The following is a 57,671-nucleotide window of genomic DNA, read 5'->3' as shown; positions in this document are numbered from 1 at the left end:
TGCTTCGAAGCCATTCACTTCACCTGTACTGCATTTCACTTGCGGTTGATAGAAGAGTCGGAATTGACCTAAATCAAGGCCTTTTCTTAAGTTCATTTCGGACAATAGGTTTTCTTTCATGAAGGCATGCATATGAGGTTGATAGACTCCATATGCTTTCCGTGATGTCTTTTTGCGCGCATTCTCTAACGCTACTTGGGCTGCTTGCAGTCCCTCTTTTACATTACTCACATGGTCTGGATAATAAGATGCACCATAACTGAACGTCATATACACTTCTTGCCCACTAATGTCCATCGGTCGTCTTATTTCTTCAGCTATCCGCGTTATATTCGCAACGGCCTGTTCGCCATTCAATTGAATGGGCGAGTAAATGACAAAGTGATCAAAACCAATTCGAGCAATCAAAGCCGGTGCAGGGAAAAGGATACGTAGACGTTTCGCAATTTCTAGTAACACTTGATCGCCACCATCATGGCCAAGAACCCCTTGGATATCTGTAAACTGGTCCAGAACCATATAGATGAAAATACCTCGTTCTTTCCCTTGGAGCATTTTTAGTTCTTCCGTTACTTTTTTGTCGAAGGAATGCTGGTTATCCAATCCTGTTAGTGTATCCTTGAAGGCAAGTGTATATAAATGTTCCTCAACCTCAATACGCTGTAAACGGTCGAATATAAAAGCGAGCATATCAGCAACTGAGGCAATAACATGCTTCTCAACCGGTGTCCACTGACGGTTCTCCTCCGATAAACAACAAAGTACCCCGCCCACTCCCCAACTTAAAACGATAGAGGCATCTAACATCGAATTGAGGGCGCCATCTTCTTCGTGAAGCCTTTCTCGCAATTCTCGCATCACAGGATCTGTTTTCACATCATCCACTGCTAAAGTTCGTTTATGTAAAATTGCGTTAAAATAAGTCGGTACTTCACGTTGAAAAAGCACCTCTCCAGACGTATCGGCACTTGCCCTACTGTCATAGACATTTTCTGCAGTCAATTCGGTTCGTTCTTCATTGAATAACCAAATTTCAACTCTTTCACAACTCATTAATTTTGAAATGCTCCGACAGGTTTCTTCGAGCAGCGGTTTAATAGACTCCCTCGATAGCACAAATAACTCCTCTTGCGAAAAAAGCAGTTGTTGCTGGTTTTGATGGAGCTCTTCTAGTACTGCATTTGCAACGTCTATTGATAGATCATCCGAACATTCCAAACAAAAACCCCCTTTCTATATCTGTACCCCATTTGCTATCTATTCCCTCACTGATTATGTACGTTGAAATAAAGATTTTCATTGAATTCACTTCAGCACTAAGGGATGCCTTCGCTCACTTTATCCATGTATCCGCCTAGTTAACTTGGCTAATGGACAAGTTCGCGACTTATGTAATTTTACCCTCTTTTACTTTTCAATTCCATAAACTAAAATACTATCTTATCCTAACATGTCAAGCGACTTACTTCACTTATCGGTTTGTTCGAGTGAATATAGATGAGAATTTTGTCGAATGAGGAACTATATATGTTGAATTTATGATTCTCACCTAATCTCCAGCGAAGGCGCCTTACTGGGGTATCCGAAGCGATAAGACTTAGGAGGGATGCAGTTCAATCCTTCCTTAAGCGCCAAGCGTTGTAGATAGGATTCTTTCATTCAACATATATATTATTAAGACCCTCTCACGTCTACATACTACTATAGAAAAATAGAACTATCACAATAAAAAGATACCAATAATTAACTATACCTATTATATCGTTAAAATTGTTAGACGATTGCCCTACTTTTCAGTTATAATAAAATATGATGCGTTTCGTTACATAATTAGTTCAAGGAGTTGCAATTTAATTGTCTATGCAGAAAAACTTCATCATCGGACTTATGCTTTTCGCTTTGTTCCTTGGTGCAGGTAATATCATTTTCCCACCACTTCTCGGACAAATGGCCGGAGACGATTTATGGATTTCCATGGTAGGTTTCCTAATCACCGGAGTAGGTTTACCTTTAATCGCTGTTCTCGCGATTGCCAATTCAGGTGGTAGCCTACAAACCATTGCCTCACGGGTTAACCCAACTTTTGGAATCATTTTCACATTGGTTATCTATATGGCCATTGGTCCATTTTTCGGTATTCCACGGACGGCAACTGTTTCCTATGAAATTGGTATTGTTCCGTTTCTGCCAACTAGTATTTCAAGTACAAGCTGGCCGCTTGCGTTGTTTACAATCATCTTCTTCGCAATCACATTAGCACTTGCGCTTAATCCCGCGAAACTTGTCGATCGCATTGGTAAAGTGCTAACACCTATCCTCTTTCTTGTCATCGGAGCACTTGCAGTGAAAAGCATTGTGTCACCAATGGGTGAAATTGGACAAGCACGTGGCGATTATGCAACGGATCCATTTTTCCGAAGTTTCGTCGAAGGCTATTTAACGATGGATGTCATTGCAGCACTCGTCTTCGGTATTGTCGTCATTAATGCGCTTAAAGCAGAAGGCGTGACTGAAAGACCTGCTATTATGAAAGCCATGGTGATTGCTGGAGTTGTCGCTGCTGTCGGACTGGTACTCGTTTACCTATCACTCGGATATATTGGCGCAACAAGTGTCGATGTCATCGGACTACAGGATAATGGGGGCGCAGTACTTGCACTTGCTTCAACTGCCCTATACGGCTCTTCCGGAACAACGATTCTTGCCCTAACCATCATTTTTGCTTGTTTGACAACATCCGTTGGTCTTGTCTCTGCGTGTGCACAATTTTTCGTACAACTGCTACCACGCTATTCGTATAAGACATTTGTTGTCATCTTCGCAAGTTTTAGTGCATTGGTGGCCAACGTCGGATTGACACAGCTCATTTCATTCTCGGTACCCGTCCTGTTGATGGTCTACCCGCTTGCCATTGTGTTAATGCTGTTGTCGTTCATCGATAAATCATTTGATAGAAAACCAATTGTCTACATTCTTGCACTTGTCGCAACGACATTTGTCAGTGTGTTTGATGGATTACGCGGAGCGGGTATCGATGTCAAACCCGTCACCTCCATACTTTCCCATCTTCCGCTCTATGAGCAACAAATTGGTTGGCTCGTTCCCGCGATTGTTGGTGCACTTATCGGTGTCATCATAAGTTCGCTTTTTAAACGACGCCTATAGTTTTCAGAACTTTCGGGAATCACTTCCAGTTGATGGGAGTTTAAATACATCGCTTTCATGAAAACAAACCGGTTTCCACTTAAAACGGGACCGGTTTTTCTAATTATAAAAATAACGCCGTTTGGATAAGCCCAAACGGCGTTTTACTTTTATGGTAGTTTGACCGTGAAGCTGTCGAATGTAATATCGATCCCCTCAAATTGACTAACATCTATATCAGTCAAATTACCTTCTGAATCTTTTATTTTCCAGTCTCCCTGTTCTGGTATTGAAAGATAGGGAATAATTGTTAACTCCTTGGCATGTTCATCTACTGAGTCGAATAATCTTGTCCCATACACTAGTCCTTCCTCAAATAGACCGTCTTCATTGCCATTTTCCTTGCCGCCACCACTCATGGTTAATTCATTCCCTAAAGAATCCACTACTCGGAATTCCAGTAATGTCGTAAGGTCAGGGTATTTTTCTGATACCACTTTATACCTGAGAAGAAAACCACTAGTTCCAATTTTAATATTCTCAACAAGTAGGTCAATTCCTTCAATTTGTTGTGAATGATTAATGGTTACTTGCTGCACACCTGGTTGTTCTTCTACCGGCGCAGAAAAGTTCCACTGTTCTCCGTTCTTCCCTTCAAAACTCATTCCGAGAACAAATTTTTTCGGCAATACCTCTCTATAAGGCTCAATACTAATTACTTTCGTCCAATAAGTCGGGGTGATTTTTCTAACTATACCGCCAGTCGGCATTCTTTTCCCGTCAACATCAAAAATGGGGATTACATACAAATCCTCGAGTGGTTCTTCCGATTCTTCCGAATAGCCAACCGTAACCCGGGTACCATCATAAAAAACTTCATCAATCGTAATGGTAATACCATTTACCGTCTTGGACTGCCCCACCACTTGCGTCAAGCCCAACTCACTCACTCGTTCTAATCCGCGTTCTCCAGATACACTAAATATCGAGCCGATAATCGGAATTTGCGACACGAAAGTTGCCATCACAGGTGAGACAGTTGCCGAACCAATTAGTAATCCGAATGCAACAACGGCAGCAGCTGCGCTATACACGACTTTGTTTCGTAAAGATGTTTTTCGCTTCGGGACACTTCTTAGAACTGTATTCAATATAATCGCATCCAACTTGGCAATTGGCACATGAATGTCATCAATTTCCTCTTTAAACGATGGAATTTTGTCTGTCATCTACATAAACCCCTTTCATCTTTTTCTTTAAGAGCGCCAATCCACGACGGATATTCGTTTTTACCGTGCCCTCCGGTGTGTCGAGCGCCATGGAAATTTGTTGAATTGTATAATCTTCATAATATCGAAGTAGCAGAACGGTTTTATACTTGTCTTCTATTTCACCCAATGCTTGAAGCAAATCAAGCTGATCCTCTTGTCTCAAATGCCTCGTCTCGCCCATACTTTCAAGCATGCCATGACTCATCGGTATAATTTTCTTTTTCTTGTTCAATAAAGCAACCGCTGTGTTGATCATAATCCTCGTCATCCATGTAGAGAAATAGGCGTTGTTTTTAAGTGTTTGAATTGATGCAAACGCTTTATAGATTGTTTCTTGGAACACTTCTAGCGCATCATCTTCGCTCCGCATATAGACAAACGCCATTTTGTACAACTTCTCTTTCTCTTCATGTACGAGCGCTTGAAATGCTTCCGCATCCCCTTTTTTAGCACGCGCCACGAGCTTCAATTTTGTCGTCAATGAGGTATCCTCCTTTCTGTTGCTCATCTATTAGATAAAACAGGATGGCAAAACGATTCAACAATTTATGTATCGTTCATTAGGACAAAAGTTAAGTACTTTCTTCTATTCTATACGAAATTCCCTCCCTACCTTCTGTAACAATACCGCAATGACTATGTAACACAAATGTAATTAATCTAATTATTGTTCTATTACTCTAAAGTCGATAGAATAGAGTTAGGATCATTTGTCGTAGGAAGGAGATTTCAAATGAAAAAGAAAGCTTTCTCGTTGTTAGCAACGGCCGCCCTTGCGACATTCATCGCAACGGGAACTGCGGACGCAGCAACCGCGTCATACACCGTCAAGACCGGAGATACATTATGGAAAATTGCTTCGCAACACAAATTGTCTGTGGATGAATTAAAGAACTTAAACAAGCTGACCTCTGATAAGATTAGCATCAATCAGAAATTGAATGTTTCGGTACAAGGTGTTACCAACCAAAATTCAGTTCCTTCTAAAGGAAACACGACTACTCAAAAAAGCGAAGGGATTGCCCCGACGGTTCCCCCTGCTAACACAGGGAAGGACTTAAATACAGGCCATGTGAAGACAGCAAAACTTACGCCTTCTGCTGAAAAGATCTTGCAGGCCACAGTCAATGTCTCAATGCCACTCCTCAACACGCCCTATGCCTGGGCTGGTGTAACGAAGGAAGGATTTGACTGTAGCGGATTCATCTATTATGTCTATCAGGCAGCCGGACTCAACATCCCCCGGTTCGACACCATTAGCATGCATGCCAATTCTTCTGAAGTGGACGAGCCTAAACCCGGTGATTTAGTCTTTTTCGAAAATACATACCGTAGCGGCATTTCGCATGCTGGCATCTACTTAGGTGAAGGGAACTTTATCCACGCTGGCACAAAAAAAGTTGAGATTTCTTCTTTAGCGTCATCTTATTGGAAAGAAAGATCCATAGGCTTTAAGCGTTTTAATGCACTATATTGATAGCGATAGCTTTCCTCGAACTGGGGAGAGCTACTTTTGCGTTTGGTTGAACACTCGCGCGGTTTCGTTGTACACAAATATCAGAGTGGAATAGAGGGTCGAATAGAGAGTGGAGAAACTTGCCGCATATACCGACAGAATTCTCCTAATGCGGGCAACGAAGGGCTTTTATTGGAGCACGAAGAATTAATTGTGAAATCAACAAAAACCGCTATGCACAGGAGAGCATAGCGGTTTTTGTTGATTTTACTGAGCAAAGGCGCCTAGGGGCTTTCGCTTTTCTTTATTGTCCAGCTCCGGGTGCCAGACGCTCGGGTCATAAGCCATATTGGCTATGAGGCAAAAAACGCCTCTTCGCCAATTCGTCTTATGCCTGTCGCGGGCCCGCAGGAAGTGGGTCATGCAGTCGTTGCCACAGGACGTGGCGAACTTAGACTGCGTTCCTTACTACAGGCACCCTCCGCTTTTCTTTATTATCTAGCAGAGAATCCGCCATCAATAACGAGTTCTGCACCAGTAATGTATGATGCTTCGTCTGATGCTAGGAATACAACTGCATTACCAACGTCTTCAGGCTGGCCTAGACGTTTAAGTGGTGTCATTTGGATCAAGCCTTCAAGTGCTGCTTTAGAAGACTGAAGGTTAGCAACCATTGGCGTTTCAATTACACCTGGGAATATTGCGTTTACACGAATTCCATCTTTACCAAACTCTGCTGCAGCTGCACGTGAAATCGCACGAACTGATCCTTTAGATCCAGCATATGGATTTAAGCCCATACCAACTAGAGCTGTATAAGAAGAAATGTTAACGATTGAACCTTGTCCAGCTTCCTTCATGTAAGGAACTACAGCACGCATACCTGCGTATGTACCGAAACCGTTAATGTCGTGCAGACGTTGCCAGTCTTGGAGTGTAATATCGTTCATTGTTTTTTCAGTAGAGATCCCCGCACAGTTGACAAGAATATCAAGCTTGCCAAATTTGTCAGCTGCAGATTTTACAGCCTCTTTCCAGTTTTCATCGTCTGTTACGTTAAGCTTTACATAGTCAACGTTTTCGACGCCTTCCCATTTAGCTTGAAGTGCTTCTGTGTTAATGTCTGCAGCCACAACTTTAGCGCCTTGCGCTGTAAACAATTTCACCATCATTTCACCCATACCTGATGCCCCACCAGTAATAAACGCAACTTTATCTTGTAATCTTGTCATTGTAACCACTCCATTTCAATTTATTTAGATATCTAATTAGACATCTAAATAGTATTCCTTTTTGTATGAACTTGCAATCAAATTGCTCCTGCTTCCATTACCTCCACCCTTACCTTGTCTCCATAACTTTTGTTCGTTATACTAAATAGACATAGTTTTTAAAAAATAACTTGGACGGGGTGAAGTGTTTGTTCAAGGATAATCGTTATATTGATTATAACGCTGCTGGATTTCGCAAGGATTTGATTGCGGGAATTACTGTTGGGATTGTAGCCATTCCGCTTGGGATGGCTTTTGCAATTGCCTCGGGTGTTAAACCTGAGTACGGCCTGTATACGACGATCATTGCGGGGCTTCTTGTTGCCTTATTGGGTGGTTCTCGTTTCCAGATTGCCGGACCTACGGGTGCTTTCATTCCTATATTACTAGCGATCGTCCTGCAATATGGATACGAAGATTTACTGATTGCTGGGTTTTTAGCAGGGATTTTTCTTGTGATAATGAGCTTCATTGGCGTTAGTAACCTGATCCATTTTGTTCCTAGGTCGGTAACAATCGGCTTTACAACCGGGATTGCTGTCATCATCTTTACGGGACAATTGGGCAACTTCTTTGGCATTACCGGCCTAGAGAAAAGAGAGTTTTTCCATGAAAATATGCTTGATCTTATCAAACAGTTTCATACGGTAAATGTCTTTAGTGTGATGACCGCCTTAATCGGACTTGCGGTTATCGTATTATTACCCAAAATCGCTCCACGTATCCCATTACTACTTGTAGCTCTACTGATTCCAACACTCATTTCATTCTTTCTATTTCCTGGTAAATTGGAAACCATCGGGACAGCATTCGGTGGCATTCCGAAAACGCTACCCACTTTTCAGTTCCCACACATCACGTTGTCAAAAATAGTATCGTTGTGGCAACCGGCCCTTATCATTGCTGCACTCGGTGCGATTGAATCACTGCTATCTGCCGTTGTTGCGGATGGGATGAAAAGCAGTGACAAGCATAATTCCAAACGAGAGCTTTTCGGGCAGGGAATTGCGAATATCGTTACGCCATTGTTCGGAGGCATTCCTGCGACCGGTGCGATTGCACGAACCGCGACCAATATCCGTTCTGGTGCCGTGAGTCCCGTGTCCGGGGTTGTCCAAAGTCTCTTTGTTCTTGCATTTTTGTTGCTATTCGCCCCTTACGCATCGCATATTCCGCTGGCTGCGATGGCGCCAATCTTAATGTATGTCGCGTGGAATATGAGTGCTAGGAAGGCATTCGCTCATATCTTGTCGATTCGTTCGGGAGATTCAATTGTTTTATTCACAACATTTTTACTAACTATTTTCATCGACTTGACCATTGCTGTTCAAGTCGGAATACTGTTAGCCGCCTTGTCATTTTTGAAGAAAATGAGTGGCAAACTTCATATTGAAAAAGAAAAACTTTCTGAGGTTGAGATTATAAAGTTCGGCAAAGATCATCCTGATTCATTGATGAAATACAGCGTAGACGGCCCTATCTTCTTTGGGACAGCCAAAGTATTTGAAGACAAATATCCTCAACTTCTAGCTTCAGGCGCGACAACGCTCATCCTTGACTTGGAGCATCTATCTGTCGTCGATGCAACCGGCGAGGCGGCACTTTTTGCACTTCTGAACGATGCAGATAAAAAGAATATCAGGATTATTGTCAAACGTTTACCGAAAGATAAAGCACCTTTGTTCAAAAAAAGTGGGCTACATGACAAGATTGGAAAAGACAACTTTTTTATGTAAAGTAGTTTAGCGAAGGAAATAAAAAAAGGAGGACGATCCATTATGGATTGTCCTCCTTTCTATTATTCCTCCAAATAGGAGGCTTTTTTCAATGTAGCCGTCAAAACGCGGGCGCCGATATCGAGTGCCTCTCGGTTAAACGTCATCTCTGGATGATGAAGTCCCGGACCAAGATCTGCTCCAATGCCAATCATCGCTGCATCCAACTCCGGTCGATGAATCGTGTAGAAATGGAAGTCGTCACTGCCCGATGTAATGATGGCGGGCGCATAGCCTTCCTCTCCAACAGTTTCAAGTATCGCTTGTTTCGCAATTGCGGTAGCTTCCTCGGATACTTCCGCGGCTGGCGTATAGTCACTCCAAACCAATTCAATGTCCACGGCATATAACTTGCCAATTGCCTGGATGCCTTCCGCAATGCGTTCCTTCAATTCATTCAATACGGCATTCGATTGCGAGCGCGCATCGATAGCAAACGTCGCAGTCCCCGGAATGATATTGAGGCTATCGCCACCTGCTTGAATGTTCGTTATCTTAGCAGAATACGCTTCAAACGGTGAAAATTGAATGTTTTTTACAAACTGTGCGATGGCAAACAGCGGGTCGAGCGCATTATTGCCTTGATGTGGGCGTGCGCCATGTGCATCGACTCCCGTAATTTTTCCTTCTAAGAACACTGCCGCCCCGTGATGAATGGCGGGTGACACTTTCCCAAAAGGAATCTCTTCTTGCGGACGTAAATGTACGCCGAACAGCTGTGAAACGCCATCGACGGCGCCTCTTTCAATCATTGAATTGGCTCCATTGCCTTTTTCTTCAGCCGGTTGGAAGATAAAACGAATGCGACATCCAAGTTGCTCTTCTTGCAAATACGAAAGTGCCCCCAGCACCATTGCCATATTGGCATCGTGCCCGCAAGAATGATTTGCCTGATAGACGCCGCTCACTTCCTGCCATAAGGCATCAATATCGGCACGTACGGCAATCACTCGCTCGCCTTCCCCAATTTCCGCGACAACACCCGTCACATCATCAAATGTATGATGCTTGACCCCCATCTCTGTTAAAATCTTAGCAAGTGTCGCAGTCGTCTCTACTTCTTTCCAACTCACTTCAGGATGCGCATGAAAATGTTCGAACCATTGGCTGATTTTATCTTTGATGATCAATGAACCCACTCCCCTTATTCTACTTTTTCTCAGCTGAACGATAGATGGACAGCATTTTCTCTAAAATTGACTCAAATGAATGCGTCGCAATTTGTTCGCGCACCCTTTCATCATCAATACAACTGGACTCTTCATCCAACACACTCCATAACCCTTGCACAAGTGAATCAGGATTTTCGGGTTCTACTAGCACCCCTGCCCCATCTTTCAACAGGTAAGATAACCCTCCTACGTCCGTTCCAATCACTTTCGTCCCTGCCGACATTGCCTCCAGCGCAACAAGCCCAAATCCTTCATGATGTGAAGGCAGGACAAGTGCATCTGCGGCTGACATCCAAAGGGACAACTCCGCTTGTCCTAACGGCTCCTTGAAGTGGATATCCTCCACATCCTTATCGCGAATAAACGACCGTAACTCTTCCACAAAGTGACTATCTTTCTGTGAACCTACTACATACAACGAGCTATCAGGTAACGACATTTTCAACGAATCGAACGCTTCGACAAGTTCCAAAAGCCCTTTTGCCCGGATGATATTTCCGACGAATAGCAATATTTTCTCTTCTTGTGGTAGCTGAAGCCTGTCCCGCGCCTCCTCTTTCGGCACATAGTTGAAGACCGATGTATCCACACCCATACTCATCACATGCACCTTCGCGTTTGAAACGCCAAATCGGCTTGTGACATCTTCCCGCAACTTGTCACCAACGACAATGACTGCCTCCGCTTGCTGTAAGATACGCTTCGTCATATCAGCAATCCGTTGACTCTTCGCGGCCATTTTGTCAATATCCCCGCCATGAACCGTCACGACATACGGAATGCCAAACAGCTTCTTCCCCATCAATGAGAGCATCCCTGTCGGAAATGCATAATGGGCATGTGTGAGCGATAACTTCTTGCGGTTTTTGATCAGATAAGCAAAAGAACGGGCAAACCATGTGACATACTTTTTCAAAGCCCTTACTTTTCCTTTACCAGGATCCTGAATCGCAACGACATCAATCTCAAGACCTGACGATTGCAGAAGACCCACCTGATTTTTCACGAACAATCCGAATGTCGGATGCTGTGAAGACGGATACATATTACTAAAAACACCTATTTTTTTCATACCATTCTTCATCCCATCTATATAATAGCCTGTTTCGCTACACCTTTTTTTATATTCAATGATTATAACATAAGAATGGGGGCGCTATCTTCTTACAAATGGCGCTGCGACTGATATCTAGTCGAAGCGACCCCCATACAAAAAAAGCGTCACACCCCATATTAGGAAGTTGGACGCTTTTTTTACCAAGCCGGTACACCTAAATGATCACTGATCCAACTTTCATCATACATCGCAGCGGGTCCTGCATGTTTTAATGGAACAATGACGAACCTTTTTTTCTCGTCCCTTATAACAGCAGTTGGATAAAATACCGGTTCATCAACCGTCATATAGTGTTTCCCCGCCACAGCTACTTTGGTGACAGATACTTTCGCAATTCCACCAATATTTGTCGAATCGAATTGTTGGGCAGAATAAAAATTACCTAGCGAATAAAATACGTGTGTCTTCCCAATCTCCTCATACTTTTGTAAGACATGTGGATGATGTCCAAAGATAATGTCTGCCCCTGCCTCTGCTACAAACTGTGCCAACTCTTCTTGCGCTGGTGATGGCATCAACTGATATTCGTTGCCCCAATGCATCGACACAACCACCACATCGACAAACTCGGATAAGTCGGCAATTTCCTGCTGCATCCGTTCCCGCTCAATCAAAGAAACTAAATGCTCTTTCCCCTGCGGAACAGGATTTCCATTCGTCCCGTACGTATAGCTCAGAACACCAATACGGATGCTGTTGACTTCCACAATCCGAGCGTTCTTCTGATCTTCAATAGACGCATACGCACCTACATAAGGCATGTCATATGCTTTTATATGCTCGATTGCTTTCCTCAGCCCTACTTCTTTCCGATCAATTGTATGGTTGTTGGCAATCGATACCATATCCACGCCATTCGCTTTCAAATCCCGAATAATATGCTTTGGACTATTGAAGCTTGGATAGCCCGTCAACCCCAGCTCTTTGCCGCCTGGCATCGACTCTTGATTGGCCAATAGAAAGTCAATACCAGTTAACTTATCTTTAACACCTGCAAATGCAAAATCATACTGATCATACGTAAAAAGAGGATGGTGAAGAAGGATATCGCCAATCATCCCGATCGTAACCGTCGTAGAATCAGTCTGGACATGTAGCGCTGCCAAAGGATTACTCCGCTTCTCAAAATCATCAGGTACTTTCACCACGACCGTTTTGGAATCCATCCAATCATTTACGCCATAAGCAATAAAACCCCAGCCACCAAGGATGAATAAACTCATAAACACATAGATTTTCAATAATTTATCTCCAGTCTTTCATCCATATTGGTACATCGTTCATTATAGACCAACTACTGGAGTAGAAAAAGTTACTATTTACATAGTAATTCCACTACTTTAAGCAATAGAAATTGGAGAGTGTCCAACGAAAGTGCGACAGCGTATAACCAAAGTGGGCAACTGTACACCCAAAGTAGAATTTTTCAACCAATTGCGTGAAGTGTACAACCAAAGCAAGACCGTACAGCCAAAATGTGAAACTGTTCAACCAAGCGCACGAAACCTTCCAACCAATAACCAGAACCATCCAACAAACTCCCGAATCATTCTCTCCATACAAAAAACGAACAACGGCATCGTGAGACGCGTTGTTCGTTTTGTACTTTAGACGGTAAAATGCTTAAGTTCGACTTGAAGTTCTTCAGCGAGTTTTGCCAACGCTTGGGCACTTGCAGAAATTTCCTGCGTGACAGCGAGTTGTTGCTCGGTTGCTGCGCTTGTATCGCCTGCGGAAGCGGCTGCTTCATCGCTTAACTGCTGAATTTCAGCAGAACCGTGACGGACTTCATCAGCCATCGCTTGTATTTCTTCAATCGCAGCGGAAACTGTCTCGACTTTCGAGGTGACATCACCGACTGCATGCTGAATGCCGTCAAATACTTGGCGCGATTGTTCAGTCGCCGCAATGCCTTCATTGACGCGGTCACTTCCTGCCGTGATAGATGTCACGGCCCGTTTCGATGCATCTTGGATCATGTCGACCATCGATTCGATTTCGGACGCAGATGCTTTCGATTGCTCAGCCAATCTGCGCACTTCCTCCGCCACAACCGCAAATCCTTTACCGTATTCCCCTGCGCGTGCCGCCTCAATCGCAGCGTTAAGTGCCAGTAAATTCGTCTGGTCCGAAATATCGGTAATGAGCGCTGTGATTTTCTGAATTTCATCTGAATGCTGCGCCATTTCCTCCATAATGTCGGACGATTCTTTGATGGTCGTGTGGATGGTTGACATTTGTGCCGACATTTCCCCAACAACGCCTGATCCCCTCGCTACGAGAGTGGACATTGTTTCTGTTGCATGTAACATCTCTTCATTATTATTGGCGATTTCCGTAACACCTAAAGATAGTTCTTCCATTGATGCCGTTGATTGTCCGATAATCCGTTGTTGTTGCTCACTCCCTAACAACTGACCTTCAGCTGTTTTTGCCACCATTTCGGATGAAGCCAAACTTTCCTGCGAACTGGCAGATAACTCTTCCGATTGTGCCGCCAACTGACTAGTTGATAGGTTAATCGTACGAACCATATTCGCAACGTCAGATTTCATTTTGTTAAAGGCAGTCGCCATCTCGCCTATTTCGTCCTTATTTTTAATAACTAATTCATCCATCGTTAGATTGCCATCTGCAATATGATTGAGCCCATCTGTCACAATACGAACAGGTCGCGAAATTCCGCGAGCGATCACCACTGAAATAACAATCCCCGCAATCGTTGCAATGACAATCATGCCCACTACCAATAGGATTGTGCCAAACATGATATCCTTCACTTCACTACGAGTCTTTTCTAATTCCACGAATTGTTCCTCTTTAATCTTTTCGGCGTTGTCGAGGACGTCAGAACCGACTCTTGCTGTTGCACGTCCAAGCTCCGTTGCTTTACGTTCTTCCCCAGCTTGGATACTTTCGATAATATTATCTTGTAAGTTTAAATATTTCATGCGTGCCACATTCATTTCTTCCAATAGATCCTGATGTTTCTTCGATTGAAGAAGTGTAGATAACTCTTCCAATAATTCATGAGACCGATTCATATGCTCCGTTCGTGCTTCTAAATACGAAGCATCCTTAAACAACATATATCCCCGGACATCGCTTTGTATTTCTTTATGTCTCAAAATAAATTCATCGATCAATTCTACTTTTTTCACACGGTCATCAAGTAAAAATTCATAATCCCCGTTAATGCGCAGTGTCGCCCATAAACTTACCACACCCACAATGACTAGCAACGTCAATATCGTTGCAAACCCACTCCATAACTTCCTCGCCACAGTAACCTTCATCATTTCTCCCCCTACGACCTTTTAGCCTACAAGAACGAAACACTTTAATAAGGACAAAAGTATTAATTCTATTCTACCATGATAGATTACTACTATTCTACTCAATTTTGTTTTAAGTCAGAATATGACGAGGTTTTTTCCGTTACATGCATACATATCCCTAAACTGCGCACAATAATTGATACGGAATTCCTAGATATGATGGATGTATTTGCAGATGGGCGACGTGGACGAATTTTAATTATAGAAAGTGAGGTAGAAGGATTTGTATAAAAAAATGATATTACTTACCTTACTCCTCCTCGCTTTTGGCTGCTCATCTTCATCTGTCACACGCCCTCCGTTACCCGAAGCTGACTTTCTCGTGATTGCACACCGCGGGGCATCCGCTTATGCACCTGATCACACACTCGCCGCCTATGAGATGGCGATGCAAATGGGCGCAGATTATATCGAACTGGATTTACAATTGACAAAAGACGGAAAACTTGCGGCACTTCACGATACGGTCATTTCATTGCAAGATACGGATCGTTCTGTCTCCGATGTGACATTCGACGAACTGCAGCTCTATGCACCTGGAAAGGAATTTAACGAGGACAATCCCCACTATGCCTCCCCACAGTATCAGGGATTGCGTGTAGTCGATTTGGATGACATCCTTCGTCATTTTGGTAATACAGTCAACTACTATATCGAATTAAAATCTCCTGATTCCTACCCAGGGATTGAAGTGGAATTACTACATCAACTTCGAGCACATGGTCTTCTAGACACAGATGATGAAAGACCAAAAGTCATTATCCAATCATTTGATAAGGTCAGTTTAACTAGGATAGCTGAAATGGAACCTTCTATTCCTCTTATCCAGTTATATTCATTTGACAAGACAGCTCATTTATCAAAAAAGGAACTTCGGAAACTGGCAAGATATGCATCCGGCATCGGTGTACCCGCGGAGACTGTGACAAAAGAGTTTGTCGAAGCAGTTCAAAAAGAAGGTCTAGACGTCCACCCTTTTACCATCAATGATGAAGCAACGATGCGCACACTTATGACGTATGGTATCAATGGCCTCTTTACAGACAAACCAGATATCGCCGTTCGCTTGCGGGACGAAAAAAGGAGTATGGACGCCAATTAGCATCCATACTCCTTTTTCTATTTCGCATCGCAATGCTTTTTCAATCCTCCGACATCAAAGAACCCCGTATATTGAAATTAAAGCTTTTGAACCTAAATTTGCAATATAGGACGACAATCTGCTCTGGCAGTACAAAAAGTGTGGCATAAAAACATAGGTGGCCAATGAAAATAGGAGCCATAGTCATCCATCTATCTTCAACGAAACCAGCCACTTCGTTTAAATAGAGCATAATTAATACCAGACCGATTCCAACAATAAGGAATCCTGGACCAAGCATTAATCTATCCATGAGCCGCTCCAGCAGTGTCTCCTTTGTCTCCCCTTTTCGGAAATGCCCTTTATGAAGCAACAAATAGTATCGAAGGAAAGCGACAACAAATACGACTAGTCCAATTAGCAGTGCTAGATATGTGTAATTCAACAAAAACTCCTGTGTGATCCCCGTATTTTCTTCCTGACTACCTAACAGAAATAAGGCAAGGATGAAGAAGGAAACGCCGAACATATTCAGATTGACAACTATATAAACTAGATACTGTATTCGTTCAGCCTTTCTAAATACCGCCTGAATTGAAAAAATAATGGATAATATGACATGGGCAACGATTATCCAGAAATGAACGATAAGAATTTCCTTATTGTATGGGTAGTTCGTGAAAGAAACTCCAGCGAAGTACTCTATTGCAAAAATTATGGCCTGGAGAATTATGTATGAAATTAGCATATTAGCGAGCGCTGAGGGGCTTCTCCCACCTAACTTCTGAGGTTCCCTTAACTTCGCAAAATCTTCTACAGTTAATTTTTTCAACGTCTATCATAACCCCAATCAGAGCGCTATACTAGCGTTCTTGCGCCTGGTTTTAAACTTATTTAAATTCACCTTTTTCTTCTATAGTTTCACTACTCACTCTACGAACTACTTTTACTATTTCCGCGACGATTTGAAAGTTTGTACTTTGTCTCGCTTCCAGTAGCTCCACACCATTTCTGTTGGACATTACTAATGTCCAATTTTGTGCCGATGATGTAAGTACATGCAAACCTTCAATTCTCCAATTCCCTTTGTCCTTATAAAACATCATCAATCGATTGTTATGTATTTTATTTTTGATGGAATGATTTAGTCTTCTGATGACATCGGTTGTATCATTATTTGCATTAAACTTTTCAATCTCTTTGGGGTTAGCTATTGCCCCTTTGTGAATACAATATTTATAAAGACTTGGTGGTATAAAAACGCTTTTTTTTGATTGTTTGTTACGTTTTTCGACACCTAAAAGCATTCTTGGATAAATGACTCTATTCCATATAGTAGAAGGATCCCCATGCATGTAAAGTGTGTAATCTTCCTCATTTACCCGAGAACATTCGATTACATGTTCTTCCCCGAAATAAAATAGACTTTGCTTATTCTGGTCAGTAATGATTTCTAAGGTGACATTCGTTCTAGCCATAATCCACAAAGCCTCGGCAAACCTTTCCTCAAGCCTAACCTCATCATCAACAAAATCAATCAGCCCACGACGATGAAGTTTTTTATACACCTTTTCCCATTCCAATTCGATATCGTGTTTACTATGATTTGGAAACGGATTAGAAATACCGATTAATGTATTTGCCCCCAGTGTTTGCAACATAACAAAAATATCACTTTTGGTGAATGCCTGAATCATCGTTTTTTTCCTCCTTTCTTTGACTTTTTATATCGCTCGCCTTTCGATAAAGCAAATTGGGGGTAAACTTTCATCAAATCATCCTTATTATTTCGGATAAAAATATATCTGTGTATGGAAGTTGAAAAATAAGCAGGCAGTATAGAAAGTAAAGAAAGCACAATAATTATGATCATCATTTTTATTGAGTTATTAAAGATTAATGTCAACATGACTTGCGCCAAAACATAGCCTAACCCTGATGCAGCCATAATCCATGAAAAATTGCCAGACTTTTTCGTTTGTAGTTTATGGTAAGTTCCATTGTATAACGCTTTGAGGTTTATCCAGTTAACGGCTAATAGAAGACCAATCAGGAACAAAACACCTAATAGAAACGGAACTTTACTTTCGACATTCAGATGAAAGTATAAAAACTTTTGAATAACTAGAAACAATACATACGTGTTGACAATGCCGTATATTCCAAAAAACAGGTAATAAGATAATTCAAACCTGTATGGATCCACAATGTAGATTATCGCCCATATATGTAAAAGAACCGTTGGAATTAATGCAGCAATAAAAAAATCATACGAAAACGGATCCCCAAGCAATGGAAATATACCTAAAAAGTCAAGGAACAATATGAAAAACGTGATAATATTTCTCCTATTTTCTCGTGGTGTCTGAAACCTCAAATAGGATAATGTGATGGCATCCACTGTTGTTTTATTATTCAATCTATCCAACTCCCAAAAAATCATTTGAACCATGAAGAAACTTTATCGATTATCCCTTTTGTTCCTTTTTTTATTGCATCACCGACTGAATCTTTTTTACCGTCACTATCTATATCCATAAGCTTTACTTCGTTTAAGAAAAACGTAGCGGCCACACCAAAAAGTAAACCCACGCCAGCACCTACCGCCACTCCCAAGGGACCACCAATCGCTCCAACATATGCGCCAGCAGTTGCAGCCCCATAGGCAGAGGCGGCTATCGAGACACCCGCAATCGTAACATCTGCTGTAACATTACTAGCAATTTCACTTGCCGTTTGGTCATTATTAACACCATGGATAATATCGCCACTAACCGTAGTTGCGACACCAATATAACCAATCTTATTCCCGGCAAATTTAAATGCTTCTTTCATATTTGTCATTGGATCCACGCGCTTGTAAATCTTTGTATAATTAGTTGCGTCTTTATGGGAATACGTTTTTTTTCGAACCCCAATCAAATCTGGTCGTTCTAGCTTTAGTACTACCTTTTCTTTTCCTTGTGCTGTTATCCTTATATCTCTTGAAATTCCGAAACCATTTAGAGCAAGATTGACGTCTTTTATAGCTTCATGTGAAGCCTTTACTGTTATCCCTAGACTCGAAGCGGCATTTATTGGTATCGCCTTCCAATCGTGCATATTAAAACCGATTGTGGATGCAAGTCCTCCTAATACATCCGTTTCATTACTGACAAAATCTACGACTTCTACATCATTCTCGAGCACACGCGGATGACAAACCAATGAGTCAAATTGCTGTTTATTATTGATTCCTGCAATTGGTGATTGACGCTGTATTACTTTCCAACTTTCCGCCGAAAAATTGACATCCGTAAGCCCATCATTTATCAACCCATCTATGTCCGCAATCCAAGTCTCCATCGTCCTGAAATTAGTCTCAAATGACATCAAAATACCTGTCTGCTGGGCGTCAAATGCATATAATTGGGTAATCGTTTCATCCCGCTGGATTCCAGCTTTTCTTACACCTTCTTGCACATTCGAATCATCTAAGCGGGGCAAATAAACGATATCGGCCACTTGATCCATGATGCTGTTTGCCTCATCTGTTAAGTCGGCGGTCAGCCTTCCAATCGTTTGTAATCCCTGCTCGACTTCTCCCTCCAGAAATTCCTGACGAATGAAGCCAGATGGATTAGGTTCCAATGAATCTAGTGCGGTAGACATTTGTTTTAATATATCAATAAACTGTAAACTGACTGCGTCGAAAAACTGTAGAAATGGCAAATGGCATTCTTGGTAGAAGGAACGGATTGCATCGCCGCCCTCACCTGTCAGCGATGCATCCATTGCCACTAGTCCTTCAATCGTTTTATGGATTGCGCGCATCTCATTGCCTACTCTTTGCAGCATCACAACATTACGCTCAAGTCCATTCTGAAAAGAACTAACATCTAATACCTTCACTGCATCACCCTCCTCGGTCCAGGCCCAACACTATTAATCGCCGCAGATATTTTTGCATCTGATTCACGCATGAATGCGACCGAGTTTTCTGTGGTTTTAACATTCTTGAATAAGGCCATTTGATAGCTCGTCAGTAGCTGCTCTAGCTGGGAAGACAATTCCGTTAGTTTCGTTACGGAGTCCATTGTATTTCCAGTAATCGGCGTTTCCGCCTTTGTATCCAATGATTCGCCCGCTTGATTCATTTCACTGAGTTGGTTTTCAACATCTGCATACACGATTTTCACTTCTTGTGACATAATGCTCCCCCCTTATTGCTTAGATTGCGCAGCCGCCCGTGCTGCTGCCGCTGCCGCCGCCTGTTCCGCAAGTATTCGTGCAATCGTTTGTTCAATTGAAGCAATTTCCGCGAGAAGTGAGGCAATCTTATCCGCAATCGCGGTGAATGCTTTGCTAAACTGAGTGCCTGCCATCTCCATATAGGGCGCATGAATCCCTGCCTCACGAATATCCTCAAATTTGGACGCATGATTTCCATGCCATGTCTTAGCTGCAAGTTCAGGATCTAGACATTTCTGGTCATTTGCCGAGAATTCCTGCTGTTTGCCTTGCAACGAGGATTGACACACGTTGAGTCGGCTTACTTCCTCTTTCTTCTTCCGAAGTTGTGCGTAATAGTATCCTAACATTCCGATTCCTCCCTATCCCTTTTTGCTTTATCACTTCAAGGACTTCCCATTTACCGGAACAGGTTGGTGGATCAGTTTAGGTAGTAGAACCATAAACATGACAACCATTCCCAGTGCAATTAGCCCAATAAAAATCAGCGTTCGCCCGGCATGCCCCGTTGCCTGCTGACTAGGTGCCTCTGCAGGTATGTTCGCTGTTTCCTGGCTGTTCTCTTTTGTAAATAATCCGATTTCCAACGTCTTTGCGGCGACTGTACTCTTTGTCCCTCGCTCCGCCTCTTGAAAAACGAATGAGGTATCCCCCTTTTGAGGGAGCTGTTGGCTCCCATCAAAATTGATGTCAAATTGTTTGACTGGAATGGTATTTTTCATTTCCGCCTTTTGTTCGTCATGCAAGTAATCGGTATTCTGTTTAAATTTCAATTTTTCGTAGATAACCGGCTCCAAATCACCAATCGGGTCATCGCTGTCGGCATCTACTTGATGCCCACTAAACACCCAAAACAGAACTAAGAACATAAAGATGAATCCTTTTCTTTTACGCCCCTTGCGCATGCTCTACCTCTGGTTTTTCCTGCTCCGGATCCATTTTTTTCCTTTTACTCATGACAATGGACACGGATAGCATAACAACAGCGATAATTGCTGCAATCACCGCTCCCCCTATAAAGAGCGTATCCGGTTCATATTGTATAGACGTATACACGTCTGATAACACGTCAGGCATGTTGATGTCCGGTACACCCAAAATGAGTAGCGGGCTACTATACAGGCACATCAGCGCGATGCTTGCCAGCCACCCCGTTGTCTGACCAACATCAAGCGCAGTGCGAATCGTTGCCGCACTTGCTAACAGGAGCAACACAGTGAAAACAGTCCATTCGATGGCTCTATCATCTGTCAGCAGATACATATTGACACTATACAAACTGATAATCAGGCCTACTAGAACCGAAAGTAGCACCGTCATACCCGTGCGAAGTGCGATGGATCCTTCTTGGAAACGATGGCTGAAGAAACCAATCACCAGACTGCTAATGAGCAAAATCATGAACAGCATAACAGGCGGCACTTTCTTGACTTCATCCGAAAATGCGGCTTCGCCTTTCGTTTGGAGTGGATTCACGAAGTGATTGAAAACATAGCCATTCTCTTGGCCATCCACATACGTGTTGGCAAGGAATCCTTGGATATCATCCTTGAACGCTGTCATGGCATCTAAATTCGTTTCCCATTTGTCACTAAAGACTAACGACTTATCTCCAAAGCTTGCCGTTTTCGCCTGTAAATCTTGTGCCGCATTGACCAACCCATCCTGTCTTTCCGACACACTCCTAACAAGTCCACTTAGGGAAACAAGCTCAGTGCTCACATTTTGTTGGCCAGCAACAACCTCCCCTTCTCCGACATTTGCTTGCGGCTCACCCGTACCAAGCAATGTTGAAGGTGTTTCAATCTGCGTCAGAAGCGTAGCGGCTTGATAGTTGATCTCCGAGAGGTCGTCCAACAAAGCTGTATGCTGCTCTTCCACTTGCTCGCGATATTCTAACTGGAAAGCCCCTAGGAGTGCCCCCAATTCACCCACCTCTTGTTTTGTCCCCTTCACGCCCGTCAATAAGGTGTTCCACATCGCCATTTCGTGTTCGCTAAGCTCAGTAAAGTATTTCAACGTCAATGCCAACACATGGTCTTTTAACATGTCTTCATAGACGTTTTTGCCTACTTGCTCTGTAAACAACAGCCCTGTTTGTTCCAATATTTCATACAGATCCTTGTAATCAGCAGATGCTTGCACATAATCAGCTAGTAACTGTTGTCTAGCCTCACTCCACACCTTTTCCTTTTCAGAAATGGTTGTTTTGACGGCCGACAGTTCTTCCGTCGTTTGTTCAATGTCCGTCGGAAGGGTGGATTCTGGATCCATTAACAGTACTTCTTCTTTCAAACTTGCAAGCTTAGCTAGAACGGTATTCAGTTTCTCTTGTTCTTCACTAAGTTCCGGAAGTACTGTATTCTGTCTGTCATTCGCTCGCCATTCCAAGTCTTCCTGTATCGCTTGTTTCTCTGGATCACTAAGCTTTACGCCGATTTCATCGGTTGCAATTGCAACGATATCTTCCATAAGTAGATTCGCTTGCATCTCACGCAATGCCAGCAAGTCATTCATATGTTGTTGGTTGTTAGCGAGTTTTTCGTCCACTGCTAAGAGTTCGCCAGCCAATTGCTCATCATTGTCATCAAGAACGCCCATTGACTCTTTATAGCGCTGTAACTGGTTTAATGCGGCATCGTTTATTTTGGATAGACTACTTTGTTGCACTTGTAGCAATACGTCTTTCTGATCTACTTGGAAATCCTTATATTGCTGCACATGTGACACAAATTCATCCAGTTGCTGTCCAAAAGCTTCCGTATTTCCAATTCGTGAATCATGTGATTCGTCGGCGCCTTGAACGGTCGAACGTAGATTTTCAATCTGTTCTTTCTGCCTTTCCATATTAGCCACAAGTGTTTCTGATTCTGGCTTATAGAACGCTGACATCGCTCCAAGGAACTCCGTTTCTTTCCCTAAAATCGTCGCAAATTCCTTTTTAATATGATCCATTTCTAGTGAAACGTAACTCCAATAGAGGGTCGAAATCTTTTGGTTCACTCGATTCGTAGCGGATTCGATTTCATGTAATACATTTTCTTTTTCCAACCCGCTTTTTTGCCGTTGTACTTGATAGGCAAATTCCGCTTTAACGGGATTTTGCTCATCATAAGACATAATGTTTTTAGAAAAATCCGACGGGATGTAAACAATTGCTTCGTACTGATTCGCTTTCAATCCATTAACGGCTGCACCGCGCCCCATCACTTTCCATTCATAGGGCGAGTCTTTTGCCAATATCGCGACGACTTCTCTCCCCATATCAATGGTTTCTTCTTCTTTATCGATTCCCAAATCTTCATTGACAATCGCGATCATTTGCTTTTTGGGGCCGTTTATATCCACCAGACTGCCGCCCAGGAGTTGAAAAAACAAAATGGGCACGGCAAATATCAACAAAATACTGGCCACTACTTTACTCATCTTTTTCTTAGAATCGCTCATTGATAGACCTCACTTTTCATCATACTTAACGGAGTTTGAATTTTTGTATCTTTGCCATTCAAAATATAATAGGCATAGCCGACAGGTAGTTCTGCTTCTTTCCGTTCATAAGGTACCGTAAATAAGGTTTGCTCAGACTTCTTCATGAAGATAAGTGCTTGACGCACCAGTTTTAATTCATTTGTAAATACGTCATAGCCCTTCATAATTTCCGCGCTATTGCCTGACACAATGACATTGAAGCCCAAGTGGGAATAATTTTTCATTAGCTTCGATAAACGATCCTGAATCCCACTATCTACAGCCTGTAAAAATCTAGTGTATTCATTGATAAACAAGTACGATGGTTGAATCGTCATCGGTCTTCCATCTCGTTTCAGACGTTCCACATATTCTTGCTCCTGTTGGATAAAGTACTGTTCGGTCCCCGTGAGCCATTCCAGTAACCGTTCTTTCGTTTCCAAATAATCTACGTTTTCTTCCTGCGAGAAGGAAGCTAATCCACGATTGAACGAATCGAATATCGCGACAAAACCTTTCTCCTGTTTCGCCAACGTCTGCAACATAACCTTCAACATATTCGTCTTTCCTCGTTGGGGAGGCCCGATAAGCACGCAATGGCGATTTGTTTTGAAATCAATCGTCATCGCTTGCACCGTATCTTCCGTCAAACCGATGGCGATTAGACCTGTTTCTTCTTTTTGGTCAACGTACGATTCAAAATTAGTCGTCGTCAATTCCAATGGCAACATCGGAATGGCTTGCGGTTGAACGCACTCCTTATAGCTGTCTTTCAATAAAAGAACACTTTCTTTCATGGCTCCAAGCACTTCATAATCATTATTCCCGCTAACCGGAAGATAGATTTGAGAGAAGAAAGCCTCTTCTTTCTTTATAATGGCTCTACCTGGGAACGCTTCTACTTCAAACGGCACGCGACCAATCACCGTGAATGCCTCTGTCGGATCCGTCAAATAATGGACAATTTTGGTCTTCAAACTATTCATCAGCGATTGTCTGATAGACTGCGCTCTTGTTGCGGTGACAAACAGATAAATGCCAAGTGAAGAGCCATCTCGCGCAATTTGCGTACACTGCATTTCAAGTTCTTCCATCTCTTCACGTACAATGTCGTAATTATCAACGACGATATACAAGAGTGGGAACTTTTGATCAGAAAGCGCATTATACATTTTGATATTGCTTACTTCCGCCTTTTGAAAACTTAGCTTTCTTTGCGTAATTTCTTGTTTAATGAATGTCAGTAATTTATCGCGCTTTAGTTCTTCACCCAACGTAAAATAATCTGCTGTATGAGGGAGTTGCTTTAACGGTAACAACGAGCCATTGCCATAATCTAAAATGTAGAAATGGGCTTCTTCAGGCGTAACATTTTCACTAATTCCTAGTAATGTTGTCAGTAACGTCGTCGATTTTCCATAGCCGGATGATCCGAAAATCCCCAGATTTCCATCGTCTATCATGTTGTAGGCAATTTGCGTTTGACTTTGCTTTTCAGGTTCATCAATCATGCCCAGTGCAACAGTGAAACGATCGGCAGTTGTGATTTTCTGCTTTTCAATCCGCATCGCAAGCGGCGGTAGCCATGGACTGGCTAATTTTTGAATCTCCAAAACCTTTTGCGTCTCGGCAATTTTGGCGGTGACTGCCTCCATCTCCGTCATATGGTTTTTTTTCTTTCCTGTATTCGTTTCGATACCTGACAGCGGATACAGTCCCAAATCAGTCACGATGGCGACTTCGTCTTCCCCTTCAATCGTTTCTTCCATATAGCTGGCACCACTCCACGCGGATTGGAACAATTCATAGACTTCGTTATTCCCGACTTGCAAATACCCCCGTCCTGTCACGGTAATCGATGCAGCATCACTGTTTTTCAAAATTTCTTTACTATCGGAAGCATCCTGCACTTTCAACGCCACACGAAAACGGGCATTACTCCAAATTTGCTCATCGATAATGCCACCTGGCTTCTGCGTTGCTAAAATAAGGTGAACGCCAAGACTCCGCCCAATCCGAGCAGTACTCACAAGCTCTCGAATAAATTCTGGTTCTTCGCTTTTCAACTCTGCAAATTCATCTGAAATCAGAAACAGATGCGGCAATGGCTCTGCAGCCTGTCCTTCTTTCACTAAATTCGTATAATCATCGATATGTGTAACCGTATATTGATCGAAAAGGCGTTGCCTTCTCTTCAACTCACTATTAATAGAAGCAAGTGCCCGCATACTAAAGTTTTTACTTCCTTCGATATTCGTAATCGTCCCTAACAAATGCGGGATATTCCGAAACGGCTGTGCCATTCCCCCACCTTTGTAGTCAATCAGTAAAAAAGCCACTTCATGCGGATGAAATTTCACCGCAAGTGACAAGATATATGTCTGTAAAAACTCACTTTTCCCCGAACCCGTCGTCCCCGCTAACAGTCCATGTGGGCCATGCGCTTTCTCATGTAAGTTCAGTTCCACAAGATCTTCTTTCCCTTTAAATCCAATCGGTGCGGCAAGCGACTTGGCGGATTCATTCGTTAGCCAATTCTGTCCGATTGGCAACTCCTCCACGTCTTTGATGCCAAACATGTCGAGGAAACTAACCGATGTGGGGATTGAATTTGTCATACCTACTTGATGATTGAGCGTTTTTAACGTTCTGGCAAATTGCTCATTGGTCGAAGGGGAGGACTTGTCCAATGTGAAAGGAATACGAACAGCTTTTTTAGCGTCGATAATAATATCCCCTTCTCGCTCATTCACGTAACGGATCAGCGTATGGACATTTTCTGTAATGCGCTCTTGAGCAGATGCCGTAAAGATGACGGAAATACCCAGTTCCGCATGATCTATTCCTTCCAAATACTCCAAAATGACATGTTCAGAAAGTAAGGTGTCATTCGAAACGATGAAAATCAGATGGGGTACAAATTTTACTTTCCCTTTGTTTTCATCATTATCACGTTCACGTAAAATCTCATAAAGTGATGATAATAGCTGATCCTTCGTTTGCTCATTGTGGATCAAGCCCTTGGCATGCATATAAGGAAGAGTGAAATGCGGTAACCACTTCATCCATTCAATCGACGAGTAGTCTTTTGTATCAAAAATATGGATAAATCGGACATCATGATAACTGTGAGAAAAGGCAAGCTGTCCGATTAACTGATGAAGTTCCCGTTTGATGACGGATTCCTTTCCGACTAGACCTAATATCCCCTCAGACAGCCCAGCAGTGATGGGAGCCCCAGAAATCTCTTTATAGACAGCTTCCATGCGCTGAGATTGCTCTAACAGATCATCAATTTCTCGATTCGCCAAATCACCGGAAGACAAAGTCAGTTTATAGCTAGAAGGAACATTCCCTGTACCCAACCTAAATTCAAGGAAATCACGACTTTCCAATGTCCTTTCCCAAATCCGCCCAGATAGCTGATTCGTCATCTGCTTCATTTGCTCGAAGGAAGGATAATGATATTCCATGACGTCTTTCTGCTTGACGGACAGCTCATGAAGCTCTTCGCGTATATTTTGCAGGTAATTTGTATAGACACGTCGTCTTTTTTCTTCATTCAATTTCCGTCTTTTCTTATCCTTGACGTATTGTACCGTCGATGTGACGAGCGTCATGAGGAACATCGAAATCGAAATCATAATGAATATTCCTCGAGGTATTACAATAGCAACGAGTCCCATGACAAGAAGCATAACGAGGGGTGGCGTAATGATCATCCAAAGTCCCCTACTTGTATCTTCACTTTCTTGTGAGGGGAATGACAGCGTTACTTTATCCTCGGGTACGTCGTACAGCATGCGTGGTGTACGCCTATATTCCGGATACATCGTCGCAATGACGGACTTCGGTACATCGAAATTCGGTAACTGGGTTTGATAATCGGCAACGGATGCGATTTCAAGTACATCTTCATCAATCAGCTTTACTTCCATATACGCCCACTGCATCACGTCACCGATTTTAATAACCGGGTTTCCGTCTACATGCTTTCCGTTGATAAAAAGTCGACAGCTAGGATCCTTGTCAACTTGCCAGCCCAAGGACGATTTCACTAATGAAAATGAACCCTCTTTCACGTTTGCATTCACATGTTCCAACATATTGACGGTAGCTAACGGATTGTCTACACCAAACGAGATGTCGTTTTCATAATCAATATAATAGGTTCTAGGTAGTCGAAAAGCAGGCGTTTCATAGAGTTCCAAAACCCTTCCCTTCCGTGGCACGAATACGGGATCCTCTTTCGTAAGCAATCCAAGTTGGGCGCTGTCTTCAGAGACGAAAAACCCTGATTCTACAGCTTCGAGTACGATGGGACCTTGTGTAAAAGGAAACGTCTGAATCGTGACATCATGCGTAAGCTCTGGTCCAATCGTCATCTTTTTCATGTCAGTTTCTTTATAGTCAACTCGTTGATAATAGTCTTCATAAAACAACCAAAGTTGCGGCACAGCACACACCCTTTTCTGTAATTTCATTCCATCGCTTGTCCGATTAAAGATCGGAGTTGGACTGTTCTTATTTTTGCTCTATCACTTGCTCTTGTTTCGGCTCTATTACTTGTTCTTGCTTCGGCTCTATTACTTGTTCTTGCTTTGGCTCTATCACTTGTTCTTGCTTTGGCTCTATTACTTGTTCTTGCTTTGGCTCTATTACTTGTTCTTGCTTTGGCTCTATTACTTGTTCTTGCTTTTGTTCTTCCCCTTGTACTTGCTCTCGCTCTTTCTCCTGCCCCATTAGCTTTTTATATTCATCGACTTCGTTATCGATTTCTTTTAGCATCTGCTGCTTTTCTTCGCCTGTCAGATTGGTTTCGGCTTGTATTTCTTCACGCCTTTTTAACAATCCATACGTAATTAGCTCTCCATCTTCCATCAAACGTGCAAGGTCGATGGCTTTTACGGCCTCACTTCGACCAATGTAAATCCAGTACTTCAAATAATCCGTATCTGTTTGAAGGGAGATGTTATTTAACACATTCTTTTTCTGCTCTTCCGTCAACTCTTCGTTCATCACGAAAGAATGTGCAAGCTCGTATAGCACCACATACGGCATATGTTTCACACTATGTTGGCTTAAGATCGTAACCACCTCACTATATCGGTGTGTCAAATACTGTTCGTGACTATCTAAATAAGCTTCATTTCTCGGCATCTCGTAAATGAGGAAATAGAATGTAAGGATAAGTGCGGGAACCAATGATAGCCCAAGACCGATTGCTAACCATTTAGACGTCTTCCATTTCTTTCTCGGCAATTCAATATAGTGCTTTTCTTTTTCCACAATCCGTGCAAGTTGATCTTGAATAACAGCGAGTAATGATTCGCTATCACCCATTGACATAATCAACTGGCCAATTTCCTTTAGTTCAAGTGTTTCATGATACTTGACATACTCTTCAAACGTGCGGGAGCTATCCACTGCGGCGGCAACTGTCGCTTTCAATTCAAGCCAATTCCGCTCAGTATTCTCTTCAAAAGGCGGCAAGCTTTCCATCACACCGTAATGAATAAAATAAGGCGTCATTCCCGTACTGTAGACGATATTTTCTGGGCAAATCACAAGATTCAGGCGTGGATAGGCATGCGTGCGCACTTTTTCTACAAGTTGGTATGCAAAAATCCATCTTGTTTTTTCATCTTCCACTGAAAGTGCTTCAAACTTCTTAAAAGAAGGTGGGGGATACGCATGAATAATGAGCTCATCTTCTGTGACGACGATTTCTTTCTTTATTTCAGCATCTGCTTCTTTCACAAACTCGATGGCCGTGCTACTTTTCAAGCCAATTCGTTCTTTCTGAAAGACAAATGTTCGTTTATTTCCTTCTTCATGCATTTCCGAATCTAACAGACTCTCTAAATAACTTTGTTTTTTATTAGACAACATGATACCTCCTTTTAAATTATTTCAATACGGTCTCCAGTCGTTATTCCACAATGCGCCAACGTGAGGTGACCTGGAAATAATTTATGTTTATTGACGACACGCACCCAATGCCCTTCACGCTGACTTTTGGAGATGGAACCTGCTTGCCATGCGATATCAATGAGCTTTTTCATCGTATGATAATCCGATAGTTTGAGGTCAAATACGTCTCCTTCATAATTCGAAAGATCGACCGTAATTTCTATGTACATATCCCTTCCCCCTATCAATGAAGGAGCGTCCCTCACTAAAGAGAAAGACGCTCCCCAACTATAACTTTTCAATAAGTGAGTAGATTACCCACGAATTTGACTTGCAATTTGTTGGTCCGCATCACGTAATGCATTACCTGTACGGTTCAACTGAAGGCCAACTTCATTTAACAGTTCACGCATTTCATTCAAATGTGGTTTTAGACGCTCGTATTGTTCTGCAAATGCAGCACTTGAAGCCCCTTCCCACATAGATTGCAACTCACTCATCATTCCATCAAGACGACCAATTTGTGATGCAACTTCCCCTGATTCATGGTTGTAACGAGTAGCCATCGATTCTAGTTCTGCTGGTGTTACGCGAATAATTCCTGACATTCCAAACATCTCCCTAGTATAAGTTTTGTAGTGCTTATAAAATAACTGCATAAGCCGATAAATAACAACAGTAGTCATTATGTACCTTCTCCATACAGGTACTTCCAACGACCAACTGCTACGAGCTGCAGCATCACCCCCTTTCATTTATTGGATGATCATTTCAAATCACCTACTCACAGCATGGTCCAGCCAGAGCAATTAACCTCGTAATGCACCCCTAAGGATTTATGTGAAAGTTTAGCATCAACAGGTATCCGCATCGTATAAGCTTCTGTCCACGGTCTAAAAGCATAATGTCCTTCCGAAATTTCATCCGTCGAAACGAGGAAAGAGCGTGTGTCCTCCAACACCGCGCAACTACTCATTAATATAATTAAGAATATGAACCCAACTTGTAGAACAGCTCTCACATAATTGTCGCCCCTTTATTTAATGAAAGCTTATTTTATTATCAAATTTAATAATATTTTTATTGATTTATCGACTACTCTCTTTCCATGTACATATTCAAACGTTATTAAAAGGTATAGAGTATGAATATCACTCCCTTTTTCAATTGTCAAAGGCATACCATACTGACTAAAATACAACTAGGTCATTTGTCACCAAACCAATTGCCGTACTGTTATAATTCCTGGTAATTACAAGTGTTATTTTACGCTCCATCTCAATTTCAAAGAATTCGGCGGTCGGAAAAATAGTCCAAAACTAGTTATTACTTCCCTCATCTGTATCTTTCGATTCATTTATTCTACTATTCCCAAAAATAAATATCTTGTATTAAAGATACTTGAAACTAGACTATTCTACAGCTAAAATTCGACCTTTCAATTAATAAAAATAGCTATATTTTCACATGAAATCTTGAACTTCCTGACTACAAACTCATACTTCCTCCCCCCCTACACCTTACCTAAAAAAATTCAAAATCCCCTATCCAGCACCAAGCAGGCTGTAGGGGATTTATCGGTAGAACCGGGGCGAACTTTGTTATTTAAATGACATCTTCAAAACACTTCACACTATATTTTTTAATTATAAAAAACCCCATTTCGCATCTGAACGAAATGGGGCTGATATAAAGACTATTTTGGACTTACTTACGCCTGAACTGGTTTCTTCCATAAACCTACTATCAATGCCGTTATCAAACTACCCACCGCAATTGCAAGGATGTATAGTAGTGGATTTCCTTCAATGATTGGAATGACAAATGCACCGCCGTGTGGTGCTGGCAAGCCAATTTTAAACATCGCCGTCAATCCGCCGGCAACAGCTGAACCAATAACCGCCGCGGGCAGAACACGCATAGGATCCGCTGCCGCAAATGGGATTGCCCCTTCTGTTATGAAGGTTGCGCCCATAATATAGTTCGTTTTCCCAGCATCTTTCTCTGCCTTTGTAAATTTATTTTTAAACAATGTTGTTGCTAATGCCAACCCAAGTGGCGGCACCATTCCACCCGCCATAATTGCCGCGTGTGGCGCAAAGTTCCCTGCATCGATCATCGCAATACCAAATGTAAAGGCCGCTTTATTGATGGGTCCACCCATATCAACGGCCATCATGCCTGCAAGAATAACACCCATCAAAACTAAGTTTCCTGTTCCTAGACCATTCAACCAATTGGTAAGCCCCGCGTTAAGTGCGGTAACCGGATCCATAATCACATATAACATGATGATTCCCGTGAAGAATATACCAAATAACGGATAGAGCAATACAGGCTTAATTCCCTCCAACGAAGACGGAAGTCCCGCAAAGACTTTCTTTAACAGCACAACGATATAACCAGCCAAGAATCCCGCGATCAAACCACCGAGGAAACCAGCCCCACCCGTTGCTGCCATCAATCCACCAACCATACCAGGCGCAAGACCCGGACGATCCGCAATACTCATCGCGATAAAACCAGCGAGTACAGGAATCATTAATCCAAAGGCATTACCGCCACCAATCGTGTCCAGCGCCGCCGCGAATGCATTGTAAGAAGGATCATTTGGATCAGCCGAATGAATCCCAAACATAAATGAAATCGCAATTAATATCCCGCCCCCAACAACGAAGGGAAGCATATTTGAAACACCATTCATCAAATGCTTATAGAAATAGGACTTCTTAGCGGTTGTTTCTTCACCCGCTTCTTCACTTTTACTGCTATCCCCTTGAAAAACCGGTGCATCTTGGTTGATTGCTTTTTCAATCAGTTCCTGTGGTCGTCGAATCCCAGCTGCAACCGGAACTTGGATGACATGTTTGCCAATAAAACGGCTGGTATCCACTTTGGTATCTGCGGCGATAATGACAGCAGTGGCATTTTGAATATCTTCCTTTGTTAATACATTTTTTGCGCCACCAGAACCGTTCGTTTCCACTTTAATCGGAATGCCCATTTCTCCAGCTTTAGCTTTCAATGCATCTGCCGCCATATACGTATGCGCAATGCCAGTCGGACAAGCCGTCACAGCGATAACACTTTGACCACCCGTTGGAATGTCTTCCACCGTTTCCTCTTCATCTTCTTGATCATGGCGGTTAATAATCGCTAACACTTCATCTTCTGAAGTAGCCTCAAGTAGTAATTTTCGTACCTCTACATTCATCAACAATCCCGACAGACGTGCCAGTACTGCTAAATGCGTATCATTAGCCCCATCTGGAGCAGCAATCATGAAAAATAGGTGTGCTGGATTGTTATCCAATGATTCATAATCGATTCCGGTTGTCGACTTACCAAACGCAATCGCGGGTTCCTTCACAGCTGTTGTTTTAGCGTGTGGAATCGCAATGCCTTCCCCAATTCCTGTCGTACTCTGTGCTTCTCTCGCATAAATTGCCGCTGTAAAATCGGTACGATTCACAAGTTTTCCTGCTTGATCTAATTGATTGACCAACTCTTCAATAGCACCATTTTTATCGGCGCCTTTCATCGATAAAGCAATCGTTTCTCGTGTTAACAGATCGGTGATTTTCATAGAAATTCACTTCTTTCAATTATTGTGACTTGCGGTAATAACTGTTCAATCGTCTTTTTCGTCGCCAACCCCACTGAAAATGCCGTTGCACTGCCTGCTGCCACACCATATTTAAACGCTGCCTCGACATCGTTTTCTTGTAAATAATGTGCCAAAAATCCTGCTACTAGTGAATCGCCTGCACCAACGGAACTTTCCAATTCACCTACCGGCACTGATGAAATCAACGCACTCTTCGCATTGACAAACACCGCACCTTTTCCAGCAAATGACACAATCACATTTTGTGCACCTTGCTCAACCAATTGCCTTGCATATGGAATCGCTTCTGCTGGTTCCGTAATCTCACAATTAAATAATCCACCCAGTTCATGATGGTTGGGCTTAATGAGAAACGGTCGATAAGCAATCGCTTTTTGCAATAAATCACCTTCAGCATCCACCACAAATTTCACACCGTTTGCCACACATATTTTAATTAACTCTTCATACGTGGTTTCTGGTAAAGCAGCCGGTACACTGCCTGATAAAATAAGTATACTTCCCTGCGGAAGATTCCTGATTTTCCCCTGTAGCTGTTCATACTCAGATGTCGTAATCATTGGCCCTTGCCCGTTAATCTCTGTTTCAACATCTGTCGTTACTTTCACGTTAATTCTTGTATCTTCTTCTACATGCACGAAATCCGTTGCAATCTGTTCTGTTGCTAAATACTGTTCAATATAAGCACCCGTAAAGCCGCCAATAAATCCTAGCGTCTCACTTTCAACACCTAATCGCTTTAAGACGCGTGATACATTAATTCCTTTTCCACCAGGAAACTTGTCATCCTGCTCAATGCGATTTAACGCACCAAGCTGCAAGTGTTCGAGAGAAATGACATAGTCAATCGAGGGATTTAAGGTCACTGTATATATCATGCGGACACAACCTTTACTGTCGTTTTATCTTTATATAAATCTACGATGTCTTCATCTAATTCATCTGTGATAATTGTTATTTTTTTCAAATCAGTAATGTTGGCAAATGAAATCTCGCCAAACTTTGTATGATCCGCTAGAAAAAATGTTTCTCGTGATATTGACAGCGCTTTCTTTTTGACGACAGCTTCCTCAGGATCAGGTGTTGTGAACCCGTGAATAGGATGAATGCCATTTGCCCCTAAGAAACATTTGTCAAAGTGATATTGTTCCAAACTAGCTAATGCACTACCACCCGCAAGTGCTCTGGTCGCCGCTTTTGCATAACCACCAATTACATAGACTCGTATTCCTTTGTCTAACAACTGTTCAACATGCATAAGCCCATTTGTCACGACAACAAGATCTTTTTCCGGAAGATACTCAATCATTTCTTTAACCGTTGAACCGGCATCTAAATAAATACAATCGCCCGCCTCCACTAAACTAGCTGCATACTTCGCGATTTTCTGTTTGCCATCTAGGTTTTGGCTGTATTTCTCGGGCATACTTTGTTCAATGATCATGCCATGTAATTTAGCTGCACCACCATGAACACGTTTTAATAGTTTTTCTTCCTCAAGTACGGTTAAATCCCTTCGAATTGTGGACTCAGAAGCCTGGGTGGCATCTACCAACTCTTGAATTTTAACCACACCTTGTTCTTTTATCATTTGTAATATTAACTGATGTCTTTCTGAGGTTAACAAAAATAATCCCCTCCACAATTGTCTAACTAGTTCATATTATAACCGGAATAGGAATAAAATCAATCATAAACAATCAAAAATAATCAAAAACAATTAATTCGTGATTGTTTTTGACTGATTACTGTATGACAAAGGATCAACTTAACTAACTCTATTTCATATAAAACGCAAAAAACCACAACCTTGGAGGCTGTGGCAATTTCATATTTTATCACGACTGTTCTTTAACCATTTTCTCGCATAAAACATAGGCGAAAAAGGCTAGGAAACATAGATTTTCACTGGTTCATTTCCGGTCCGCTTTCGGCGAAATAATCACGACAGATTTCCCAAGAGGTCCCCGGTATGTCTAGCAATGGCTCCGCCATTGCTAGACATACTCTTCTTGGTCATCCTGTTGCGGTTATTTGCCTGTTGCGTCCCTATAATGTTCAAGTGAAAAATATAGCGACTTTAGAAAAAAGAATAGATAACATTTATAGAATGTACATGTGCCCGAAGATACAATTTCGGGCACTCTAGCACTTTGTACAATGCATTCCTTACTTACTTTTTGGCAATGAGTTTGTATCTAATCAAAGGAGAAATACACTACTATTCCTACCCCTGTGATGCCATATAGAAAGTGACGCTTCTTTAATATAAAGAAGCAAAAACCATATAGAAAGCTTCAGCCGCCAAAATTGTATCTTTGGCGGCTTCTCTCCCGGTAAGTAGCATGCAATTCTTTAATCCCAAAAAGCTTCAGTACTTCGTGGACCTGTGCTTTTGGATAGCGACGGATGAAGAATTACCATACGATTACCGAAAAAAGTGTCTAGAGATGCGACAGAGTCGAATCCCTAGACATCCAGATATCCCGGTAATCGTATAGATGTCATTCAATCCAAAGCAATCCAAAAGTAAATATAAACGTAGAGCCTAGTGTTTAATCAAGTTATTTAATGGTTGATTTTAGTTAATCAATACGTGTGATATTTCTTTTATTCGCTTATCTCGTAAATGCCGCTGCTACACCGCCATCAACAGTGATCATGCAACCTGTTGTTTTAGCTGACTTAGCTGATGCAAAGAAAGCAATAGCTTCTGCAATATCCCTTGGGAAGATATTCACTTTCAATACCGTTCGTTGACGATAATGTTCATCCAACTGATCGGGTTCGATGCCATAAGCTGCGGCACGTTCCTCTTTCCATTTAGAACCCCAAATCGCCGAACCTTGTAAAACGGCATCTGGTAAAACGGAATTGGCACGAATGCCATAGTCGCCGCCTTCTGCTGCAATGCATCGGGCCAAATGAACTTCAAGGGCCTTCACCGCACTATAAGCTGACGCATTTTTCCCAGCGTAAATCGAGTTTTTCGAACCGATGAATATCATACTGCCGCCTGTTTGTTGGGCTTTCATCACCGTGAAAGCTTCTCTGGAAACGAGGAAATAACCTGTTCCGAGTACATTCATGTTCAAATTCCATTCTGCTAACGTTGTTTCTTCAAACGGGCTAGATGTTGCAAGACCTGCATTATTTACTAGCACATCGACCCCACCATAAGCTAGCGATGCTTGTTTAAAGGCTTCCTTGATTTCCGCTTCAGCGGTTACATCCATTTTAACGGCTAATGCACGACCTGCTCCATACAAGCTGTTAATTTCTTCAGCCACTTTTTGTGCACCTTCCAGGTTTAAATCGGCAAGGACCACATGTCCACCTTGGGATGCAAAGAGTCGGCAAGTCTCACTTCCAATGCCTCCTGCTCCACCCGTTACAAAACAAACTTTACGGGAGAACTCTGCTTCTTTCGGAGCCAATGACAATTTGTATAACTCCAATGGCCAATACTCAATGCCAAACGATTCTTCTGCATTCAACGATTGGAATCCACCAAGTGCATCCGAACCTTTCATGACAGAAATGGCGCGGTGATACAGATTGCGGCTGACATTGGCATTGCCGATATCTTTCCCAATCGCGATCATGCCAAGTCCAGGTATCAAAATCACGCGTGGTGCTGGGCTGAACATCTTGTCGTCTGCATTGGCATATTCCGTAAAGTAGGCCTTATATTGTTCTTTATATGTAGCAATTTCTTGCTGCAATGCAAGGACAAGTTCCTCATCGCCCTGCTCCTCGGGATTCCATTTCACGTAAAGAGGGACTCTTTTCGTATGAACAAGATGATCCGGGCAAGCCGCACCTACTTGCGATAGCGTTTCAGCACGCACACTATTGACGAACTCTAAAACCGCTTCACTATCATCAAAAGTAGCAATCATGCCTTCATTCTCTGAAACGGCACCTCGAACGATTGGCAATACTTTAGCGAACAATGTATGTCGTTGTTCTTCCTCAAGCGTTGTATACTGTGCACCGCCAAATGGTTCAACAGTTGACAGCGATTGATCGATATAAGTTTGCGCCTCATTAATAATTTGAATCGTTTTATCATAACTTTCTTCAGCCGTTTCTCCCCATACCACGAGACCGTGCTTTTCCATTAACACAAGTTCTGCATGCGGGTTTTCTTTCACCCCTTGTGCAATCATCTTCGATAATAAAAACCCAGGGCGAATGTAAGGGACCCAGACATAGCGATTGCCATAGACTTCATCTGCAATTTCACGGCCATTTGGTGCACAGCAAATACTAATAATCGCATCTGGATGCGTGTGATCGACATGTTTGTACGGAAGGAACGCATGTAATAACGTCTCAATGGACGCACGTGGATGTGAACTATCGACCATACACTGGCCTAAATACTTGACCATTTCTTCGTCGGACATGTCCTCTCGTTCCATTAAAGGCCTTACATCCTCCAGTTTTAATGCAGTAAAATGCTTGTCCTCCATCGTCGCTAAGTCAGAGCCACTTCCCTTTACCCACATCACTTCAATTTCTTGTCCTTTGAAATCAACTTCAATCGATTTAACCGATGTATTTCCACCACCCCAGTTACAGACACTGCGATCTGAACCTAGTAAATTAGAACGATAGCGTAGTGATGACACAGCGGATTGTTGTTGACTAGCTTCTTGACCATTCCATAAATTTTCTACCAAACGAATTCCTCCTATGCGATTTCAAATGCAACTATATTTTAAGTGCTGTTAATTCATTCATCATGGACGTTTCTTTAGCAAAAAAACGACTTAACTTTTGATAGGAAGCAAACAATGTATCATATACGGCTTCCGCCTTAGCATTCGGGGTATAGGTGATTGTTTCATTGGACGACATCCCAGCTATGGCTGACGCCACACAATCATAACCACCTCGTTCTTTCCCCGCTGCAACGGCTCCCAAAATCGCCGCTCCAAGTGCAGGTGCTTGGCTGTTCAGATTGACGGTGACATCCCTTTGAAGAATATCCGCATAGATTTGCATCAGTAGCGGATTTTTCTTCGGAATGCCTCCTGTCGCTACGAGTTGCTCAATCTGAATGCCATGCGCTTCAAACAATTCAACAATCACCCGCGTACCAAATGCAGTAGCTTCCAAATAAGCGCGATATAGTTCAGCGGGGCGAGTGGACAGCTTTTGTCCAACAACGACACCTGACAATGACATATCTACCCATGGTGTTCGACTACCATTATGCCAATCTAGCGCGACAAGACCTGATTCTCCTGGAGACAGTTCCCCTGCAAGCTCAGTCAGATACTCATGGATAGACAATCCTTTGTCACTGGCTTGCTGCTTGATATAACTAGGGACTTGCTGATCAACGAACCAAGCAAAGAGATCACCGACGGCTGCTTGTCCAGCTTCATAGGCAAAGTAGCCTGGCAGTATGCCATCTTCCACAACACCACTAATACCAGGTACGTGCTCTTCCTTGTCACTTAACAATAAATGACAAGTGGAAGTGCCCATGACCATGACAAGGGTCCCGGGTTCAGAAACCCCAGTTCCCGGTAGTGCGGCATGCGCATCAATAATGCCAACTGCCACCGCTGTTCCTTCTTGTAGCCCTAAAATCTCGGCCATTTCTTTTGTTAATGAACCCGCTTTGTCGCCCAAGGAACGAACGTCTCCACGTAGCTTTGTATCGTAAATCCGTTCCAATTTCGGATGCAATTTTTTCAAAAATGCAGTGTCGACATAGCCATCTGCTTTATGCCACATCCCTTTATAGCCTGCTGAACAACTATTGCGGACCAAGTTACCCGTCAATTTAGCAGTTACCCAGTCACCCGCTTCTAAGAATAAATTCGTTTCATCGAAGACTTCTGGATCCACTTCCGCAATTTCCATGACTTTTGGAATCATCCATTCGGCTGAAATCGTCCCCCCATAACGCTGAATCCATTGCTCATCTTTCGCTAAATCATTCAACTTTTGAGCCTGCGCTTCTGCCGCGTGATGCTTCCATAATTTCACGAATGCATGCGGCCGATGTTGATAGCCCTCTATTTCGCAAAGTGGGGTGAAATCATTCGTAGTCGGCAGAATCGTACACGATGTGAAATCGATTCCGATCCCAATCACTTGTTCACGCGCAATATTCGTTTGTTGTAATAAGCGCGGAATGGATTGAGTTAAGACATCCAAATAATCCTGTGGCACTTGCAATGCTGTTTCCCTTCCCAATTCCGTTCGGCCATCTGGCAATTTCTCCGTTAACACCCCATGCGGATACTTGGTGACTTGTTCCGCAATCATCTGCCCCGTAGCCACATCGACAATGAGTACGCGACCAGATTCCGTGCCATAATCTATACCAAGCACATACACATTACTCATGCTCATCACCCCATCGAAATCTTATTTATACAAAGGTCCGAAAGTTTGGCATGCACGATAATCTGCCGATTCAGCGTCCGCTGTCCCGAACATATTCCAAGCACTTGGACGGAAAATCCGTTCCGCTTCCACATTATGCATATTGACTGGAATGCGCAGGATGGATGCCATTGTAATGAGGTCATCTCCAATATGGCCATAGCTCATGACACAGTGATTGGCTCCCCAGTTATTCATGACCGAATAGGCATCCGTAAATGCGCCTTGTCCTGTCAACTTTGGTGCAAACCACGTCGTTGGCCATGTAGGATCCGTTCGTTTATCCAACGCATCATGAACGTCATCTTCCAATTCCACCGTGTACCCTTCGGCAATTTGTAGCACTGGGCCCACTCCGTGAACGATATTCAATCGAGCAATGGTAACTGGCATATCGCCTTTTGTTGTGAAGTTGGATGAATAGCCACCCCCGCGGAAGTATTCCGTGGACGCAGGACGCCATTGTGTATGATCTAAACAGGCTTTGACTTCTTCATCCGTGATTTCCCAATGCGGCTTTAACGCTGGCTTGCCGTCCTTTGTTTGCTGTCCAGTACCATCAAGCGCCGCTGCCCCTGAGTTAATAAGGTGAAGGATACCATTTTCCGCATTCCCCGTGAGTTCTTTACCCGTCACTCGTTTAACTGCATCCGGACTCCAATACGTCCGTACATCGGCGAAAACCTGAGCCGTATTCGTCAATAAATGACCCATCGCCATCGTGACAGCATTCAAACTATCGTTTTCAGTCGCTAATAAATAAGGGGCACGCTTACCGTTCCAATCGAAAGATGAGTTCAAAATCGCTTCCATAAAGTCGCCGTTCGGGAAGTGATCTGTCCATTGACGCTGACCTTGGAATCCTGCGATTAACGCATTATGACCTTGCGCTTCTTCCTCAAAACCGAGTTCTGTTAACTTGTCATTGCCCACCATTAAATCGCGTGCAATCAACGCCATTTTCACAGATCTTTCCCAATCCGATTCTTTCAGTTCAGCGGAACGCTTAAAGTCTTCCTTATTATTATCTGCACCTTCATGAAGGTTTTCCTTTGCCCATTTATACGCCTTTTCGTATTCCGCACGGTCATAGAGCTCCAAATCGAAGCGTCGAACGAATTCCGACATATCGATATACTCATTACGCATACCAAGGTAGCCTTGGAAGAAATCTTCTTGAATCATACTTCCTGCGATCCCCATTGAAACAGAACCCATTGACAAGTACGACTTCCCTTTCAGCATGGCAACAGCAAGACCTGATTTCGCAAAACGTAACAGCTTCTCTTTGACATCTTCCGGAATGGTTTCATCGCCCGAGTCTTGAACATCTTGCCCGTAAATCCCAAATGCCGGCAGCCCCTTCTGATTATGTCCCGCAAGGACCGCTGCAAGGTATACTGCCCCTGGACGCTCCGTACCATTAAAGCCCCAAACCGCTTTTGGTAAGTGAGGATCCATATCCATTGTTTCAGAACCATAGCACCAGCAAGGCGTTACAGTGATCGATACACCTACACCTTCTTGTGCAAACTTATCCGCTGCACGCGCCGCCTCAGCCACTCCGCCGATACACGTATCTGCGATAACACATTCAACTGGCTCACCGTTATAATGTTTCAGTTCACTCGATAAATAAGCGGCAACTGATTTTGCCATTTGCATCGTCGTTTCTTCTAGCGATTCCCGGACGCCATTGCGTCGTCCGTCAATGGTTGGCCGTATGCCAATTTTTGGTAGTCTCCCGATATAACGATCTGTTTTTGTCATGATTAATTCCCCCGTTTATCATTTATGTACGTACTAAATTGATCTTTGGCATGTTGCCACTTACTTTCATCTTCCGGATCATATTCCCTCATCTCAAATGACTTCAAGACTACTTCTCTACCTTCTTCTAACGTAGCAATTTCACCAAGGGCACGAAGCTGTGATAGTCCATTGCCAATGGCACTTGCTTCAATAGGTCCTGCAACGACACGTTTCCCCGTCGCATTCGCAATCAACTGGCATAGAAATTGGTTTTGAATGCCTCCCCCACCGATGTAGACAACGTCAGCTTGTGTAGTCGTCATATCCTCCACTCGGCGAATGGTATGGGCATATTTTAGCGCCATACTTTCAATGACACATTGGATCATCCCCTGTTGCGAGGACGGTGTTGGTTGATGGGTCTTTTGACAATAAAGCTGAATCGCTTCTTCCATGGATGATGGATTGAAAAAGAGTGCATCATCCGGATCTATGAATATGTCATTTGGTGGCGCGGTTGTTAGTAGCTCATGTTCTTTGTCATAGTTGACTTCACGACCACTACGCTTCCATTCATTACGTAAGTTTTGCAAGATCCAGAATCCCATGCCGTTTCTCTGGAATCGGTAGGCACCTTCACTTGTCCCTTCATTAGTAAATCCTTCTTCAAACGCTTCCAGTGTAATGACTGGATTCGGTACTTCTTTCCCCACAAGCGTCCATGTTCCAATACTCATAAAACAGGCGTCTGGATGCTGAATAGGTAACGCCGATAACGCACAAGCCGTATCATGACCTGGTGTCATGATGACAGGTATGGCGCCTAGCTGCTCGCGGTCTTGCATCGTCGTTGAAATCGTGCCGATGACTTGGTGCGGCAACTGGATAGGAGCCAGGGGTAATGGTTTGTGAAAGAATGATTGCATGATCTCCTGATGCCATTCCCTACGCCCTTTTTCGACTAACTGTGAAGTCGAAGCAATTGTAAATTCATTTTGTGCAATGCCTGTTAGTGCAAATTGGATTAAATTTGGGGTCATCAAAATATGCTTGGCATTGTCTAAATAAGCCGGATACGCTTGTTCAATGGCCATTAATTGAAAAAGCGTATTAATAGAAGAAACTTCATTACCCGTCATTGTAAATAATTCAAATGCATCCCTCTTTGCTAATGCACGTTCCATATGCGAGACGGTATAGGTATCTCGATAAGAGAAAGGCTTTGAAACTAGCTGATCATTAGCATTGATAATGCCAAAATCGACGCCCCATGTATCCACACCGATTCCGTCAATAGAACCTGCAAGCTGATGCTCAGCAAGACGTATGCCTTCCACAATCTCTTTCATCAAGTAATTAAAATCCCAATAATAATGTCCATTCTCTTGAAGCGGTTGATTGGAGAAGCGATGGATCTCTTGCAAGCTGATTTTCTCCCCATTAAAAACCTGGCTGACAAGCCTGCCATTTGAGGCTCCAAGATCAAATGCAAGAACTGTTGTCATCTTTCACACCCCTATTCTTGAAGCAACTTGGAACGGTATTTTTCGGCCGAAAGATTACGTAAGTCCTCACATTCCTCGTCAGTTAATATTCTGGGTCCGCCAAAAATTGTGCTGATAGTGAAAACCTTTGCGGATTCTTCCGTCAATTGCATGAAGAAAAAAGCTTCTTTTATTGTCTTACCTGCCGTCAAAACGCCATGATTGCGCATCACAATCACATCATGCTCTTCAATTAATTCGGCAACCGCATCGGCCAACACATGCGTCGTTGGAATAACATAGTCAATGTATCCTACTTTTTTCACCATCGCCGGGAAGTCAGGAAATAGAGGTGGAATATCTTTTCCAGCAGAAGACACACCTACTGAATAGGTTGGGTGAGCATGTAAAACAGCTGTCGTTTCTTCGTTTTTCCGGAAACATTCCAAGTGCATCAATACTTCTGATGAAGGCCGTAAATCCCCTTCGACTTCACCTGTTTCAATATGGACTTTGACCCAATTGTCTTCGATTTCTTGTAAATCGAACCCACTTGGTGAAATGTACATATAGTCACCTTCACGCATACTTAAATTACCGCCTGCACCTACAACTAGACCTGAATCTACTAAGCGTTTTGCATATTTATTTAGTTCCGCTATAATTTGCGACATGGCTAGACTCCTCTCAAGATGTTTTAAGTTGTTCGACTATTTTTTGTAATGTTCGCGAATGCTGTAACATTTGTTGTTGCGTATACGGCAACGGACTATCGCCAAGAACAGCTTCTTGAAATGCATTCACTTGAGCGACATATGATTTTCCAATCCACTCCAATTGTTGTTCACCCTCATCTGTACGAATCCGAATCACACCGACATCCTCATTACGATCCGGCCGAAATGCATGTGGTAAGTGCATTGTTCCATTCGTCCCGATGATGTCTATCTCTTCTGTCATAGGACCGTAAAAACTACAATCCGCTACACCAAGTACCGCATTTGGAAAGCGAAATTGAACAGCAACATGTGTGTCCACGCCATCTTTTCTACCACTCATCACCTGAATCGCAACTGGCTCTTCACCAATGAACTCGAGCATACTATTGACACAGTAACTGCCAATGTCCCACAGAACGCCGCCCCCGAGTTCCGGCTGTAACCGAATATCCTGTTGCCAATCCTTCATCGTGAAATGGAATCGTGAGCGTATGGTTAACAATTCACCAATCACGCCTGCGTCCAACATTCTTTTTGCTTCTCTTATTTGTGGATGAAATCGATACATGAATGCTTCCATGACATGAACCTTGCGTTGATTTGCGGCAACAAAAATCTCCGCTAATTCATGCTCCTGTAAGACAATGGGTTTCTCACACAATACGTGTTTTCCTGCTGTAATCGCCTTCTCAATCCATTCCTTATGCAAGGCGTTTGGCAACGCAATGTAAACCGCATCTATTTCTTCACATTGAAGGAGTTCATGATAATCAGTAAATAGAGTAGGGATTGTGAATTCCATTGCAAATTCTTTTGCTTTACCACTTCTACTTGCTATGGCATGCACAATTCCATTGTCACTATGTAAAATAGCAGGAATCATTTGTTTTTTTGCGATATTGGCTGCGCCAAGAATCCCCCATCTAACGGAACGTTTCATCACCTTCACCTCACAAATTTACGTTTCACCTATGGAGGAGTGGGACTGATTCAATCAGTCCCCTCTAGTCCACACAAAAACTTATTCGTAAATAGCTGCCTTAATTTCATCACTATCGATATTGTCTTTGTCATACCAGTAGAATCCTGTATCGATCAGTTTTTCTACAGGCTCACCATTCATTGCTGCAACTGCAGCTTTCACTGTTTCATAACCAATCCCAACCGGATTCTGTGTCACAGCTCCAGCCATTAAGCCGTCTTTAATCGCGTCGATTTGTTGTTTACCAGAGTCAAATCCAACGATGACAATCTCACCAGATTTGTTCAATTCACGAACCGCGTTCACAACACCAATTGCAGATCCTTCATTAGTACCGAAAATTCCTTTTAGATCCGGGTGCGCTGACATCATCGCTTTTGCTAAGTCTGTCGATTTCAAGTGGTCTCCACCACCATATTGAATATCAACAATTTCAATATTCGGGTATTTCGATTCAATTTGATCCTTAAAGCCATCACGGCGATCCACAGCCGATACAGACGTTTGGTCTTGAACAACTAGGGCGATTTTCCCTTCTCCGCCGATGAATTCAGCCATTTTATCAGCCGCTAATGCTGCAGCTGCGCGATTGTCTGTCGTAGCCGTTGCCAGCGGAATTTCACTGTCTACACCTGAGTCAAACGCAATAATAGGAATACCGCTTTCGTCAGCCTTTTTTAGCAACGGTGAAGCAGCTTGGGAATCAAGTGCTGCAAAACCGATGGCATCTGGTTTTTTATCAAAAGCTGCTTGTAGCATTTCAATTTGCTTATCGACTTGCGATTCACTTTCAGGTCCTTCAAATGTAATTTTCACATCAAATTCTTCTGCAGCTTCGTCGGCACCTTTTTTAACCGCTTGCCAGAACTGATGTTGGAAGCCTTTTGAAACGACTGCTACATACTTTTTACCATCTGCTGACGCATCTTCACTACCTGATGATGATCCCCCGTCATCCGTACATGCAGCTAGCAATAGAGACGCGGCAAGAACACCGCTCATTAACAACGATCTTTTCTTCATACAATTCTCCCCTTTTGTATCGTTCTTTTATATTCAGTCTAGTCATTAGACATCCTACCGTTAGTCTTTCTTCCTCAACACATCTGCGTAGACTGCTAAAATAATAACGAATCCAACAACGACTGTTTGCCATTCTTGCGGGATGGACATGATACGCAAACCGTTTGTCAGCACACTCATGATAAGCGCACCAATCACCGTACCAACGATTGTTCCTTTTCCTCCGCTCAGCGAAGTTCCCCCAATCACAACGGCCGCAATCGCTTCCAGTTCATAGCCCTGGCCCAAAGCTGGTTGAGCAGAATTTAGACGAGATGCCATCAGTACCCCAGCAACCCCTGTGAATGCACCTGCTAGTGAATAGATAGCTATTTTCCAGAAGTCTACATTGACACCTGAAATCTTCGTAGCTTCCTCATTACTACCGATAGAAAAGTTATATCTTCCTAGAATCGTTTTCGATAAAATGACGCCGCCAATGATCGCCATGATGAAGAAAATGATAACGGCATTCGGAATATTGACGCCTGGAATAATAGAACCTAAAGATATTTTCGTAAAGTTCTCATGATCACTGAAATAAATCGGGGCTGCTCCAGAAATAACGAGTGCCAATCCTTTCGCAATCATCATCATCGCAAGCGTTGCAATGAAAGGCGGTATTCTTAACTTGGTAATCGCAAAGCCACATAAAAATCCACATGCCGCTCCTGTCACAATTCCTCCGAGGATACCAAGATAAATCGGCATCCCAGCATTTACGACAATGACTCCGGTTAGAACGGAGGATAACGTCATGACCGTCCCTACAGAAAGGTCAATTCCTCCTGTGATGATGACAAATGTGGCGCCTAAGGCCAAAATACCAATAACGGCCGTGGATAATAAAATCCCCATGACATTGCTATATTGAAGAAAGCTATCTGATGCAATCGAAAAGAACACGAATAATGCGAGCAAGCTAGCAAATGCTAATACTTGTTGAATAGCCCCTGAAGATAACTTCTGTTGCTTCTGTTGTTTTTTCATCGTTTCTTGAATCGTCGCCACTTATTTCACCCCTAAATTTGATGTAATCTTGTTGCGTATTCCATGATTTTCTCCTGGGTTGCTTCCTCTGAATTTAACTGGCCTGTAATTTTCCCTTCAGCCATTACGATGATGCGATGACTCATCCGCAGAATTTCAGGTAATTCCGAAGAAATCATAATAATCGACTTGCCACTTGCAGCTAATTCATCGATTAGTTTGTAGATCTCTCCTTTTGCCCCAATGTCGATACCCCTTGTTGGTTCATCAAAGATTAAAATATCGCAATCCCGCAGTAACCATTTTGCAATAACGACTTTCTGTTGATTGCCACCTGATAAAAATTTAATTTTTTGATGAACAGATGGTGTTTTAATCTGAAGACGTTCTACATAGTCATTTGCTACTTTTTTAATCTTCGACTCTCTTATAAACAGCCCACCCGACAAATATTTTTTTATCGTCGTTAAGGCCATATTCGATTTCACGTCCATGTCGACAAGTAAACCGAAATGCTTGCGATCTTCTGATAGATAACCAATGCCGTTATTCACCGCCTGGGATGGATTCGCAAACTTGACGGTTTTCCCATGAAGTGTGATTGTCCCAGCAGATACTGGATCGGCACCAAATAATGCCCGTGCCACTTCCGTGCGCCCTGCTCCCATTAAGCCTGCAAATCCTAAAATCTCACCTTTTTTCAGGTCAAACGAAATATCTTTTAAATGTGATTTAGTAGAGACATTTTTTACATCTAATACAGTTTCCTTTTGTTCACTTGAAACGGTTGGCTTAGATTCGATGAAAACTTGTCTACCTACCATCAGTTTAATGACCGTATTCATGTCTGCATTTGCTGTTTCCAGCGTATCGATATACGTTCCATCACGCATAATGGTGATGCGATCGGAAATGCGCTTCAGTTCATCCATCCGATGCGATATGTAAATAATGCCGACCCCATCCTTACGAAGGCTTTCAATAGTTGCGAACAAGGCATCAATTTCGATTTCAGTAAGCGCCGTTGTCGGTTCATCCATGATCAGTATTTTGGAATTAAACGACAGGGCCTTGGCGATTTCCACCATCTGCTGCTTGGCAACCGTTAACGTTCCGACTTTTGTTTTTGGATTCAAATCAATATTCAACCGATCGAATAACTCTTGTGTACGTTTGTTCAACTCACTATCCTTCAAAAAGAAATTGAGTGCCCCTTTTGGTTCGCGCCCGATAAAGATATTTTCAGCTACCGTCAAGTCCCGCATCAGATTGAGCTCCTGATGGATCATGGAAATTCCTTTTTCCTGCCCTTCCTTCAGTGACTTAATATCAAGCTCCTTTCCCTCAAAACGAATATCCCCTTCATCTTTTCGATACATGCCCGTTAAAATTTTCATAAGCGTGGACTTACCTGCGCCGTTTTCTCCAACTAAAGCAAGCACCTCTCCCGACTTCAATTCCAAGTCAACATTCGAAAGCGCTTTCACACCAGGGAAGGATTTAGATATATTTTTCATTACTAGAAGCGGCTCACCCATTATTTTATTCCCACCTCTCACTTCCTGAATACACAGTCATTTTATTTGTGTTTGGTTTTCTTTATTTGTGTTGATTATAAAGCAGAATTTTCTCTTAATCAAGTGAATTTTTACGTGATTCTGATAATTAACTAGAATTTTTTTCCGTTTTACTTTGAATTTGGTGCGTTTTTCCGCAAAAAAACCAACTGTTGACTGATGACAGCCCTTAATAACAGTTGGTTTTAGAATTAGATTGATTTTATAATGGTTAGATCCTGATCGTTAAAGTTTTCTAATAATTCGTCTGGCGCCTCAGCATTAATAATCAAAACGTCAATGCTAGTTGTTTTGTCGATATAAGCAAATGACTTTTTTTGAAGTTTCGAATGATCTAACAGCAAAAATTTTTGATCCGCCATTTGGATCACCTTCTGTTTGACTAATGCTTGCAGTTCGTTTGAATCACTGATTCCCCAATCCTTATCGATACCCTTACATGAGAAAAAGAGCTTATTGACATGATAGGGTTCTAGTGTTTGCAAGGTTAATGGACCTACGAAGGACATCGAGTTCGGCAACAGCGAACCTCCTGTACAAATCACATGAATATTTGTATTCTTGGCTAGTTCAGTACAAACTTGAATCGAGTTTGTCAGCACGGTCAGTGGTATATTCGGAATGAGTCGTGCTAAATAGAGCGCAGTTGAACTGGCATCCAAAAAGATAATATCATGCTCTTCAATATATTTTGATGCTTCCTTTGCCACGCTCATCTTTTCTTTTTTGTTCATCACTTCTCTTTGAAAATGGGGTAAATCTTCTTCCTCTTCCTTAATCGAAATAGCACCACCGTGGGTTCTCATAAGCTTTCCCCGGTTCTCCAACTTCTCTAAATCTCGTCTAATCGTTTCCTCCGTAACCCCAAAGAGCTTGCTCAACTCGGAAACACGAATGGTTTCTCGTTCGTTTACTGTGGAGATAATCTTATTTTGTCTTTCAGCTACTAACATACAAGTCACTTCCTCTCTCTAATTAAATAACACCTTTTTTAAGGATAATGTTGGCATATAATGCAGTTTCGCTCGTCGCAACAATCGCATACGCTTGCTGTGCTCGGTTATAAAATTCGAAGCGATCCACTTGTTGGATCGTAACCCGTTCATTTCCCGTCTCCGATAAAATCGTTGCATACGATTCCCAGATGGCAGGACTTGCTTCTTCCTGCGGTGTCGCCATATACGTAACAGGTGATTCAACGTAAGTGTCCAACGGGAATAGCGTCAAGATACTCTCAAGTACAGCCGGCATCATTTGACCATCTAATCGAATCAAGTTGTTTGCATGAGAGGCGGAGGGAAAGTTTCCATCTGCTAGGACAATTTCATCCCCATGCCCCATTTCCATTAAAATCTTCAGCAGTTCCGGCGATAAGTTTTTAGATATATGTTTAAGCATGTTGTTCTCCTTTGTTTTTTCTTTGTTTGTATTTACTTTATCAAAAGGAACCGAAATAAGAAAGTAGTTTGTGGAACCGTCTGAACCAATGGATGGCATATATTACTTGGCGTGCCAGGGAATGATTGGACGCTGGGACACCCAGCCCTTATCGCAGTACACAAAAAAGCGAGCCATTCTGTTTTATATACCAGAATGATTCGCTACCCTAGTCAGTATCAAACGCGTAACATAACCTCTTCTTTAAATCGCTCAATCGCCTTCGCTGTATCGACCATGTGCCCGATTTCATTCAATGTGTCGCCAATTAATTCAACTGCTTGCTGCAACATATCTTCTGTCGTATTGCCCATATGTCCAATGCGGAATGCTTTCCCTGCCAAATGAGCAAGTGCACCCGCAACGATGACACCTTTTTTCGCGAGTGCCGAACGGAATACCGCATCGTCCACGCCATCCGGATACAGTATGCAGCTTAAGGTTGAAGAGGCAACGGTTTCATCCGCTAATGCTGCCATACCGTATTCGCCTAGCGCCGTACGCACCGCCTTGCCAAATGCTGCATGGCGCGCGATTCTTGTTGACATGCCTTCCTCCAGAACGAGTCTCATCCCTTCATCATAGGCATAAATCAAATTCACAGGAGGGGTTGCAAAGTATTTTGATGGATCCTTCATAATAGGAATCCAATTATAAATGTCGCAATAATAAGCAGGTACACGCGCAATTTGCTTTCTCGCGGCAAGCGCTGTTTGATTAAAGGCAACAATCGCCAATCCCGGCGGAACCCCGATTGCTTTTTGTGAACCCGTCAAAATGATATCAATTTTATAGTCCGGATGGCCATAGGTTTTGCTCATATCCTCTTCCATCGCAGCCGTAGCACAAACGCCGTCCAAAATCACGAGAGCCCCGTGTTTTTTGGCAATCGGTACAAGTGCATCGAGATTAGCCGCAACGCCTGTTGAAGTATCGGCATGCGTGAGGGTGACCGCTTTGTAGCGCCCTTCGGCAAGTTTAGCCTCCACATCTTCTGGCGCCACTTGCTGACCCCATTCCGCTTGCAATACGTCTACTTCGATGCCAAAAGCTTGTCCTAATGTGATGAACCGATCGCCGAAATAACCTTGACTGACGACTAAGATTTTTTCTCCCGCGACGACTGTATTCACGAGTGCCATTTCCATTGCGATCGTTCCCGAGCCAGCAACTACAAACACTTCCCCATCTGTTTGTAACATTTCCCTTGTCCGTTCAATCGCTCGTTTATAAGTCACGACAAAACGCGGATCCGTATGCCCTCTCGTTTCACTGGCCATCGCATCATAAATGGAATCAACCACCGGTGTCGGACCTGGTATTAATAGCATCTCTTCGTTACGCATCATTATTTCCCCCTTACCATTTTCACAATACGTTTTCGTGCACTACTAGTACTTCCATAGGCATGATGAAAACCCTTTAATCATTATAAAAACGGACAACACTTGGTCCAGTGTTCCTTTTTCGACATAGACCTTTTTATTCAACTTTTCATGGCTGTCAAAAATCTCTGTTAAAATATCTCGACCTATCCAACTTCCTTTTCCACTATTTCACCCCCTCCCCGTTATCATTTATCAGCCAAAGCCAGGAAAGACAAGCTTTAAGGTTGTCAATGAATACAGCTTGTCACTTTCAAACTACACAAATACTTTATACCTATATAAAACTATTAATTTAATTTATCAAATAACCTATTTTTAGTTCCCAATTTCGAATGGTTGTCCCGTATAATCTAATGCAAAGGGAGTCAAATTACATATTAATAGTTTTTCGAGTTCATCAGTCAAAAGTACCTATCACAATGATTACAAACATTTTAGGAGGAAAAACACCATGAAAAAACTGATCGCATTATCCCTCTCAGTGGCACTAGCCTCAACATTATTCGTCAGCCCCACCAACACTGCACAAGCGGCGAACGCCCCGACACCAACTGCAGTCGCTACCAAACAATCGAATTCTTATCAAATGATCCGTTCTACTTTGATTGAAAATGGTGTCACAGGCAAATTCAACCCATCTAAAATTGCCCCAAAAGACGTTGGCGCACTGATTCAAAAAGTCATCCAAGAAAATCCGGAAATTCTTTACTACAAATCAGCTACCGTTTGGTCTAATGGGAAAATCGAGTTTTTCTACGACCTCCCTGCTACTACGATGAGAAAAAATCGTGCAGCACTGCGTACAAAAGTGGACAAGATACTCGCTACCATCACTAAGCCGGGTATGTCTGAGTTCGACAAAGTGAAGGCCGTACATGACTACCTTGTATTGAATACAGCTTACGACTACGCAAACTATCAAAAAAATACTATTCCCGTCGATTCGTACACGGCACATGGTGCTTTGATAGGCGGAATAGCCGTTTGTGATGGCTACACAAAAGCCGCACAACTTCTTCTCAATCGACTCGGCATCGAAAATCATTATGTATCAGGGAACACGAACGACGGATTACACTCTTGGAATCAAGTCAAAGTGAACGGCAGCTACTATTTCTTAGATACTACGTGGAATGATCCCGTTCCCAATAAGCCTGGTACCGTCGCCTATGACTATTTCCTCGTCACGTCCGACCAATTACGCAAAGATCACGGGTGGGATGAAAAGAAATGGGCTGCCGCAACCAACAAACAATATAGCTACTTCGGTGATTTTTCACACATGGTTCAAGTAGGAAGCACCTACTATTACAGCAGCAAATCAGATAACAACAAACTCTATAAAATCGCTAGCAATGGAAAACACAAGAAAAAAGTGGGTGATGTCAGAGCCCCTTACTTCGCAATTGCCGGCAACGATATTTATTTCAGTAACTATTCAAATCAAGGCTTTCTATATAAAATGAAAACAGATGGTACTAAGCTAGAAAAATTAAATTCTATTCACTCCATCGACATAACGCTCGCTGGAAATGTTCTGCATTTTACAGATAGTAACTCTAAAAAGCCGATGAAACTAGCTCTGAACAATACCGGAAAAGTAGCGGCAAAATAAAAAAAACGTGACTATCGGCCACGTTTAGCTGATAGACACTTTTTTTAAAATGAAACAAGTTATTTTTCATTGACTGACGATACACTTTCGACTGAATAACTAGCAGAAAAGATTCATACTGTGGAAAAGCGAGTTTTTATTGGAGGTGAAGAAATGGGTTATTACGTTGAGGTCGAAAATAATGTGAATATTTACGTTGAGGATATTAATCCGGGATCAGATAAAACCATTTTATTTATCCACGGTTGGCCTGCCAATCATAATCTATTTGAATATCAATACAATCATCTCCCTGCAATGGGTTATCGTTGTATCGGGATGGATATTCGTGGATTCGGCAAGTCAGATCGACCGTGGGACGGCTATTCTTACGACCGATTGGCAGATGACATTCGGGCGATTATTGACACGTTAGCACTAAAAGACATCACACTGGCAGGCCACTCAATGGGCGGAGCCATTTCTATACGCTATATGGCCCGGCACAATGGACATAACGTTGCCAAACTGGCTCTCATTGGAGCAGCAGCACCTATTTTCACACAGCGCCCCAATTTTCCATACGGAATGACAATAGAACAAGTCAATACACTTATAGAAAATACCTATACAGATCGCCCCAACATGTTGCGCAATTTCGGCGATATTTTCTTTGCTCGTTATCTAACAGACAGTTTCCAAAACTGGTTTCAAGGACTCGGGTTAGAGGCATCAGGTAACGCAACCGCAAAGTGCTTAATTTCTCTTCGCGATGAAGATTTACGGAAGGACCTACCTTTGATTCACGTCCCAACAGCTATTCTCCACGGAAAACAAGATAAGGTATGCCCTTATGCGTTGGCAGAATTAATGCATGCAGGAATCAATGGCTCCACATTGATTCCTTTCCATTACAGCGGTCACGGATTATTCTATTGCGAGCTAGAAAAATTCAATCGCGAGCTCACCCAATTTATTGGATAAAAAAATCCCCTGAACGTCTTCAGAGACGACAGGGGATTTTGTTCTTATGACTTTTTCGTTCTAGTAGTGACCCACTTATTTTTAATGGCCAGCAAGTAAATGACCAACGAGAAAGCAAATGTGATTCCTACAAAGACGATGCCTTGTGAATTCAATACGAGCATCGGTGCAAATGTTACGAGCAAGATTTCAACTGGCGCAATCGGAATGTACGCCAATCCATAATCGTCCAGCGTTTTACTTTCACCTTTTGGATCGACAATTCTAAGAAGTGCCATACCCATTGCAACGGTACCTGTTGTCCATCCCCATGTAAAGATTCCTTTTTCAAACCAATATTCTGGGAAGAACTTCTTTGAAAAGATTGCAAAAAATAGATACGCGTAAAACAAACCAAATACAAACAATAATATTAATGGAACCGCGTAATCAAGTACAACCGATACACTAATCGAACCGATCCCGAATGCTACAAGAATATCTGTTGCACTACCGCTAATTCGGTTCACTACATCCGTACTTACATACTTTTCCGAGTTAGTGACATTCAATATTTTCTTAACAAGCAAGCCAACTAAAAACGCCAACGAAAATGCTGGTATCACAACACTTGGTAACAACATAGCGCCTAATTGACTTAAATAATACCCACCCATTGCGATAACGGTAATAATGGATAAGTGGAACACGTATGGGTCAATCGAAATCGATGACACTGTGTCCGTCTCTGACTTAACCCTTGATCCTGGTGGAATAAGCCCTGTTCTGAGATCATTTGGCAAATCATCAAACGAGGCAAGGAACGATGTATGCCCTTTCGCTGACCCACGTTTAATGAAGATAATGCCGATTAAAATCGCACTAATGATCCCAACTGTAGCAGATGTCATGGCTAAAGAAGTTGCTTCTTCCCAACCGTTCTGTGCGAAAGTTGCACCGATAGCCGCAGCAGTACCGTGCCCGCCAACAAAACCAGCCGCAAGCAACAAGCCAAAACCATCATGCAGGTCATCCCAAAATGGGTTTAGGAACATGATGGCAAAGAATAATCCCCCGCCCCACATTAAAACCATTGCGAGTTGTGAGTATGACCACATGCTTCCGACTCTTGTCTTAATCGTGTTCCAGTCGATTTTTGGCGACAATAATGGCAGTGTCCCGAAAATAACCGCTATCAAAATCCCAGGATATGTACCCATTTGATCCGAAAATGGTAAAATTTTAAAACCGTTTGGTCCTAATAGCAAGGCGAGAATCCCAGCAATGATACTGGCAGGCAAAAACATTCGTTGAACGAACCCAACTTTTGCTCTAATAATCGTTCCCGCAAGTAGAAGCAATGATATCAAACCGATATCCGTAAATAAAACCCATGGTGAAAAATCCATATGTATATTCTCCTTATCTATTCATTAGTTTTTTTGGCTGAAATCAAAGTCCCCTTTTTTAATTTGATTGTAAACGTTTACACAAGAAACACGAACGACAATATACTTTCAACTTCACCTAAGATAACATTTTTCAAACGCCAAGTAAATTTTACGGACAACTCCGAATTACTTAGTGAATTCACAATAGCAAGGTAATGATAACTCCTTTTAAAACGGTAAAAACCACCTTTTAAGTTGTGCATGTTCGTTATACGATTTTCCCACTAAAAGATTTATACAATCAGAACGACTAACACTGCTTCCCGTTCCGCATATACATACATAGTAAGAATGCTCGGGGGGATTAAATGATAACCATAAGTTTATGCATGATTGTTAAAAATGAAGAAGATGTCATTGGGAGATGTCTGGAGTCCGTTAGCGGGATCGTCGATGAGATCAACATAGTTGATACAGGTTCCACTGATCGAACCAAGGACATTGTAAACGAGTTTACAGATCGTATTTTTGATTTTCCGTGGATTGATGATTTTGCGGCAGCACGCAATTTTTCTTTTCAACAAGCCACTAAAGAATACATTCTTTGGTTGGATGCCGACGACGTCTTTACAAAGGAAGATCAGGAGAAGTTCAAATTACTGAAACAGTCATTGTCTACGTCTATCGATGCTGTTTCCATGAACTATCATTTAGGTTTTGATGACGAAGGACATGTAAATTCCCTCTTAAGAAGATATCGCTTAGCCAAAAGGGCAAACAACTTCCAGTGGATTGGTGCGGTGCATGAGTTTCTTTCCGTGTTCGGAAATTTAGTTGACGCGGATGTTGCTGTTACTCACTCCCCTTTAAGTCATGACAGCAATCGCAATATCAGGATTTATAGAAAGTTGATTGAATCAGGGGAAACACTCTCCTTACGAGATACATTCTATTATGCAAATGAACTGAAGGACCATCAGCTTTTTGAAGAAGCGTGCACCTACTACAAGAATTTCCTAGATTCACCACTAGGCTGGATTGAAGATAATATACAAGCTTGCTTGAAACTTGCCGATTGCTATTATGAATTAAATGACAAAGAAAACGCACTGCACGCAACCTTGCAAACCCTGACCTATGACGTTCCACGGCCAGAAACCTGTTGCCGAATCGGTTATCATTTTATGGAACAGGGTCAAAATGAGGCGGCTATTCACTGGTATCATCAAGCACTACTTTATGATGATCAACAAAATCTTGGTTTTCAAAACACTTCATTCACTACTTGGCTACCCCACCTCCAATTATGTGTCCTTTATGATCGAGTGAAACAATATGATAAAGCCTATCACCATAATGAATCGGCTCGGAAGTATAAACCAATGGATGACAGGATAATAGGAAATAAAAAATATTTGGATGACTTTTTTAAGAAGGCCAATGATAAATGAGTCCATGACATGAATAGAGAGACGGAGACCATTGATGTTCATCTTGGCATTGTGATTTCTAACTTTTGTTACCCAATCAGTATTTGAAAGAACGGCTACCCTGACATTTTGTCGGAGTAGCTGTTTTTTTTAGAAATTCTTTTTAAATTATTCTACTATCCCCCTCATAAGAAACTCTTATACTTTTACCATTTTCATTTAAGTTTCGCAAAGACAATTAGTTGATTGCCCGTCCTTTCGTACATTCCCAGAATAGGATGTTACTGATAGGAGGTGAAAAAGTGGAATTTTATAGTTATACAAGACATGGATTTAATAACTGTAATGGATGTAAAGATTCCAATAAATGCAATAAGTGTAATAGATGCAGTAGTTGCTGCTGTTGTCAAGGATCAACAGGGCCAACTGGTGCACAAGGGCCTCAAGGCGTTACCGGGCCTACCGGGGCTACAGGGATTCAAGGCGTTACTGGACCGACTGGGGTTACAGGGATTCAAGGCGCTACCGGTCCTACTGGAGCTACAGGGATTCAAGGCGTTACTGGACCGACTGGAGCTACAGGGATTCAAGGCGTTACTGGACCGACTGGAGCTACAGGGATTCAAGGCGTTACTGGACCTACCGGGGATCAAGGAATCCAAGGGCCTACGGGACCGACAGGTACAACCGGGATTCAAGGTATAACCGGACCGACAGGTATTCAAGGTGTTACAGGGCCTACCGGGGCTACAGGGATTCAGGGCGTTACCGGGCCTACCGGGAATCAAGGAATTCAAGGGCCTACGGGACCGACTGGGGCTACAGGGATTCAAGGCGTTACTGGACCGACTGGGGTTACAGGGATTCAAGGCGTTATAGGACCTACCGGGGCTACAGGGATCCAGGGCGTTACAGGGCCAACCGGGGCTACAGGGATTCAAGGGCCTACGGGACCGACAGGTACAACTGGTATTCAAGGTATAGCCGGACCGACTGGAGCTACAGGGATTCAAGGCGTTACCGGACCGTCCGGGGCTACCGGGGCTACAGGGATTCAAGGCGTCACCGGACCGACTGGAGAACAAGGATTACAAGGTGTTACAGGACCTACCGGAGATCCAGGTATCCAAGGAATTACCGGACCGACTGGGGTTACTGGGATTCAAGGCGTCACCGGACCGACTGGAGCTACAGGTATCCAAGGAATTACCGGACCGACTGGGGTTACTGGGATTCAAGGCGTCACCGGGCCGACTGGAGAACAAGGATTACAAGGTGTTACAGGACCTACCGGAGATCCAGGTATCCAAGGAGTTACCGGACCGACTGGGGTTACTGGGATTCAAGGCGTCACCGGACCGACTGGAGCTACAGGGATTCAAGGCATTACCGGACCGACTGGGGTTACTGGGATTCAAGGCGTTACCGGTCCGACTGGAGCTACAGGGATTCAAGGCGTTACTGGACCTACCGGGGATCAAGGAATTCAAGGGCCTACGGGACCGACAGGTATTCAAGGTGTTACAGGGCCTACCGGAGCTACAGGGATTCAAGGCGTTACAGGACCGACCGGAGCTACAGGGATTCAAGGCGTTACAGGACCGACTGGAGCTACAGGGATTCAAGG

General features: G+C 42.8%; 45 protein-coding genes (1 of these 45 running past the window's edge). 8 read left to right on the top strand and 37 right to left on the bottom strand.

The genetic code is table 11. The annotated features are described in order from the left end of the window. Positions 1-1,218 carry the 5' portion of a putative bifunctional diguanylate cyclase/phosphodiesterase gene (locus tag ACIQ0H_RS00225; protein WP_403409220.1) on the bottom strand. Its footprint begins 693 nt before the window's first position, so the window shows 1,218 of its 1,911 coding nt (coding positions 1-1,218); the start codon lies at positions 1,216-1,218; the stop codon falls past the left edge of the window. A gap of 642 nt (positions 1,219-1,860) precedes the next feature. Between ACIQ0H_RS00225 and brnQ the strand changes: the two genes are divergently transcribed. Further along, entirely contained in the window at positions 1,861-3,165 is a 1,305-nt protein-coding gene (brnQ, locus tag ACIQ0H_RS00220) for a branched-chain amino acid transport system II carrier protein (protein WP_403412259.1), read from the top strand. A 149-nt stretch (positions 3,166-3,314) separates the two neighbouring features. Here the strand turns inward: brnQ and ACIQ0H_RS00215 are convergent, their stop codons facing one another. After that, on the bottom strand, positions 3,315-4,373 hold the full coding sequence (locus ACIQ0H_RS00215; RefSeq protein ID WP_403409217.1) for a DUF4179 domain-containing protein: 1,059 nt from the start codon (positions 4,371-4,373) through the stop codon (positions 3,315-3,317). Further along, a complete protein-coding gene (locus ACIQ0H_RS00210) occupies positions 4,348-4,896 on the bottom strand; it encodes a sigma-70 family RNA polymerase sigma factor (protein ID WP_403409214.1) in 549 nt (182 codons plus the stop codon). Before ACIQ0H_RS00210 ends, ACIQ0H_RS00215 begins: the two co-directional genes overlap by 26 nt. 252 nt (positions 4,897-5,148) lie before the next feature. On the opposite strand from ACIQ0H_RS00210, the gene ACIQ0H_RS00205 reads away from it, so the two are divergent. Further along, positions 5,149-5,892: a C40 family peptidase gene (locus ACIQ0H_RS00205; RefSeq protein WP_403409211.1), complete on the top strand. Its 744-nt coding sequence runs from the start codon at positions 5,149-5,151 to the stop codon at positions 5,890-5,892. 473 nt (positions 5,893-6,365) lie between these two features. Here the strand turns inward: ACIQ0H_RS00205 and ACIQ0H_RS00200 are convergent, their stop codons facing one another. Beyond that, on the bottom strand, positions 6,366-7,103 hold the full coding sequence (locus tag ACIQ0H_RS00200; protein ID WP_403409208.1) for an SDR family NAD(P)-dependent oxidoreductase: 738 nt from the start codon (positions 7,101-7,103) through the stop codon (positions 6,366-6,368). Between the two features lie 179 nt (positions 7,104-7,282). On the opposite strand from ACIQ0H_RS00200, the gene ACIQ0H_RS00195 reads away from it, so the two are divergent. Next, a complete protein-coding gene (locus tag ACIQ0H_RS00195; protein ID WP_403412257.1) occupies positions 7,283-8,878 on the top strand; it encodes a SulP family inorganic anion transporter in 1,596 nt (531 codons plus the stop codon). Positions 8,879-8,940: 62 nt separating this feature from the next. On the opposite strand, the gene ACIQ0H_RS00190 is transcribed toward ACIQ0H_RS00195, so the two are convergent. From ACIQ0H_RS00190 to ACIQ0H_RS00175, 4 genes are all read right to left on the bottom strand, one after another. After that, positions 8,941-10,047, bottom strand: a complete 1,107-nt coding sequence (locus tag ACIQ0H_RS00190) for an amidohydrolase (RefSeq protein ID WP_403409205.1) — start codon at positions 10,045-10,047, stop codon at positions 8,941-8,943. 19 nt (positions 10,048-10,066) lie between these two features. Then, on the bottom strand, positions 10,067-11,161 hold the full coding sequence (locus tag ACIQ0H_RS00185; protein ID WP_403409202.1) for a glycosyltransferase: 1,095 nt from the start codon (positions 11,159-11,161) through the stop codon (positions 10,067-10,069). Positions 11,162-11,343: 182 nt separating this feature from the next. Next, the gene (locus tag ACIQ0H_RS00180) at positions 11,344-12,429 is read right to left on the bottom strand and encodes a CapA family protein (protein WP_403409199.1); all 1,086 of its coding nucleotides are present in this window, start codon (positions 12,427-12,429) and stop codon (positions 11,344-11,346) included. A 384-nt stretch (positions 12,430-12,813) separates the two neighbouring features. Beyond that, positions 12,814-14,502 (bottom strand): methyl-accepting chemotaxis protein, encoded by a 1,689-nt coding sequence (locus ACIQ0H_RS00175; protein WP_403409196.1) that lies wholly within the window; start codon positions 14,500-14,502, stop codon positions 12,814-12,816. 265 nt (positions 14,503-14,767) lie between these two features. On the opposite strand from ACIQ0H_RS00175, the gene ACIQ0H_RS00170 reads away from it, so the two are divergent. Then, positions 14,768-15,646, top strand: coding sequence for a glycerophosphodiester phosphodiesterase family protein (locus ACIQ0H_RS00170; RefSeq protein ID WP_403409193.1), 879 nt, complete (start codon positions 14,768-14,770; stop codon positions 15,644-15,646). A gap of 40 nt (positions 15,647-15,686) precedes the next feature. Here ACIQ0H_RS00170 and ACIQ0H_RS00165 read toward each other — a convergent pair whose 3' ends face one another. From ACIQ0H_RS00165 to ACIQ0H_RS00030, 28 genes are all read right to left on the bottom strand, one after another. Beyond that, the gene (locus ACIQ0H_RS00165) at positions 15,687-16,457 is read right to left on the bottom strand and encodes a hypothetical protein (protein ID WP_403409190.1); all 771 of its coding nucleotides are present in this window, start codon (positions 16,455-16,457) and stop codon (positions 15,687-15,689) included. A 58-nt stretch (positions 16,458-16,515) separates the two neighbouring features. Then, positions 16,516-17,322: a hypothetical protein gene (locus ACIQ0H_RS00160; RefSeq protein WP_403409187.1), complete on the bottom strand. Its 807-nt coding sequence runs from the start codon at positions 17,320-17,322 to the stop codon at positions 16,516-16,518. Continuing rightward, positions 17,319-18,044 carry a hypothetical protein gene (locus ACIQ0H_RS00155; RefSeq protein ID WP_403409184.1) on the bottom strand — a complete coding sequence of 242 codons (726 nt, stop codon included), beginning with the start codon at positions 18,042-18,044 and terminating at the stop codon, positions 17,319-17,321. Before ACIQ0H_RS00155 ends, ACIQ0H_RS00160 begins: the two co-directional genes overlap by 4 nt. 20 nt (positions 18,045-18,064) lie before the next feature. After that, on the bottom strand, positions 18,065-19,516 hold the full coding sequence (locus ACIQ0H_RS00150) for a ribonuclease YeeF family protein (protein WP_403409182.1): 1,452 nt from the start codon (positions 19,514-19,516) through the stop codon (positions 18,065-18,067). Beyond that, complete coding sequence (locus tag ACIQ0H_RS00145; RefSeq protein ID WP_403409179.1) at positions 19,513-19,815, bottom strand: YwqI/YxiC family protein; 303 nt, start codon at positions 19,813-19,815, stop codon at positions 19,513-19,515. Before ACIQ0H_RS00145 ends, ACIQ0H_RS00150 begins: the two co-directional genes overlap by 4 nt. A 12-nt stretch (positions 19,816-19,827) precedes the next feature. Continuing rightward, a complete protein-coding gene (locus tag ACIQ0H_RS00140) occupies positions 19,828-20,205 on the bottom strand; it encodes a DUF5082 domain-containing protein (RefSeq protein ID WP_403409176.1) in 378 nt (125 codons plus the stop codon). A gap of 30 nt (positions 20,206-20,235) precedes the next feature. Further along, a complete protein-coding gene (locus ACIQ0H_RS00135; RefSeq protein WP_403409173.1) occupies positions 20,236-20,724 on the bottom strand; it encodes a type VII secretion EssA family protein in 489 nt (162 codons plus the stop codon). Positions 20,725-20,743: 19 nt separating this feature from the next. Beyond that, positions 20,744-23,302, bottom strand: a complete 2,559-nt coding sequence (esaA, locus tag ACIQ0H_RS00130; protein WP_403409170.1) for a type VII secretion protein EsaA — start codon at positions 23,300-23,302, stop codon at positions 20,744-20,746. Then, complete coding sequence (gene essC / locus ACIQ0H_RS00125) at positions 23,299-27,780, bottom strand: type VII secretion protein EssC (protein ID WP_403409167.1); 4,482 nt, start codon at positions 27,778-27,780, stop codon at positions 23,299-23,301. Before essC ends, esaA begins: the two co-directional genes overlap by 4 nt. 67 nt (positions 27,781-27,847) lie before the next feature. Next, positions 27,848-29,212: a type VII secretion protein EssB gene (gene essB, locus ACIQ0H_RS00120; protein ID WP_403409164.1), complete on the bottom strand. Its 1,365-nt coding sequence runs from the start codon at positions 29,210-29,212 to the stop codon at positions 27,848-27,850. Between the two features lie 14 nt (positions 29,213-29,226). Continuing rightward, on the bottom strand, positions 29,227-29,466 hold the full coding sequence (gene yukD / locus ACIQ0H_RS00115) for an ESX secretion system protein YukD (RefSeq protein ID WP_403409161.1): 240 nt from the start codon (positions 29,464-29,466) through the stop codon (positions 29,227-29,229). A gap of 84 nt (positions 29,467-29,550) precedes the next feature. Further along, positions 29,551-29,844, bottom strand: a complete 294-nt coding sequence (locus ACIQ0H_RS00110; protein ID WP_403409158.1) for a WXG100 family type VII secretion target — start codon at positions 29,842-29,844, stop codon at positions 29,551-29,553. Between the two features lie 176 nt (positions 29,845-30,020). Next, positions 30,021-30,212, bottom strand: a complete 192-nt coding sequence (locus ACIQ0H_RS00105) for a hypothetical protein (protein ID WP_403409155.1) — start codon at positions 30,210-30,212, stop codon at positions 30,021-30,023. 735 nt (positions 30,213-30,947) lie between these two features. Continuing rightward, the gene (locus ACIQ0H_RS00100; RefSeq protein WP_403409153.1) at positions 30,948-32,822 is read right to left on the bottom strand and encodes a PTS fructose transporter subunit IIABC; all 1,875 of its coding nucleotides are present in this window, start codon (positions 32,820-32,822) and stop codon (positions 30,948-30,950) included. Further along, positions 32,819-33,742, bottom strand: a complete 924-nt coding sequence (gene pfkB, locus ACIQ0H_RS00095; RefSeq protein ID WP_403409150.1) for a 1-phosphofructokinase — start codon at positions 33,740-33,742, stop codon at positions 32,819-32,821. Before pfkB ends, ACIQ0H_RS00100 begins: the two co-directional genes overlap by 4 nt. Then, on the bottom strand, positions 33,739-34,491 hold the full coding sequence (locus tag ACIQ0H_RS00090; protein WP_403409147.1) for a DeoR/GlpR family DNA-binding transcription regulator: 753 nt from the start codon (positions 34,489-34,491) through the stop codon (positions 33,739-33,741). Before ACIQ0H_RS00090 ends, pfkB begins: the two co-directional genes overlap by 4 nt. A gap of 991 nt (positions 34,492-35,482) precedes the next feature. After that, on the bottom strand, positions 35,483-37,552 hold the full coding sequence (locus tag ACIQ0H_RS00085; protein ID WP_403409144.1) for a bifunctional aldolase/short-chain dehydrogenase: 2,070 nt from the start codon (positions 37,550-37,552) through the stop codon (positions 35,483-35,485). A 31-nt stretch (positions 37,553-37,583) separates the two neighbouring features. Next, positions 37,584-39,236, bottom strand: a complete 1,653-nt coding sequence (locus ACIQ0H_RS00080) for a ribulokinase (protein ID WP_403409141.1) — start codon at positions 39,234-39,236, stop codon at positions 37,584-37,586. A 21-nt stretch (positions 39,237-39,257) separates the two neighbouring features. Continuing rightward, a complete protein-coding gene (locus tag ACIQ0H_RS00075; protein WP_403409138.1) occupies positions 39,258-41,045 on the bottom strand; it encodes an L-fucose isomerase in 1,788 nt (595 codons plus the stop codon). A gap of 2 nt (positions 41,046-41,047) precedes the next feature. Continuing rightward, positions 41,048-42,532: a rhamnulokinase gene (locus ACIQ0H_RS00070; RefSeq protein ID WP_403409135.1), complete on the bottom strand. Its 1,485-nt coding sequence runs from the start codon at positions 42,530-42,532 to the stop codon at positions 41,048-41,050. 11 nt (positions 42,533-42,543) lie between these two features. After that, a complete protein-coding gene (locus ACIQ0H_RS00065) occupies positions 42,544-43,185 on the bottom strand; it encodes a class II aldolase/adducin family protein (RefSeq protein ID WP_403409132.1) in 642 nt (213 codons plus the stop codon). A 13-nt stretch (positions 43,186-43,198) separates the two neighbouring features. Beyond that, complete coding sequence (locus tag ACIQ0H_RS00060) at positions 43,199-44,170, bottom strand: Gfo/Idh/MocA family protein (RefSeq protein ID WP_403409129.1); 972 nt, start codon at positions 44,168-44,170, stop codon at positions 43,199-43,201. 81 nt (positions 44,171-44,251) lie between these two features. After that, on the bottom strand, positions 44,252-45,235 hold the full coding sequence (locus ACIQ0H_RS00055; protein ID WP_403409126.1) for an ABC transporter substrate-binding protein: 984 nt from the start codon (positions 45,233-45,235) through the stop codon (positions 44,252-44,254). Between the two features lie 60 nt (positions 45,236-45,295). Continuing rightward, a complete protein-coding gene (locus ACIQ0H_RS00050) occupies positions 45,296-46,264 on the bottom strand; it encodes an ABC transporter permease (RefSeq protein WP_403412255.1) in 969 nt (322 codons plus the stop codon). A 32-nt stretch (positions 46,265-46,296) separates the two neighbouring features. After that, positions 46,297-47,802, bottom strand: a complete 1,506-nt coding sequence (locus ACIQ0H_RS00045; protein WP_403409123.1) for a sugar ABC transporter ATP-binding protein — start codon at positions 47,800-47,802, stop codon at positions 46,297-46,299. A gap of 230 nt (positions 47,803-48,032) precedes the next feature. Further along, on the bottom strand, positions 48,033-48,794 hold the full coding sequence (locus ACIQ0H_RS00040) for a DeoR/GlpR family DNA-binding transcription regulator (RefSeq protein ID WP_403409121.1): 762 nt from the start codon (positions 48,792-48,794) through the stop codon (positions 48,033-48,035). A 22-nt stretch (positions 48,795-48,816) separates the two neighbouring features. After that, positions 48,817-49,239 carry an RbsD/FucU family protein gene (locus ACIQ0H_RS00035; protein ID WP_403409118.1) on the bottom strand — a complete coding sequence of 141 codons (423 nt, stop codon included), beginning with the start codon at positions 49,237-49,239 and terminating at the stop codon, positions 48,817-48,819. A 218-nt stretch (positions 49,240-49,457) separates the two neighbouring features. Further along, on the bottom strand, positions 49,458-50,624 hold the full coding sequence (locus ACIQ0H_RS00030; RefSeq protein WP_403409115.1) for a pyridoxal-phosphate-dependent aminotransferase family protein: 1,167 nt from the start codon (positions 50,622-50,624) through the stop codon (positions 49,458-49,460). 493 nt (positions 50,625-51,117) lie between these two features. Here ACIQ0H_RS00030 and ACIQ0H_RS00025 point away from each other — a divergent pair, with 493 nt between their 5' ends. Then, positions 51,118-52,281, top strand: a complete 1,164-nt coding sequence (locus ACIQ0H_RS00025; protein ID WP_403409112.1) for a DUF5050 domain-containing protein — start codon at positions 51,118-51,120, stop codon at positions 52,279-52,281. A 153-nt stretch (positions 52,282-52,434) separates the two neighbouring features. Then, positions 52,435-53,244, top strand: coding sequence for an alpha/beta fold hydrolase (locus tag ACIQ0H_RS00020; RefSeq protein ID WP_403409109.1), 810 nt, complete (start codon positions 52,435-52,437; stop codon positions 53,242-53,244). A 44-nt stretch (positions 53,245-53,288) separates the two neighbouring features. Here the strand turns inward: ACIQ0H_RS00020 and ACIQ0H_RS00015 are convergent, their stop codons facing one another. Beyond that, the gene (locus ACIQ0H_RS00015) at positions 53,289-54,632 is read right to left on the bottom strand and encodes a sodium/glutamate symporter (RefSeq protein WP_403409106.1); all 1,344 of its coding nucleotides are present in this window, start codon (positions 54,630-54,632) and stop codon (positions 53,289-53,291) included. Between the two features lie 350 nt (positions 54,633-54,982). On the opposite strand from ACIQ0H_RS00015, the gene ACIQ0H_RS00010 reads away from it, so the two are divergent. Continuing rightward, the gene (locus ACIQ0H_RS00010; RefSeq protein WP_403409103.1) at positions 54,983-56,065 is read left to right on the top strand and encodes a tetratricopeptide repeat-containing glycosyltransferase family 2 protein; all 1,083 of its coding nucleotides are present in this window, start codon (positions 54,983-54,985) and stop codon (positions 56,063-56,065) included. A gap of 281 nt (positions 56,066-56,346) precedes the next feature. Further along, on the top strand, positions 56,347-57,671 hold a 1,325-nt coding region (locus tag ACIQ0H_RS00005), incomplete at its 3' end, for a collagen-like domain-containing protein (protein ID WP_483882524.1).

The organism is Sporosarcina sp. NPDC096371 (genome assembly GCF_044762865.1).
GTDB lineage: Bacteria > Bacillota > Bacilli > Bacillales_A > Planococcaceae > Sporosarcina.
Note: the sequence above shows the minus strand (reverse complement) of the source record. Positions and strands in the feature narration are given on the sequence as shown.

What these genes read in the sequence shown, in the direction of transcription:
- ACIQ0H_RS00050 (WP_403412255.1), bottom strand. Translation starts at nt 46,264, where the DNA reads ATGAAAAAACAACAGAAGCAACAGAAGTTATCTTCAGGGGCTATTCAA.
- ACIQ0H_RS00200 (WP_403409208.1), bottom strand. Translation starts at nt 7,103, where the DNA reads ATGACAAGATTACAAGATAAAGTTGCGTTTATTACTGGTGGGGCATCA.
- yukD (WP_403409161.1), bottom strand. Translation starts at nt 29,466, where the DNA reads ATGTACATAGAAATTACGGTCGATCTTTCGAATTATGAAGGAGACGTA.
- ACIQ0H_RS00135 (WP_403409173.1), bottom strand. Translation starts at nt 20,724, where the DNA reads ATGTTCTTAGTTCTGTTTTGGGTGTTTAGTGGGCATCAAGTAGATGCC.
- ACIQ0H_RS00055 (WP_403409126.1), bottom strand. Translation starts at nt 45,235, where the DNA reads ATGAAGAAAAGATCGTTGTTAATGAGCGGTGTTCTTGCCGCGTCTCTA.
- ACIQ0H_RS00180 (WP_403409199.1), bottom strand. Translation starts at nt 12,429, where the DNA reads ATGAGTTTATTCATCCTTGGTGGCTGGGGTTTTATTGCTTATGGCGTA.
- ACIQ0H_RS00065 (WP_403409132.1), bottom strand. Translation starts at nt 43,185, where the DNA reads ATGTCGCAAATTATAGCGGAACTAAATAAATATGCAAAACGCTTAGTA.
- ACIQ0H_RS00045 (WP_403409123.1), bottom strand. Translation starts at nt 47,802, where the DNA reads ATGGGTGAGCCGCTTCTAGTAATGAAAAATATATCTAAATCCTTCCCT.
- ACIQ0H_RS00110 (WP_403409158.1), bottom strand. Translation starts at nt 29,844, where the DNA reads ATGTCAGGAATTATTCGCGTAACACCAGCAGAACTAGAATCGATGGCT.
- ACIQ0H_RS00010 (WP_403409103.1), top strand. Translation starts at nt 54,983, where the DNA reads ATGATAACCATAAGTTTATGCATGATTGTTAAAAATGAAGAAGATGTC.
- ACIQ0H_RS00105 (WP_403409155.1), bottom strand. Translation starts at nt 30,212, where the DNA reads ATGAGTAGTTGCGCGGTGTTGGAGGACACACGCTCTTTCCTCGTTTCG.
- ACIQ0H_RS00080 (WP_403409141.1), bottom strand. Translation starts at nt 39,236, where the DNA reads ATGAGTAATGTGTATGTGCTTGGTATAGATTATGGCACGGAATCTGGT.
- ACIQ0H_RS00175 (WP_403409196.1), bottom strand. Translation starts at nt 14,502, where the DNA reads ATGAAGGTTACTGTGGCGAGGAAGTTATGGAGTGGGTTTGCAACGATA.
- ACIQ0H_RS00070 (WP_403409135.1), bottom strand. Translation starts at nt 42,532, where the DNA reads ATGACAACAGTTCTTGCATTTGATCTTGGAGCCTCAAATGGCAGGCTT.
- ACIQ0H_RS00100 (WP_403409153.1), bottom strand. Translation starts at nt 32,822, where the DNA reads ATGAAAATCACCGATCTGTTAACACGAGAAACGATTGCTTTATCGATG.
- brnQ (WP_403412259.1), top strand. Translation starts at nt 1,861, where the DNA reads ATGCAGAAAAACTTCATCATCGGACTTATGCTTTTCGCTTTGTTCCTT.
- ACIQ0H_RS00075 (WP_403409138.1), bottom strand. Translation starts at nt 41,045, where the DNA reads ATGACAAAAACAGATCGTTATATCGGGAGACTACCAAAAATTGGCATA.
- ACIQ0H_RS00030 (WP_403409115.1), bottom strand. Translation starts at nt 50,624, where the DNA reads ATGCGTAACGAAGAGATGCTATTAATACCAGGTCCGACACCGGTGGTT.
- ACIQ0H_RS00215 (WP_403409217.1), bottom strand. Translation starts at nt 4,373, where the DNA reads ATGACAGACAAAATTCCATCGTTTAAAGAGGAAATTGATGACATTCAT.
- ACIQ0H_RS00035 (WP_403409118.1), bottom strand. Translation starts at nt 49,239, where the DNA reads ATGCTTAAACATATATCTAAAAACTTATCGCCGGAACTGCTGAAGATT.
- ACIQ0H_RS00145 (WP_403409179.1), bottom strand. Translation starts at nt 19,815, where the DNA reads ATGTCACAAGAAGTGAAAATCGTGTATGCAGATGTTGAAAACCAACTC.
- ACIQ0H_RS00185 (WP_403409202.1), bottom strand. Translation starts at nt 11,161, where the DNA reads ATGAAAAAAATAGGTGTTTTTAGTAATATGTATCCGTCTTCACAGCAT.
- ACIQ0H_RS00060 (WP_403409129.1), bottom strand. Translation starts at nt 44,170, where the DNA reads ATGAAACGTTCCGTTAGATGGGGGATTCTTGGCGCAGCCAATATCGCA.
- ACIQ0H_RS00025 (WP_403409112.1), top strand. Translation starts at nt 51,118, where the DNA reads ATGAAAAAACTGATCGCATTATCCCTCTCAGTGGCACTAGCCTCAACA.
- ACIQ0H_RS00140 (WP_403409176.1), bottom strand. Translation starts at nt 20,205, where the DNA reads ATGTTAGGATACTATTACGCACAACTTCGGAAGAAGAAAGAGGAAGTA.
- ACIQ0H_RS00160 (WP_403409187.1), bottom strand. Translation starts at nt 17,322, where the DNA reads ATGATTCAGGCATTCACCAAAAGTGATATTTTTGTTATGTTGCAAACA.
- ACIQ0H_RS00015 (WP_403409106.1), bottom strand. Translation starts at nt 54,632, where the DNA reads ATGGATTTTTCACCATGGGTTTTATTTACGGATATCGGTTTGATATCA.
- ACIQ0H_RS00020 (WP_403409109.1), top strand. Translation starts at nt 52,435, where the DNA reads ATGGGTTATTACGTTGAGGTCGAAAATAATGTGAATATTTACGTTGAG.
- pfkB (WP_403409150.1), bottom strand. Translation starts at nt 33,742, where the DNA reads ATGATATATACAGTGACCTTAAATCCCTCGATTGACTATGTCATTTCT.
- esaA (WP_403409170.1), bottom strand. Translation starts at nt 23,302, where the DNA reads ATGAGCGATTCTAAGAAAAAGATGAGTAAAGTAGTGGCCAGTATTTTG.
- ACIQ0H_RS00205 (WP_403409211.1), top strand. Translation starts at nt 5,149, where the DNA reads ATGAAAAAGAAAGCTTTCTCGTTGTTAGCAACGGCCGCCCTTGCGACA.
- ACIQ0H_RS00040 (WP_403409121.1), bottom strand. Translation starts at nt 48,794, where the DNA reads ATGTTAGTAGCTGAAAGACAAAATAAGATTATCTCCACAGTAAACGAA.